The organism is Nostoc sp. UIC 10630, assembly GCF_010747425.1.
GTDB lineage: Bacteria > Cyanobacteriota > Cyanobacteriia > Cyanobacteriales > Nostocaceae > Nostoc.
Window position 1 is genome coordinate 1 of record NZ_JAAGOG010000029.1, and the last position, 54868, is coordinate 54868.

Below are 54868 nucleotides of genomic sequence, written 5' to 3' on the forward strand. Positions count from 1 at the left end.
CCAGTGCCAGATCGTCTGGAGTAAGTCCAACGTTCTGATTTGTTTTGGTAACTCCCCCAGCATGACATTGGGCGAAGGAGGAAGGGGGAATGGATACTTCCCAATGCCCAATGCCCTATTCCCAATGCCCTATTCCCAATGACTCAGTTCCAGGATTTAGTAATAGATTTTTCCGCCTCCCCACTTAGTACCAACGATTTTGGGTTGTATTAGGATATGACCAGCGATCGCTTCCAAATCCTCATCCGTCAGATTTCGCATTGCTGTGAAAATATCTGCACTCTTGATACTGGGGTGGATTTCGGAAATCTCTTCTTCCCCGTCGTAAGTAGTGGGATTTTTCAGGTAATCCACCAAGCCTTCAATGTTATTACGGTTGGGTGTTGCCAGTGCCAGATCGTCTGGAGTAAGTCCAACGTTCTGATTTGTTTTGGTAACTCCCCCAGCATGACATTGGGCGCAAGCGTAGTTAAATAAGCGTTTGCCTTCTTTTACTTGTTTCAGGCTAAGTACGGTGGTCTCACCCTGAGCATTTAATGGCACTGTTCGGGTAGCTTTGTCTAGTTCCACTGCTGTCGCGCTACCGACAAGCAACTGAAAAGAGAGTAAAACAGTGACCACAACAACGCCAATTAGTCTTCTAAACATGTTTCCCCTTAAAAATTTTGACGCTCAACACAGCTAAGAAAGCGGTTCTCAATCTCCAAGCTGCTAATTGCTAATGACTCATTGTTTTTTGTCATTAGCTATCAATGATTAGCTAAAGCCCAAGATCACCCGTTAGGTGTCCTCGTCATCACCCACCAAGTCGCTAGTACCTTTTGGGTGTGTTTCAAACGATATTTGGGAAATAATTGCCTTTGCATCTTCTAACGCCAAACGGGTCTTTTGGTGTTTGTAGGCGATTCCCAGTTGGTTGCACAGAGAAAACACTTTTTCTACAGGTATACTGTAGTCGGCTGCTATCTCTGCGATCGATAGGTCTGCAAAACCCATAATGCTTGTTAACTGATAGATAGAGATTGAGTCGCTGTAATACCAATATCACGTTAGGAGTGCAATTTGTTGCCCAAAATACTGTTTGGGGAATGGGGAATTGGGGATTGGGAATTGGGAATGGGGCATTGGGCATGGCTATTAACCTTTTCCTCCGGTGAAGGTGACGCTTTGAATAAAGTAACGATTAAAAAAAGCATAAATACCTAAAGCTGGTAGGGTAAAGACCATAGAAGCCGCCATAATGTAGTTCCAATAGCTGATGTATTGACCTTTGAAGGTATTCAGTCCCAAAGGTAGAGTAAACATTTCTGGGTCAAATAGGATAACTATCGGCAGTAGAAAATTATTCCAACTTCCCATAAATACAAAAACTGCCTGTGCCGCTAATGCTGGTTTTGCTAGAGGTAAGACAATATGTCGGAAAATTCCAAAGGTATTTAAGCCATCGAGTTGAGCCGCTTCTTCTAGTTCTTTAGGAAAATTAACAAAAAACTGCCTCATCATAAAGATAAAAGTGGCATTCACCATGCTAGGCACAATCATGCCTTGATAAGAATTCAACCAGCCGATCGCTTTCAAAATCAAAAATGTCGGAATTAGGGTGATTTGCGCTGGTACTGCCAGCACAGCCAAGATGAGAAAGAACCAAAAGCGCTTACCCACAAAACGCAGTCTTGCCAAGGCATAACCAGCCATTGAATTTAACAACAAGTTTAAAAGCGTAACGCTGACGGCAATTACTACACTGTTGAACAACCAACGCCAAAATAACGGTTCTTGGAGAAAGATTTGCCTGTAGTTGTCAAGAGTAAAATTCTTGGGGAGAAAGTTGGGTTCACCACCCACAATCTCTGTTAACGGCTTAAATGATGCTGAAAGCGCCCAGAGAAAGGGAATTAGGGTAATGATCGCATAGAGTGTCAGCAAGACGTATAGCAAGACTTTTAAGCCAGAGATTTTAGTCAAATCCGTTCGCCTCCAAAAAGTCGCCGTTGAATCAAAGTGATGGCAACGATCGCTGCTGCTAACAAAAATGCGATCGCTGCTGCATATCCCATTTGTAAATTTCGAAACACAGCTTGGTAAATTAGCAGCACCACAGTTAAGGTAGCGTTGTTTGGGCCGCCAGTACCCCCAGAAAAGATGTAAGACTGGTCAAAAAGTTGAAAAGTCCCAATCACCCCCACTGCTACCACAAAGAAGGTTACAGGCTTAAGCAAGGGGAGGGTAACGTGGATAAATTGCTGCCACCCATTTGCGCCATCGAGTTCCGCCGCCTCATAAAGTGTTTGGGGTATATCTTGCAATGCCGCCAGATAAATCACCATGAAAAACGGTGCAGTTGACCAAATGTTCATGATCATAATGCCTTTGAGCGCAACTGCTGGATCGCCCAACCAGTTATAAGTAGGTAGCCCTACAAAAGCAAGAAAATCGTTTAGTAGCCCGTCGGTGTTATAAATCCACATAAAGATCAGCGTCAGCACTGCTGAAGAGGTGACTGTGGGCAAAAAGTAGAGGATACGCCACCAGTTTTTACCGCGAATCCCAGAATTCAGAGTTACTGCCAGAATTAAAGCTAAGACTGTTTGAGTTGGCACAACAATAGCTACGTATTGTGCTGTATTTCTCAAAGCAATCCAAACCCTTTCATCTTCAGTTAATCGCGTGAAGTTCCGAAAACCGATGAACTCGTACTCAATACCGCCGAGAAGTTGGACTTTTTGCAAGGAAAGAAAAACGGCGTAGAGAATGGGTAAGACTACAAAAGTCCCCAAAACTAGAATGGTGGGCATCATGAACATATACCCAGCCAAGTCTTCTGTGATACTCCACCTGGGGTTACTCCGCCGCCTGTTGATTGCAAACACTACAGAACCTCCGTTTAATCTCGCACTAACCCGGCTGTAGCGATGGGTTGTGCATGATTATTGATCCTACTCCTGTAAAAAAATATTTAACCTCATTAAATTAAGTTTCTATTTTTGGAAAGCCTAGACGCAAAACGGCGATTCACGAGATATCGGTTGTATGAGTTAGCTGCTTATGTAATTTAGGGAACTATATATCTAGCTTCCTTGGGGATGCTAATTAACCCGACTCAAGCAAGAGGACACAAAATGTCATATACAGCCTACTTACGTTCGATTAAAAGTGAACTTCAGAGAACTGATAAAACTCAAAAAAGCCTACGGGTAAAAACTATCATAGAACAGTTTGGCTACCAGCGTAGAAGTCAATCATTCATAGATAATTTTAATACTGCTCTTGATGAATTGGGACTTTGTGCAAATCCTTGCTTAGATTTGTATATTCCATTAGATACAAAAATTGCTATTTCTATTAAAGGTGTAGAAGCAATCAATAAAGTAGCTGAATCGGAATCAATTTCAGTCAAACTACAGGAGGCAATTTCAGTCAAACATGATTTTTTTTACTACTTGTTTGATTTTGGCTCTGAACAAGAATATGAACGATTCCAAGCATGTTTAGATTCTCATCAGCCAGTAGGTATTTTTTTGATTCCCCAAGTAGAAGATTTCTTCTCTGATATTGTGGTCAAAATCTTTAATTATGAATTAATTAGAAAATATCAATACGGGGGATATAGTAGTACCCCCAAAGCTGCTACTAGAAAAATTCCTACAAGTCTTGCTTCAGATCAAGATTGTGATGATGAACAAGAAAATTCTATTTCTGATGCTAGCATTTTTCAGTTTTATCGCTCAACTATGACCAGTATTATACTTGGCAATACTGGTTTAGAGTTGCTTGATTCGGAAAAGTTCGATCAGCAGTTTGAACAGATATCTCTATCTGCCAATAAATATAATTCTGAACAGTTTTTTATATTATTTCATTGTCCATCAGTATTAGAAATCCAAGCTCATCAGCAAGAAGATGCTTTAGGATACTTGGTAGATAGAGTTGCGAGTAAAATTCCTTTTACTTTTACTCTCAGATGTAAATACCCAAATGAAGCCTCTCTTGAGCATAAAGAAGAAGTATATGCTCATTTTCGTCTCCTGCTGGAACTTCCATATTATCAAATAGAGGAAGATGATGCATCTTTGCGAGATTACTTTGTAGATTTGCAAAAAGCTCAAATACAGGCAGAATCACAGTTATTATTGAAGATAAAACCAGAACATTTTTACAGCCTAAAGTGGCAACAGGAAAGTAAAGAATATATTTATCTCAAGTATTTTGCTATTAAAACCTTAGAAAATCTAGGATATGAATTATCTAATATTGGCTGTGAAGTTGAGTTGACTTCTAGGGATGAAGAAACACCAGATGAAGATACATCAGATGAAGATGGAGAGTATCAAAGCGAAATTATAGAAGTCTATGTAAAAAATCAGGTAGTGGTTGAGATAGAAACTCTCAAATATCAAGAGTTTCAGGATAACAATCTCTTTTTAGATCCCCTGAAAAGAGTTTTGAGGAAATCAAAAGTATGGCCAAATAATTTAAAAAGTCTTTGGTTGGTAATTCCCGGTTTTGAGATTGCCCGCAACTATTACCAATTAAAAAAGGCTAAGGAAATATTAGAATATAAGTTATCTGGATATTATGGCGATCGCTTCCAGGTTGTAATCATGGCTCCTGATTATGAAAAACACCAATTAGTCCCAGTATCATTTGATTCTATTGAATATCCATCTTTTGGGTATGGGGTTAAAAAACCTAGTTTATTACAGACATATCCAGTTACTAATCGCGTTAAAGAATTTAAGCTTGATTTTAACCAAGTAAAAGGTTTAAACGAAGAAAAAGAAAAACTAAATAAACTCCTCAAGTTGCAATCTAAGGGACACAAGGGTTCAATTGGTGGAATTCTTTTCTATGGATTACCTGGATGTGGTAAAACTCTACTGGCAAATGCTTTTGCTAATGAGTCTGGCAGATATTTCTTTAAATTCTCTCCTGCTGATATTGTCAGTGTTTGGATAGGTCAAAGTCAAAAAAATATTCGAGATATCTTTGCTCAAGCTAAGAAAAAAGCTCCTTCAGTTTTATTTATTGATGAGTTAGACAGTATTGGCTTTAATCGTAACGAAGACAACGCCCACACAGACCAAAAAGCAACTATTAATCAATTACTCATCGAACTAAATAATCTTCAAAATAGTGACGTAATTGTAATTGCTGCAACTAATTATTTGAGTGGTATAGATAGTGCGTTGAAACGTTCTGGTAGATTGGATTGGAAGATTCCTATCTTTCCACCGTCTCAAGTAGAAAGAATAGAGCTATTCATACACTACCTGTCAAAAATTGATATGAATCAGCTAGTTAACTTTGAAATGCTGGCAGAGAAAAGTATAAAGTTTACGTCATCAGATATCGAGTTAGTTTGTCGGGAAGTTAAAAATGCTATTCTTCTAGAAGAAATAAGTTCAGCTTTAACAACTTCAGATGTGATTACTTACATCAATAATCTCCAAGATGGTGGTTTAAGTCTAAATCAAGAACAAGTCAAGGAATTTGTAGAAGAGTGTAAAAGAATGAGTGTGAAGAATCCTAAGCTAGAAACTCTTAAATTAGAATGGGCTTTATATTAGCAATAGCTCAATAAAATGGTGATCGCTCTCGTGCCTGTATTCTGATAGAACTACTAACCGAAGCAAACATAGATATCCGCAAAGGCATTGAACCAAAACTTTTTGCAGAAGAACGCCGTTTGCGATCGCAAATCAATGCTAAGGAAAAATTCTTACTCCAAGATGATGATAAATCTAGGGGCTTGCACTGCATAGATTTTCAGTCAATCCATCGCCTTAATCTGCTGATTAGCTTCATTCTCTGCCTTCATCATCGCCTGCTTTAATGGTTGTTGCCCCAACAAGGTGCTGACAAACTGGTTCTCAAAGTTATTGACGATGCCTACGGCGGGCTACGCCTACGCACTTGGATATTTCCCCACCTGCCACGGTGTAGCATAATCCACTCCCGCCACTAATGGCGATCTCAGTAGGTCTTGTCTTGGTCATAGCCGATAAATATTGAGCAATAGTTCATGCTATGCCCTATTAAAATATGACTATAGTCATGACTATGGTTATTATGAAATCAATTTCCAAAAGTAAACTCAAATCTCAACTTCTTGAGTTCTTACGACTTGTAGAGTCAGAGGGAGAAGAAATTATAGTTACCGATCGCGGTAAGCCAGTCGTGAAAATTTCCAAATACGCGCAAACACCTTCAACAGAGGAGTTATTTGGAGAAATGCGCGGTAAAGTGAAGTACTTTGAGGATTTAACTACACCAACAACTGAGGAATGGCCACAATTGTGAAGATAGTCCTTGACACTTGTGCCTTAATCTGGTGGAGTTTAGATCCAGCCAGACTTTCTGAACAAGCCAAAGAAGCGTGCGACTACATGGAAAGGGATAAAAATGGTCTTGTTCCGTCTATCGCTATATGGGAAATTGCTTTAAAAATCAAAAATAAAAAACTAGATTTAGGAGTCAATCTTAACGAGTATGTAGTAACGCTGAAAAAGTCTAGTACTGTTCAGATTGTACCCATTGATGAAAATATTTGGATGGAAAGTGCCAATTTAGAATGGGGTCATCGAGATCCAGTAGATCGAGTTGTCGTTGCACTAGCCAGAAGTAATCAAGCTGCAATAATTACATCTGATAAAGAGATAGCAAACTTCTACCCAGAAGTGATTTGGTGAAGGTAAGAAAGATTGTTTAATCCATCGCTTTAATTTGCTGATTAGCTTCATTCTCTGCCTTCATCATCGCCTGCTTTAATGGTTGTTGCCCCAACAAGGCGCTGACAAACTGGTTCTCAAAGTTATTCACGATCGCACCTGGATATTTCCCCACCTGCCACGGTGTAGCATAATCCACTCCCCCCACTAATGGCGATCGCAGTGCGTCTTGGTCATAACCCAAATTCTTTGCCACTGATTTACGTGTTGGCAAAGCAAACCCTGTTCCTGTCCACTTTTGCATTCCTTCTTTACCAGTGAGATAGGAAATCAACTCCCAGGCTTCGGCTTTGTGCTGTGCAAGATTATTCATCACGTAGGCAACTGTAAAGACCATAGTGCCTTTTTTGCCGTTAATCGTAGGCACTGGTGCGGTAGCAAACTCTACTTGGGGAAAGGTTTCAGTTAAGTAAGGAATTGCCCAATTACCCTCAATCACCATTGCCACTTTACTCTGACCAAACATTTCACTACCTGAGTTTGTCCCTACATCAGATTTTTGGGCAGAGGAACGGTCTTTTTGATACTGGTCTATTACCAACTCTAAACCCTTTAAACCTGCCTCACTCGCAAAGTTAGCATAACCATTTTGATCGATGAGTTGTCCACCAAAGGCTTTAATTTTATAAGCCTGACGTGCTAATTCAGGAATTTCCCCAAATCCGTATTTGTTAAGTTTGCCTGTCAATTGTTTCGAGTAGTTACGTAATTCATCCCAAGTAGTCGGTGGATTACTCAACCCTGCGGCAGCAAATGCTTTTTTGTTATAAAACAGGGCAAGGGTGGAATAGTCTTTGGGAAGACCATAAATATGATTCTGATATTTGAAACTATCGATTAGGGTATCTTCAAAATCCGTTAGGTCAAATTCGGGGGTAATGTAACTTTCTAATGGTTCTAGGACATTCTGACTCATCAAGAAAGGAGCTTCTAGCGCATCGAGATAAAAGACATCTGGTGCAGCTTCCCCAACTAAACGAGTTTTGATTACATCCATGTATTGGTCGGAAATTACCTCATATTTGACCTTAATAGTTGGATGTTGTACCTCAAACTCTCGCAATACCTGTCTCAAGAGTTTTTGCTCAACAGGAGAACCTCCCCAGCCACTAAGTTTGATACTAACTGCGGTAGATGCTAACGGTTTGCTTGGTAATTGTAGACTTTGACAAGCAATAATAGCGATCGCGATCGCCATTACCAATCCCAAAAAATTAAACAATCTTTGTTTGATCACTTGTACCTTCTGTTACTAAGGAGTGATATTTACTTATCCAAAATTTTTGTTGAAAATTGCAAGCTAGAATAACGAAAACTTATTAAAAATGCTAATAAAAGCATACTGAGTTCTTCGACAACCGGATTTATGTCAGGATGCTTTACTCATAAACATACATTATGGATTCCGTTCAGGTTGAAACAACTACGCCACTGACTCTGGAAATTCCCCAGATTTCCTTACCACCAACAGCACTTTCTCCAACCTCTCGAATTCCCAAGGATGCGATTCGCACAAGTTTAAAAGCCTCCACTGCGGATTCTGTCTTAGCGGCGGTTTACTCTCTTGGAACTGGCGGGATTTTACTCAGCAATTTCTTGGTGGAATTGGGTGCTAGTCCAGTAGTATTTGGGATGCTTTGCTCTATCCCCATGTTGGTCAATCTGATTCAGCCGTTGGGTGCTTACTTGTCTGAACGTAGCACCAGCCGCTTTCAATATTCTCTTCGGACACACGGAATTGGTCGGCTGCTATGGCTGGCTCTAGTAATCGGTATTGTAGGTGTAAGCTTGGAAGTGATTAATACTCACCAATTAGTGATATTGACACTTTTGATTGTCCTATTCAGCAATCTTTTGGGAGGACTAGGAACCGCATCGTGGCTCAGTTGGGTTGCAATGATAGTTCCCCGGCGATTGCGAGGCAGGTATTTTGGGACACGCAATAGTGCCGCTAATCTCACCAATTTAGTTTGCGTACCAATGGCTGGTTTAGCTGTATCACATTGGTATGGTGGAACTCTACAAGGCTATGGGGTGGTTCTGCTAATAAGTATTGTGTTGGGAATTGCGGGATTGGGGTGTCAGTATTTCCAAGTGGATATGAATCCCAGATCGCAAAATACTTATTATGGCAATTCAACTCAAATAAGTGAGATTCAGCCAGAGGTTAGAAAAGATGAATCTTCTGAAGTCGTTCAATCAATTCATCCACCACAAAACCAGTTAACTCACAGTGTTTGGAAAAACTCTAACTTTTTAAGATTTCTGTTGTATTTCAGCTTCTGGAATCTTGCTGTTAACCTCAGCAGTCCTTTTTTCAACCTCTATATGCTGGACACGCTGGATTTAGATGTCAGTTACGTGACTATCTACAACAGCCTTCAGGCGGGGGCAACTTTGCTAATGCTTATTTTGTGGGGAAAATTAGCAGACAAGATAGGCAATCGTCCCATCCTCATCTGTATTGGAATTTTGGTTGCAGCTACACCACTACTATGGCTAGGAATTGGTGCCAATCACCTTGATATCTGGTTGTGGCTACCTCTGTTACATATCTTGGCTGGAGGTACTTGGGCAGCAATTGATTTGTGTAGTAACAATATACAATTGGCGATCGCACCAATTAAAAATCAGTCTATCTATTTTGCGATCGCAGCTGCCGTCGCTGGAGGGAGTGGTGCTTTAGGCGCAACTATAGGCAGCTTCATCGTCCAATTTGCTCAGTTTGGAGGCTTGGTAGGGTTGTTTGCCCTCTCTAGTCTATTTCGACTAGCAGCACTTCTTCCACTCGTTTTTGTCAAAGAACCGGAGAGAGGATGAGGGAGCAGGGGGGCCGGGGAGCAGGGGAGAAGAATTAATAACCAATGCCCAATCCCCAATGCCCAATTCCCAATTCCCAATCCCCAATCCCCAATCCCCAATTCCAGTATCTCGCTCAATAATCGAGCGGATGATTCAAGGCAACGATCGCCAACTGGCGATGATTAACTCATTGCTAGAAATTAATTCCTGCGAACAACAGGGTATTGATATCAAACATGAACCTGTGCAACTTAGCACCGTGCTGGGAGGAACAGTCACCCACTTGGAACAGATGTTGACACAAAATCAAGCGACTCTGAAGAACTTGGTTCCCGCAGATTTACCGTTAGTAATGGCAGATGGGACTCTGTTGCAGAAAGTTTTAGTAACTTTAATCACCCATAGCTTGCAAAATAATCCACCAGGATTAAATTTTATTCTTAGTGCCAGCATTGAGGGGGGAATGATTCGCACTCAGATTCAAGATGATGGTGTAGTAATGAGTAAACTAGAGTGCGATCGCCTTTTCGATCTCCATGTCCGCGATCCCCAAGATTGTTGTTCTACGAGCATTGGCTTAAAAATGTATCTTTGTCGGAAAGTTATTAAGGCACATGGCGGCAAAATTGGTGTTATTAGTAACCGCAAGCGCGGGTTAACTTTCTGGTTTACATTACCTCTCTTCACTTCATCCGCAACAAATCGCCCATAAATCACCAAAAAATGAGAGGGTGTTATTTATAGCAATGTTGAGTAAAGGAAACACCCTCGACGGTATGGGCAAAGTTGCTTGGATGCTAATAGCTACTCCATTTACAACAGTGCAAAGCTGGTGGAGAAAAACCTTTTCTGCACCAAAAACAGATGAAACCACTACTCTTTACAGAGCTTGGCGTAACCGTTTTTTGTGGCAGAGATTGCGTTTATGGTTATGGCTGGCGCTGATTTGTTTGTTGTCTTTTACTTTGCGAGACATTTACGGCTTTTTGTTCTCTTTAAAAGAGTTGGAAAGTCTGTCAGAAATACTTAGAACTCAACGCCTTGTAATCAATATTGCAATGCTCCTGAGTATACTGATCTGCTTTGCCTTACATAAAACTAAATTAGGCCGCAATCGTCCAGATTTATTATTTTTGGGGTCTTCTTGGGCAATTAGTCTCGCATCACAGTTGTTTGCCACCCTGAGAGGCTTCGCACTACCCGATGCCATCGGTTGGTCACTGCTCTTCTTGAGCCAAGCTATATTAATGCCTGTCTGCTGGATTGTTCACTTGCTGTCTCAAGTGGGTGTGCTAGTTTACTATTTTAGTGTAAATACGGTGCTTGGGCTAAAAACACCAGTCCCTGAACACCCAGAAATATATAGTGTGACATTTCTTTTATACATTTTTTGGTTTTGTGCTATATGTGACATTGGTGTTTATCTATACGATCGCCTGCAACGCTCTGAATTTTACGCTCGTCAAGAACTGGAATTTGCATATCAAAAACTCAAGGTTGCAGAAACTAAATATCGCAGTATTTTTGAAAACGCTGTTGAAGGAATTTTTCAAAGCAGTCCCGATGGACGTTACATTACGGCAAATCCTGCTTTAGCACGCATTTATGGCTACTCCTTAGCGGAGGAGGTGACAGCAAATTCCACTGATATTCAACAATTGTACGTTGATCCAAACCGCCGCGCCGAATTTGTGCGGCTGATGGAAAAGTATGGCAGCATTTCCGAGTTTGAATCCCAAATTTATCGCCGAGATGGGAGTATTGTCTGGATTTCAGAAAAAGCCTACGCAGTGCGTGACGAACAGGGAAAACTGCTTTATTACGAAGGTTTGATTGAAGACATTACCCAGCGCAAACAAACTGAAGAAGAACTACGAGTATTTTTCCATGCAGTTTCTCACGACTTACGTAACCCAGTACTGGGTACTTTAATGGTGCTGAGAAACTTGCTTGCACGTCCAGAGGAAAATATCTCGATTTCCCGCTCAATATTAGAGCGGATGATTCAAAGTAGCGATCGCCAACTGAACTTAATTAATTCGTTGATGGAAGCTCATATCAGTGAGGTGCAAGGTGTGATTTTGCAACGTCAGCCTGTACAATTACTGACAGTTGTCGAAGCTGCGATCGCAGATTTGGAACCATTGCTAGAGCAAAATCAAGCCAAGTTGACCAATCTGGTATCCGCAGATTTGCCATTATTGAATGCAGATCCTACCCAACTATGGCGAGTTTTTTCTAATTTAATTGTCAATGCTCTCAAACACAATCCTCCTGGATTGCTATTGACAATTAACGCTACCCGTGAAGGTGAGATGATTTATTGTACTGTTAGTGATAACGGTGTAGGCATTAGTCAACAACAAAGCGATCGGCTTTTTGACCTTTACTTTCGGGGCGCAAATATCCGCAATTCTGTAAGTTTGGGATTAGGGTTATATTTATGTAAGCAAATCATCAATGCTCACGGCGGCGAAATAGGTGTAAACAGTGTATTAGATGCAGGGGCAACCTTCTGGTTTACTTTACCTATTAGCTGACTAGTGGTCTGTTAAACGAAGTTTGAAAGCAAAAGGAACGAACCACAGAGGCGCAGAGAGTACAGAGTCAAAGAACAAAGAGATGTTTAAGAAGTGTTTCATCTACTTGATAGATTACTAGGGAGCAGCGCCTAAAGCCTGTAAAGTTGCTAATTGAGCTTCTGTTAAACCTTGAATTTCTTCCACCTTCATACCTTCATAAGGGCGAGGCGCTCTCCAAGTTTGCTCATATTTACCAGTTTGCAAATCCCAGACTTTGATGGTTTCGTCTAAGCTACCACTAAAAGCAGTCAATCTGGTAGAAGTTGCGTCTCCAATTGAGATAGAAGCTACTACTAAACTATAAACAAGCTCTGAGTGACCCACCAAAGTTTGATAACATTCTCCTGTAGAAATACGCCAAAGTTTCAGATTGCGATCGACACTACCGCTAACAATAAACTGAGCATCTGGACTAAACTGTGCCACCATAACGGGGTCTTGATGTCCTACAAAAGTTTGGAGGCATTTTCCTGTGGAAACCAACCACAGTTTCAAAGTTCGGTCGAAACTTGTACTTAATAACCACTGACCGTTAGGGCTAAAGGTAACTGACCACACACTGTTGGTGTGTCCTGTTAAAGTTTGGCGGCATTCTCCAGTGTCAATGTTCCACAGCTTAATTATCCCATCAAACTCACTACTTGCAAGCAGTTGACCATCTGGACTAAAGGCGACTGAAACAACTGGACTATTATGTCCTTTGAAGGTTTTCAGGCATTGTCCTGTGCTAATATCCCAAAGTTTCACGGTTTGGTCATAGCTGCTACTGGCTAATTGTCTGCCATCTGGACTAAAAACGACTGTCCAAACCCAACTAGTATGACCGTGTAAGGTTTGTAGACAAGTTCCTAACTTCCAGTCCCATAATTTGATACTGTAGTCTGCACTGCCACTGGCAAGTAAAAGATGCTGGTTAGCGGGTTGAAATGCCACTGACCACACGCGGTTAGTATGTTCCCGTAATGTTTGCACTAGAGTACCGTTTTTAATATCCCAGAGCTTAATTGTTTGGTCTTCGTGTCCACTTGCCAGATAGTTGCCGTCTGGACTTGGAGCCAGGGATAATACGCTATTGGTATGTCCTTTGAGTGTTTTCGTGCAGCGTCCTATTTGAAGATTCCATAGTTTAGTGGCGTGGTCATCACCACCACTGACCAATTGTTGCTCGTTGGGATGATAAGCAACTGACCAAAGGCGGCTGCTATGACCAAGAAAGGTTTTTAGGCAATTTCCGTTGACATCCCATAATTTGACTGTGCGGTCAAAACTGCTGCTAGCCAACTGCTGACCGTTGGGACTAAATGCGATCGCAGTTACTGTCTGTCGATGTCCGCGTAGGGTTTGCAGACATTTTTGGCTTTTAACATCCCAGAGTTTGATAGTGTTGTCATAGCTGCCACTGGCGAGTAACTTACCATCTGGACTAAATGTTATTGAGCGTAACCAGCGATCGTGTCCTTGCCAAACACAAAAGCAATTTCCGCTAGCAACATCCCACAAGCGAATTGTATAATCTTCGCTACAACTGGCAAGAATTTTACCATTAGGGTGAAAAGCGATCGCCCAGACTCGACCTTTATGACCAACTAAAGTCTGAACTTCTGGGTTAAGCTTTTCTGGTGTAACTTCCCACAAACGAATACTTAAATCTTGACCGCAACTTGCAACAATATTACCTTGAGGACTAAATGCAACGGCGTTAACTGAGTAAGTATGTCCTTGGTATGTGTGCAAACATTGCCCAGTTTCCACATCCCATAACTTTACTAGATAATCATCACTAGCGCTGGCCAGATACCGTCCATCTGGACTAAAAGCTACACTCCACGTCCAATGTTGATGTCCTCGACAACACACTAGTTGTTTGACTGTGTTAACATCCCAAATTTGAATGTCGCCTTTGGTGTCACTAGTAGCTAAATACTGACCATCTGAACTAAAAGCAACACTGAGTACACCACCAAAGGTTTCAGCAAAGACAGTTTCTCTAATTTTGACATTAGTAAAATTAGTGTTATGTAATGTGGTGTTGGCTAAGTAAGCTTGGCGAATAGCCAAATGAGAAAAGTCAAAACTACTCAGGTCGGTTTGCAAGTAAGAGAATAAATTTAGCAGATTGCCCCCTGCATAGCCTGTTTGCACTACTGTTTGGTGTCGCAATTGGGCTAAAATTTTGCAAAGTTGCTCCTCAAGTTGGGCTTGTGTGTCGAAGTGGCTGAAAAGTCGCTCGACTAATGGGTGCAGAATAAATTGAATTTGGGCTTCGCGCACGTAGTCTTGAGTTTGAGCTTCAATTAAGGCGTGGTTTTTGAATAAGTTGAGTTCGCCTCTAATAATCTCCCGCTCAATAGTCTGGATAAATTGTTCTGTAACATATTCCATAATTACGGGTTGTTGCGTTAACCCTGTCGTTACTGTTTCTATAAGTGAGCGTCCCTTGAGTGACTCCAAAGCTTCTAAGAGTTCTCGCCAAGGTACTTGTGGCAATATTTCTGTTTGCAACTTTGTTGGTGTTACTCCTTCTCGGTTAATCGCTAGCCAATACATAATCTGCTGTTGCAGAGGCGATAAACGCTCGAATTGTTGCCTTAATAAGTCCCACAAATCGCTAAAAAGGGTATTACCTTGTGCCAAAAATGCTTGTGTGTCACCACAAAATATATCTTGAATAGCGGTTGCGGCAATTTTGAGGGCGAGTGGATTACCACCAAAGTAATTAACCAAGGTTTGGTGCTGAGGTGTTGTATCTAACCCTTTGGCGATCAGTATTTGCTGACCATCTATTACTGAGAGTCCTGATAGAGAGAGCGATCGCACAGGTAAATTTTTTCCTTCCCGCACCGCAATTCCACCTGGTTTTTCTCGTCCGGTAACTACCAAACAACTTTGGTGAAGTTCATCGCAGATTCGCTCAAATAGCTGTTGGTATCCTTCAAACCCTTGTTGGTACTGTCCACCCCGGTTTCCACTTTCTAAAACTGACTCGACATTATCAAAAACCAACAAGCAACGCTTCTGCCGCAACTGTTGCATCAAAATACTAATTGAACTATTGATTGTTGCCTCTGAACCCATTAAAATCGGCAAAATCTCGCCCAATAAAGTATTTAGTGGCAGTGCTTGCCGTAAACTACGCCAAATCACATATTCAAACTGAGACTGAATTTGCCCTGCAAGTTTCACTGAGAGAGTAGTTTTGCCAATTCCACCGAGTCCGAAAATCCCGACGAAACGACAACGCTCATTCCCAATCCATGTTGCTAAAGTTTGCAATTCTGCTTGACGACCGTAAAATCGAGAAACATCTATGGCTTCTCCCCAATCTTGTGTAGTGTTTTGGGATTGCTGATAGCGATGCAGAACCGCTTGGATATTTTTTTTAGTGACATCTTCACCAGTGACTTGGGAGAGCGATCGCCACAAATGTGATCCAACCTGTTTAATATAGTCGTAATCATAACCTATCTTATCCGCAATTTCCGCATAAGTACGTCCGATCCAACTTTCCAGAAAGACTACAGATCGAACATCATTTAGTCTTTGCTCCAAGATAGTAGAGCGTAAAAGAGTATCGACTATTTTGAGTGCCTCTTCTCCCGTCATCGCTCAACAAGATCCACATATCGTTTAAGTATTTAACTTGTCTGTTCTTACCGAAAAGATTATGACAAAGTTTACAATTCTTTACACTAAGTCGTCACTTTTTCTCACCGGCACAGCGATCGGGTTTGAGGTTTGATGAAGTTAAGACAAAGCACAAGTTGCTAACGTCTATTTCGAGTTCTCTACCCCGTATCATCTCGATAAAATATGGGGTAAATCTTGTCTTTGTAATTCATAAAACTCTATTTTCAATAGGGTCTCAAATCATCGAATTAACCAAAGTACTTTCATATATAGGAGAAGCCTGAAGTGCAAGATTTTCAAGACCAAAGAAAAAAATTGCAGGATGACATTGAGAAACTAACTTACCATACTAGCAGACTCAGACGAATCAATGGAAGTTGGGATGCAAGTTTAACAATTACCACTATCATTCTCACTTTAATGATTACTATTTTGGCTTCTTTAAACCAAATAGATGAGCAAAATAAAAAAGTCGCCACTAGCATTTTAGGGGCAGTAATCATAACTATTCAAGCAATTGGTAATGCCTTTCCAGTCAAACAAAAAGCTGGGAGTTATCGCCTACTACAAGCCCAAGCTAGTAATTTACTGATAGATGCTCAATATGTAGAAAATATGGAAGATTTAAAAAATCTCTCATCTCAGTATAGTCATCTAAATATTGAATGTGCAAAAGTTGAAATTCAATAACTGTATTTTCAAGATAACGAGGTTTAATTTACTAGTATAGTGTGTTAAAAGTTAAAGTTTAGGAGACCAGTAACTGTGGAAATATTTGTCAAGTCACTCATAGGCATTATTGCATTCATACATATCCTTTTTCTAGTTGTGCAGATGTTTTTCTGGAATACAAAGTTTGTTCAAGAGAAAATAGTGGGAGATTTCACACCAGAGAAAATTTCTGAAATTCTTGCTAAAAATCAAGGTTTATACAACGGATTTCTTGCTGCTGGCTTAATCTGGGGATTATTTATCTCACAAAAAATTTCACAAGTTGAGCCTTCATCGATTGTGATTTTCTTTTTAATTTGTGTAGCGATCGCAGGTATTTTTGGTAGCATTACTTTGAAACGCCCAACAGCATTTTTAATCCAATCAATACCTGCAATATTGGCTTTATTCTTGCTGTGGTATCCTTATTTTTAAAATTTTATTACTAATATGGCTATTTTGTGTATGGTATGAGTTTAAATAATTATTTTAACTTCCTCAATCAAGAAAATAGATAGAAAGTTCAAAATGGAACCATCATCCTCACTAAATGAAGCAATATTGCAACTTCTTGCTCGTGAAAACGACACATCTCCAACTGCTGGCGCATTCTCATCGGTTTCAGGTGTCTTGGGTGGCTTCAGCATAACGCTTGTAGTACTAGCATTAACTCCTGGTACAATTGCAAGTAATAGTGGCAAAGACTGGATTGTTGCTTTAGTTCTTTTATCAGCAGGACTTTACATCTACTCATCCGGTATTTTCGCTAACTCGATTAGTTATAAAGATGAGAAGGTCAAACAGAAAGTTTTTAAATCTGCACTTGTGTTATTTCACTTATCCAATCTGCTTTTATCAGTAGGATTATTGCTTCTGACCTTTCAGTTTCCTCTTTTATATGCAGCAAGAATCGCTGCTATGATTATTGTATTTTTTGCATTTGTCGTTGCAGCTATCAACTTTTTCTGTAAACTTTCAGGTTCAATATCATCAATTTTGGAATCAATATTGGCATCTGTATCTAGCGGTTAGATTTCCATAAATATTATGGAATCTGCGATTATTCAGGAAAAAATAAACCGATAGAACAACAAAATCCCGGTAACAGTGGCGATGTGATTTCATCATCGCCTAACAAAGTAGCAACTAAAACCAACTGTGCTTTTTCTCGACGATAAACTTCAACTTGTTTCGTGAAGCGATCGACAATCCAATACTCACGCACGCCTTGCACTGAATAAAGTTTCAGTTTTGCTTCCTTGTCTCGAAGCTCGTTTTGTTTACCAGGGGATAAAACCTCTACAACTAACTCTGGTGCGCCTGTCAAATGTCCCGCTTCATCTTCAATTTGCACCAGTCGTTCTCGACTTACCCAAACTACATCCGGTATAACGCTATCTGCTTGTGAAAAAATCACTCCTGGAGCCACAATTGTTTCTCCTAAACCACTCGAATCTGACCAAACATCGAGTTGTCGAGCAATTTTTACACAAACTTGTTGATGACGGCGGTGAGGAGTGCGAGTCACAAAGAGTTCTCCATTAATAATTTCATAGCGCGTCCACTCATTTTCGGGTAGAACCTCTAAATCGTGAATTGTCCAGCGTACTCCCTCAATGGCTTGGTTCATGATTGTCCCCGTTTGGCTTGCTGCCTTCTTTGCTTAATTTTATCTTTCCTTTGGACAAGGCAGTTATGGTATTTAAATTAGGACCATAATGAAAAGCAAAAGTTCAGGCGAAACTCTGTATGCTGATGTTTACCCAACTCAAACCACCTAATGGCGATACTGCGGTTACTTTTACTCTGGCGCTGACAGCAGAAGAACGCACCCGCAGCCGTCATCGCTTTGAAACGGGAGATGGTAAGGTTGTGTTTTTACATTTACCCAGAGGAACTGTCTTACACGATGGCGATATTCTGCAAGAAGAAACCCATAGTAGTTTAATCAGAATTACTGCTAAACCAGAATTAGTGCTGACTGCCTTTGCCCAAACATCACTATTATTATTACGCGCAGCATATCATCTAGGAAATCGCCATGTACCTGTAGAAATTACTCCAACTTATTTACGCTTGTCCTCAGATTCGGTTTTACGCGCGATGTTGGAACAACTGGGGTTAGAAGTTCAAGAAGAAATTTTACCGTTTCAGCCAGAATTAGGAGCTTATGGACGACACCATCATGCTCACTGATAGCCATCTTTTGAGTATTTTACAGTTGGCTAGCCCCGCTTTGCCTGTGGGAGCATATAGCTATTCTGAAGGTTTGGAAATGCTGGTGGAAAATGGTACGATCGCTAACCAGACAAATCTCAAAGATTGGTTAAAAGCAGAGTTGCTCTACGGGGCAATTCGTCTAGAGGCGGCGGTGATGGTACGATCGCAGCAAGCTGCAAAAGTAGGTGATGTAGAGTCGCTATGCCGTTGGAATCTCTGGTTATCCGCAGCTAGAGAAACAGAAGAATTACGCGCCTCTAGTTGGCAGATGGGGCGATCGCTGATCCAATTACTTGGTAAACTAGAACCGCAGATTATACCTATTGCCAATGCTGTGGGTAATCCTTGCAATTATGCGATCGCTTTTGGTATTGCCGTTGCCCATTGGCAAATTAGCATCCAAGCTGCATTACTCGGATATCTGCATAGTTGGGCAAGTAATTTGATTACTGCTGGCGTGAAACTCATTCCCCTTGGCCAAACAGCAGGACAACAGTTATTGCTAGATTTGCAACCATTATTTAGCACTGCGACATTAGAAATTCTCGCGTTGGAAGATGATGAACTCGCTTGTTGTAGTTGGGGTTTGTCGCTGGCGAGTATGCAGCATGAGACGCAGTATACAAGGTTGTTTAGGAGTTAGTCAAAATAATTCGTAATTCGTAATTCGTAATTCGTAATTATTACAAAGGACAAATGACAAATGGCAATAAACGCATTTAGAGTGGGAGTTGCTGGGCCAGTGGGTTCGGGGAAGACGGCTTTGGTGGATGCTTTGTGTAAGGGATTACGTGAACAGTATCAGATTGCGGTGGTGACGAATGATATTTATACTCAGGAGGATGCTCTGTTTTTAGTGCGTTCTCAGGCGTTGGCAAGCGATCGCATTTTGGGTGTAGAAACTGGCGGTTGTCCTCACACTGCCATCCGCGAAGATGCTTCCATGAATTTGGCGGCAATTGAACAGTTAGAAGAACGTTTTATCGATTTGGATTTGGTATTTTTGGAAAGTGGTGGCGATAACTTAGCTGCTACTTTTAGTCCCGAATTGGTGGATTTAACGATTTATGTAATCGACGTTGCGGCTGGTGATAAAATTCCCCGCAAAGGCGGACCAGGCATTACCAAGTCTGATTTGTTGGTGATTAACAAAACTGATTTAGCGCCTTATGTTGGTGCAGATTTAAGTGTGATGGAACGAGATGCTAAAAAAATGCGCGGCGATAAACCTTTTATTTTTACTAATTTAAAAACTCAGTCTGGACTTGCAGATGTAATTAACTTTGTTTGCAAAAATATCTGTTGAAAAATAATTTTATAACCCACGGAGGTGGGTTTTGTCTGTGTAGACGCGGTTTCTAACCGCCCTTTCTATAAAGCCCTTAGATGCCGACTTCGCACCCGTTCAGCACTACCAGTAGGAATTGCAGCAATTAATTTTTGCGTGTATTCCTCTTTGGGTTCTTGGTAAATGCTTTCGGCTGTGCCTTCTTCAACAATTTGACCGCGATTCATGACTAAAATGCGATCGCTCATAAATTTCACTACACTTAAATCGTGAGAAATAAAGATATAAGTAAGCTGAAAATCTGACTGTAATTCTTTGAGAAGATTTAATACCTGCGCTTGTACTGAAACATCCAGTGCTGAAACTGATTCATCGCAGATGATAAACTTAGGATTCAATGCCAAAGAACGGGCTATGCAAATTCGTTGACGTTGACCGCCAGAAAATTGATGAGGATAGCGGTTCATCGCATCTGCACTCAACCCTACCCGTTCTAAGAGTTCGGTTACTCGCTGCCGTCGTTGTTGCTTTGTCTTCCCAACAGCGTGAATTAACAAAGGTTCCATAACTGCGTCCCCAATCTTCATCCGTGGATCGAGGGAACTAAAAGGATTTTGGAAGACTATTTGCATTTCCCGCCGCAATTTTTGCAATGGTTCTCCTTTGAGGTTAGTAATATCTTGTTTCTCAAAGATAATCTGCCCACTCATCGGTTCAATTAAGCGCAGCAAGGTTCTACCAAGGGTGGTTTTACCACAACCAGATTCTCCCACCAAACCTAGTGTTTCTCCTGGCTTGACATCAAAGGAAACTCCATTGACCGCCATATTGTAGCGTTTTGTCCCACCAAACACCCCGCGCACTGGAAAACCAACTTTCAGGTTGCGGATTTGCAGCAGGGGTTCCTTTTCATTGAAGTTTGCCAATCTTTCAGCAATCTCTTCGTTGGTGACTTCTATAGGTAGTGCAGGTTCTTTCGCCTGAATTACTACTTGTCCCGTTGCTGTCTCCTCTGCACTCATGTAGTCAGAAACAGTGAGTAATTTTTGGGGACGGCGGTTGAGTGTGGGGCGACAAGCGATCAAACCTTTAGTATATGGATGCTGAGGACTGCTGAAAATTTGATCGGAAAGACCAGATTCGACAACTTTACCTTTATACATCACCGCTACTTGGTCAGCAATTTCCGAAATTAGCCCCAAATCGTGGGTGATGAAAATCATTGCCATGTCACGGCTTTGCTGCAATTCTCGCAACAAATCCAAAATTGTAGCTTGCACCGTCACATCCAAAGCTGTGGTTGGTTCATCGGCAATTAAGATTAATGGGTTGCAAGAAATTGCCATTGCAATCATTACCCGTTGCAGCTGACCCCCAGAAAGTTCATGAGGGTAGCGTTCCAGCATGGCTTCTTTGTGTTCTTTAACCAACTGGGCCAACTTTGATGGTTCTGGTTTGGGTGAATTGGCATTGGTTTGATGCCAAGTTTCGATATACTGCTGTTGTATTTCCTCATCGTTAGGTAAAAGTTTAACCTCTTGTAGACCTGCGATCGCAATTTGTCGTGCTTGGGCTGCTGACACCTTTTGATGCCGCATAATCGCTTCTGTTAGCTGAAACCCAATGTCATAAACCGGATTCAGCGAACTCATCGGTTCTTGAAAAATCATGGCGATGTCGCCACCCCGGTGTAACTGCATTTGCTCAGGAGGCAATTTTACCAAATCGATGGGGTTGGCATTCTCCTGCGGACGAAACCAGATTTCACCGCCAGTAACTATACCGGGAGTTTGCAACAAACCCATCACAGCTAGGGCTGTCACTGATTTACCACTCCCCGATTCTCCTACTATTCCTAGAGTTTCACCTCGATGCAGTCCAAAGGAAATACCATCCAAAGCTCTGACAGTATTGCCATCACCGGGAAATTCAACTTGGAGATTGCGAACCTCTAGGACAGTTTCTCTCATAGGAGTTGGGTAGAAATATCAACTTAAAATTATTCGATTTTAACAATAGTCTTGATGTATATGCTAAGTAAATATGGTTTTTACACTTTTTAGCAGTTTTATCACATACTTCCACAATATACACGCATTTGCGATATAGAACTGCTTGTGACTTCTGCAAATTGCGATCGGCTCATGAGTTTAGTGATGATTGCCCTGCGATGCCTGCGGCGGCTACGCCTACCCTAATCTCTGCTTCTACTTTTCAGAAACATTTGCCCTTACTGCGGCTAGATCGTATCATATTCTTGCCAAAATTTACCAAATGTAAGAAGCTGAGGCTTTGGATTTAGAGATTAAAATAGAGTCAGTAAAGGTAGGATTTACTTGATTAGGAGGTTCTATGATGACTTTACAAGAAATTATTAATTCTATTGAAAGTTTGCCCACAGAAGATCGAGAGTATTTATTTGAGTTTCTTCGCCAGCAACGAATTGAGAATCGGCGGGTTGAAATTTTGGCTAATGCTCAGGAAGTAATGCAGGCTTTTAAGAATGAGACAGCAAAGAGAGGAAGCGTTGATGATTTGATCGCTGATTTACTCGGAGATGATGATGGAAGTTGTCTGGAGTAGTGGATTTAAGCGATCTTTTAGGAAGATTATAAAGAAAAACCCACAATTAAAGAATCAAATTGTTAATGTCTTAAGGCTTTTGGCAGATGATCCATTTACACCGTCTTTGAAGTCTCATAAGCTAACAGGAAATTTAGCGGGTTTGTGGTCTTGTTCTGTTGCTTATGATTGTAGAATTATCTTTAATTTCTCTGAGGATGAGAAGTTGTTATAAATGGTTATTTTATTGATTGATATTGGTAGCCATGATGAAGTCTATTAAAATGTAAAATAGAGGCTGAAGCTTGGGATTTAGAGATTAAAATTCTCTATCTCTAACTGTTCGATAGCTAAAGCCATTTCTCACGACAAGACGAAAAGTGTCAACACAGACAAAAAATAGCACATCCTAAAGGATGGCTATTTGTAGAAATTATCTAATTGTGATGTTAGTTAGCAAATTGAATACACGCTCAACTAACAACTTTAGAAGGGAATATCATCTGGATCTGGTTCTTCCGCTTTCACTGCTGGATAAGTGGTTCGCTCATAATTTGTAGATTGGGGTACGGGTTCGTAACTTGTCGCTTGGGGAGCAACGCCAACAGGATTTGCAGCCGGAGTAGGCGCTGGACGTGGTGACTCGTAAGTGTTAACTTCTTTCTGGGGAGGACGAGATGCTGATGGTTGTCGTGGAGCAGTTTCAGTGAATGATGGAGTTGCGGTTGCTGAAGGCAATGGATCGGTATTAAAACTACCTCCAACAGGTTGAATTTGTTGCACTGTCAATTCAGCGCGTTTTTCTTTAAAACCTTCCATCGGAACAGTATTCATGCCTAAACGCCCTACCAAGATGACGCGATCGCCTTGGTGGTAGTTTTGTTGAATTTCTGTCGCTAAATTCCCCCAACCGACAACTTTCAGGGTGGCTGGCGGGTCTTCTGGTTTCAGGGAATTGGGAAACTGCACCAGCATTTCCGTAACTCCCAAATTATCGGCTGTATAGCGGAGTTGCGGCTCGTTAATAATTTCCGCCATCAAAACGCAACTGTTCATTAAAATTACTCCTGACTGCAAAAAGTACTGATTGAAAAAGTTGGGGTTTTTCTATGTAGCGCCAATTAATATCTAGATATGTTTAATTGTTTGCATTTTTTAATAATGCCTGAGTTTTTAGTCCTTTCTAGCATAAAAGCCAAGCGATCGCTTTGAACAGCATTAAGTATGCCGTCCGCCACCCTCGCTTGACTAAATTGAGCATTCAATTCTGCATTGAGTAGTATAATTGTACCACTAGTTGAAGAAAGAGAAAAATTATTGGCAAAAATTAAGTCTTGACGTGAGAGGGGAAAACACCGAAGGCGATCAACCTGGCTGGTAGGTCGCGCAAGATGGGTAAGCGCAAAAACCCAGGTGGTACAAAGGTGCGATTTGAGGTGAGAACTGGCGCAAATACCCGTTTCTGGATAAAAGTTTGAAACGCCTGAATGATACGTGTGGGCAACTCGCGTTGACGCTGTACTTTTGCTAGGTCGCTAAGTTGTACTTGTCCGTTTTTGAGCGGTTTGCTGAGTACATTCGCGGCGACGACAGCATCTTGAATCGCGTAGTTAATCCCAACTCCACCCACTGGGGACATTATATGAGCAGCATCACCAAGGAGTAACAGTCCTGGACGATACCAGCGTTTAACGCGGCTGGACTCGACTGAGAGAAAAGCTATTTGTGACCAGTCATGTAAATTTTGGATGCGTTGCTGGAATTCTGGCACTACTTCCACAACAGATTTTTTTAATTCCTCCAAACCCTCAGTCCGCAGTTTTTGATAGCCTCCCTTGGGGATGACATAAGCAACTTGCCACTCATCACCACGGTCAAGCATGGCGATGATTTTACCTTGACCAAAGCGCCCCATTCCCCCCTCTGGGTCTTCTGGCTGGCGCGGTAGGCGAAACCAGAGGACATCCATTGGCGGCGAGGTTTCGATGGATTCAAACTCACCCAGGTGGCGTAAACGTGAGTGGCGACCGTCTGCACCAACTGTAAGTATTGCCCGGATTTCATGCCAACCACCGCCTCCCCGATAGCGGACACCTTGAATTACGCCATTTTCAGCAATTAATTCTTGCACATTCGCACCCATTACCAGATGGAAACTAGGATATTTTTGTGTTTCTTGAGTGATAAACTCCAGGAATTTCACCTGGGGAAGCATCGTAATGTAGGGGTAGTGGGTTTTTAGGTGACTAAAATCTGCCAAAGTGACAGTATCTTCTGGAGTTTTAAACCTAATTTGGCGCATTTTGGCATGGGGGAGTTCTAGCAAGCGATCGCTAAGTCCCAATTCTTCCATAATTTCCATCACCGACGGATGAATCGTATCACCGCGAAAATCGCGATCGAAGTCTTTGTGTGCTTCCAGTAGCATCACCGAAATGCCTTGACGCGCTAACAACAGCGCCAAAACTGCTCCGGCTGGGCCCCCACCCACAATGCAACAATCTGTGGTTTGTACATCTACAATGTCATGGATAGGGTTAACGCTTGGGTCTTGAGAAAGATTTTTAGGTACATCGGTAGTCATAACAACACCTTCTGATAGCCCTAAAATTTAGGATAGTTTGCTTTTGATTGTGCAAGCTGTTTTTTTTACTTTTCGTATTTACATAGAAGGTGTATTATGATGGGCGCTAAACCGTCATTGGTCATTAGTCATTTGTCCAATGCCCAATGCCCCATGCCCAATCCCCAAATTAGTTGTGTCCCAAGTTATTTTAGAAAACGTTTATAAAAGTTTTTCCTCACGTAAAGACGAAGGTGTTACCTCACAAAACCAATCTTCTCCCACGCCTGGGGAGAAAACTGATGCAGCGCAAGAACGTGCGGGAAGTGTTAACGTCTTGCGACGGATTAACCTGACGATCGCAGATGGCGAGTTTATGGTGCTGGTAGGCCCTTCTGGTTGTGGGAAAAGCACCTTGCTGCGGTTAATCGCTGGGTTAGAAACGATGACTGGCGGTAATATCTGGGTAGGCGATCGCTTAATCAATGACCTACCACCCAAAGAACGCGACATCGCAATGGTGTTTCAAAATTACGCCCTCTATCCCCACATGACGGTGTATGACAACATCGCTTTTGGACTGCGCCGTAGGGGAAGCAGGGGAGACGAGGAGCATACTTCTCTACGAGAGGCTGCGCCAACGACTACGCTCAGTAACCGGGGGAGCAAAGGAGAAAATACCCCCTATATTCGGAAGTGGGCAGAAAATCTCTTCGTGGGGGCGACAAGAAAGTTACCTAAAGGATTGCGCTACACTTCTGAGAAAGAACGGGCGGTAGATCAGCAGGTGCGTAGTGTTGCCCAACTGTTACAAATCGAAACATTGCTAAATCGCTTACCCAAACAGCTATCTGGGGGACAAAGACAACGAGTTGCACTGGGAAGAGCGATCGCGCGTGACCCCCAAGTGTTTTTAATGGATGAACCGCTTTCTAACTTAGATGCCAAATTGCGGGCAGAAACCCGCGCCCAAATTGTGAAATTGCAGCGCCAACTGGGGACAACAACAATTTACGTTACCCACGATCAAACAGAAGCGATGACAATGGGCGATCGCATTGCGATTATGTCTGAGGGTAAAATTCAACAAGTTGCTTCTCCCCTAGAACTTTACAATCGCCCTGCCAATCTTTTTGTAGCAGAATTTATTGGTTCACCACCGATGAATTTTATTCCTGTAGAATTCCATGCCCCACAGTTGATTACGCATTCCCAGTTGCGTTTCACCCTGCCAGAAGTTTGGGGAAAAGCTTTACAAAAATATGATGGGAAAACTCTAATTTTAGGCATTCGCCCAGAACACTTGAACTTGAGTATGCCTGCTACCAAAAATCTACCAGTGCAAGTAGATTTGGTAGAGAATCTCGGTAATGATTCCTTTCTCGCTGTTAAGATTGCTGAACCGGGTTCTCAGCCTGCCACTACAGCCAATTCCCTACAAGTGCGAATCCCACCAGACCGTCTTGTACAACCTGGTGAGCAACTATGGTTATCTCTAACTCCAGAGAAAATTCACTTTTTTGACCCAGAAACCCAGTTAGCAATATTTCCTTAAAAGTAACCGTGTCAAATTGGTTAATCAAAATCTGTCGGTAAATCTGGTTGGCGATAATGTTGAAAAAGCCGCGTGATTTGCACTGGTGTCACACGTCCCAGAGAAAGTTCTGGTAAAGCATCTTCAGAGAAAAAACCTACATCTTCAGTTTCAATACTTGATGATGGAGAACCACCGATAAGTTCACATTTAAAAAACAGCTTATAGACATAAAAAGGCAACGGTGGATGTCCCTGTTTGTTTCTATCATAAACTGCTAGTAATTTAATAGCGCGTGCTTGATATCCAGATTCTTCATATACTTCTTTAACAACTACTTCACTGGGTGACTCGCCAACATCAGCCCATCCACCAGGTAAACTCCAACAACCGTCTGCTTTTTCTTTGACTAACAATATAGTATTTTCGTAAAAAATAGCTGCCCGCACGTCAACTTTGGGAGTTGCATATCCGACTTCACGGCCAAATAAATCGAGGACATAGCTGTGTTCTACGTTCGAGTAAGTCGCCATGATTTCTGTGGCGATCGCTCGTAATTGTTTATAGCGTTCAATATCAAAAGGCCCTTCAGAATAGGTTAGACCATTTTGAGCGATCGCTTGTAACTTTTGCGCCCACTCCAGCCATTTAGTTTCCATATTTAGGGATTGGGGATTGGGTACTGAGGATTGGGCATTGGGGATTGGGCATTGGGGATTGGGCATTGGGGATTGGGCATTGGGATTGGAAAATAGTATTTTTAATCTTATTTCCCGTTCCCCATTCCCCATTCCCCATTTCCTACTTACGCATCATCTAAAGCTGCAATTCCAGGCAATACTTTGCCTTCAAGTAACTCCAAGCTAGCGCCGCCGCCGGTGGAAATATGGCTCATTTGGTCTGCTAAACCAACCTTTTCCACAGCCGCTACTGAGTCACCACCACCAATGATGGTGGTTGTACCAGTTTTACCAATTTCAGCGAGAGTATGAGCGATCGCTTCCGTACCTGCCGCAAACTTATCAAACTCAAATACACCCATTGGCCCGTTCCAAATTACCGTTTTGGTATCTGCAAGGGCTTCTTGGAAAAACTTCACCGAGTCTGGCCCAATATCCAAACCCATCCAACCATCGGGGATATTCTCAATGCTAACGGTTTGAGAATTGGCATCAGGGGCAAAGTTATCTGCCAATACCACATCTGTGGGTAGCAATAAAGCAACACCCCGTTCTTTAGCCTTAGCTTCCAAAGACTTCGCTAGTTCTAGCTTGTCTTCTTCTACCAACGACTTACCAACACTCAAACCACGGGCTTTGTAGAAGGTGAAAATCATCCCACCGCCAATAATCAGCTTGTCGCACTTCTCCAGCAGGGTTTCAATTACACCAATTTTGCTGGAAACTTTGGAACCGCCAATAATTGCCGCCAAAGGACGTTGGGGATTTTCAATAGCGTTTTGCAGATATTGCAATTCCTTCTCAACCAAATATCCAGCTACAGAAGGGCTGAGGAATTTAGTCACACCTTCAGTAGAAGCATGGGCGCGGTGTGCAGTACCAAAAGCATCATTTACATAAAAATCAGCATTAGCTGCCAATTTTTTGGCAAATTCTGGGTCGTTTTTCTCTTCTTCTGGATAAAAACGGACATTTTCTAGTAATAGCACTTGGCCATTTTGCAAAGCGGCAACTTTCGCTGCAACTTCATCGCCAATAGAGTCATCAGTTTTAATGACTTCTTGCCCTAGTAACTCAGAGAGACGCTTGGCAACGGGAGTTAGGCGTAATTTGTCATCCACACCCTTGGGACGGCCAAAATGACTTGCGAGAATGACTTTAGCACCCTTCTGCGTTAAATCTTGGATGGTTGGTAGAGCGGCACGAATGCGAGTATCGTCGGTAATCTTGCCTTGATCGTCCACAGGCACATTAAAGTCAACCCGCACTAAGGCACGTTTCCCAGATATATCAGCTGAAGATAAACTTGCTAAACTTTTTTTGGACACACCAAACTCTCCTGATTGCCTTTTTGTTATTGTTTTGAAAGTAGAACCATCAAGATTTTACCGGAGTCAGGGGTACCCAAGTGACAGAGATATTTAAGACAGTACTATTTCCTATCGATCAAAGCCGGGAAACGCGGGAAGCTGCTGATGTTGTTACCAACGTAGTCAAAAAGTACAGCAGTCGCTTGGTGCTGCTGTCTGTGGTAGAAGAACCGCCTCCAGATGCTCCGGATGCGCCTAGCGCAGATCCGATGGTGTCACCAGAAGTAGTTGCAAAACTGCTAGAAAATGCCCAATCTTTATTTTCAGGGCAAGGAATTCAATCCGAAATTCTGGAAAGGCAAGGTAAACCAGCTTTTACTATCTGCGATGTCGCTGATGAAATTGGGGCTGATTTAATTATTATGGGCTGCCGGGGGCTAGGCTTGACTGAAGAGGGAGCGGATGATAGTGTGACAACTCGCGTGATTAACCTTTCCCCTTGCCCAGTGCTGATTGTGCCTTAGTAAGCTGTTAAGCATTTAATTGGCACCTTGAGATCGCAGGGTGGCAGGGGGCAAGAGGGTTTGCAGCTTTTATTACCATTAAAATGATGCAATTTAAATGACGATTAGCTTAGTAGTCAGTGTCTCCAGCAATTAATTATGTCTTATCCAAAACCCTTGTAGAGGCGTAGCAATGCTACATCTGTACAAGGGTTTTCGGAAAAGTCTAATGACAAACAGAAAATTCTGAGCGTCGCCTGGTGACGCTCAGAACTTTGGAAATAAACCTTCCATGTTTACATGCTTTGCCTAACAGCTTAAAAGCGATAGTTGCGATCGCGTACCCACATACTAACTGGAACAGCTTTACCCTGTGGATCTACTTTCGCTTTCACCACAATGGGGGGTACTTGTCCTCTACGGGCGCGTTGGGTTCGCAAATCGTTGCTAATCTGCTGGCGTTGGTTTTCTGGAATGTAATAAGTTTCCAAGCCGTAGTTAACGGAACCATCCTGATAAACACCTTTTAAGGCTACCTGATTGGCTCTTAGAGATGTTGGGCGATCACGACTTACTCGTAATGGTCTCCAAGCTCTAGGAACACCATTACCAGTGGATAGTTGCTCTTGCAAAGTCACGTAGATATTGGTTCCTTCAGGCAATCTTCTGCCGCTTCCACGACCTTTGCTGACAATTGTTTGCCAACCAGGTAATCTACTCAAATTTGAGGTACGGGATATGTTGTAATCTAGCGCTAAGGTATTACCGTCTAGTACATTGTTCGGGTCTACAGGTACGGTTTGCAAAATCACCGTTTTACCTGTCACATCTGTATAAACGGCTTGGGCTGGTACTGCCATAATTAACCCTGTTTGTAGCGCCAGGGGAGCTAGTAACCGCCAAAAAGGTAAGGGCTTATTCGATTTTTGTTCAGTAGCAATCAAGTAATCCCGAAAAGTCACCTTACTCGAGAACTCGGCTTCGGGAGACAAGGTTTTATTTTTAGATTCAGAAGAACTATTAGTCATGAGCGTAGTCCTAAAAAGCAGAGGAATTGAGGAGGTCAAAAGTAACGAGATTAGGACTAACGCAGAGAAACTTTAAAAATTTTGACGCACAGAGATAGAGATGTTGATGATGGGGAAATTCCTGAATTCTGTTAGCGTTGCGGGGCATTTAGCCCATGCTGAATTTGTACTATTTTTTACTTGCAGAGCTAGAGCCACCAGGTAAACGGCGTTCAAACCAGAGTCCAGCGCTAATTAAAGCGGAACCGCACAAGATAAAGACTAGAGACTTGAAAAGTAAGTCGGTGTCGTACTCTTGCACGCGACTGATAATTTGCAGTGTCACTAACAGCATACCGCCCCAAAAGGAACTTCTGTTGCTTAATTTCAATCCTTCTTGAATTAGTCCCCATGCTAATGTTGCTAGAAGTACATTGAAAATAAAAACACCAAGTTCATCAATCCGACTGATAGTTTGATGCCAAAAAGGTACTATGGCAATAAAGGCAAGAAAAGTACCAATAACAGCAGTTGTGAAAATCACTTCGCGGCGCGGAGGATTATTTCTTTGACGCAGTAGAAATAACCATTGCAATACCGCCAAGCCACTGAGAATCCCCAAATCGATGATCGGCAGAGACTGGAACAAGTTTGTCAAGTTCGTTGGCTGATTATAACCATAATTTGGAGATTCCCAAACCCAACGAAAAGACAGAACATAAAACACACCACCAAAGCTAACCAACGCCAAATTACGGGCCAGAGATTGAAACAATCTGTAATTTATGGTTGGAAACAGCAGATCATCATAACTCCAGAATAATGCAGGTGGGAGTGCAAAAGCAAAAGATGCCACCCAAGGCGCTATATCAGCATAATTCAGCAGTGGCAGAGGATTAAGGTTAGCTTGTAGGGAACTAGCGAAAACAAAGGCTGCTAGACCAAAAATCCAACGCGATCGGCAGAAGTAGGCTAAGGGGACAAACACCAGCCATGCCAACAAAGGCAAATGCTGCACCACTAACCGCGACCAAGTTAACTCTCCTGTTGCGTACCATAAGTCTTCTAATCCCGTCCAATACCCGATTTCCACAAGGATAATTGACAGAATTCCTAAAGAATTTATGGACAAACTGAAGGCCATCACCACAACACCCAACCCCCAGGCGAGAAAAAGTTGGGAAGTTGAACCGGCGATATTGAACATCTGGGCCATCAGCAGTAAATTTGCGCCGAAAATGAAGGCGCTTAAAATGAGCAACCCTTCTCCCAGTAAGCGTTTACTTTTTTGTGGCTTCTTTCCTTCAGGTGTTATCCAATTGTAAAAACCGGTGATTGCGATCGCAAAAAACAAACTCATCATCAGAATAAATTTGACTTCCCGCGAACCTCCCTGCCAGTTTCCTGATACAAAGGTAATTATGCCTAGGCATAAAAGGATGCTGCCTACAGTGATCGCGATCGCTTTATTGCGATCGCGTACAGCAGCTTCCAGGTTTTTAAATTGATAACGTTCTGCTATTTGCTCATACAGCGAAGAACTAATTAATCCTTCATCCCTCCATAGTTGTGCTTCTTTGCGTAACTTTTGCGGAAAACTATCTAAGAACATGACCTTCTCCGGTGCAGTGGGGTAGCTTGGCCATTGCGTTCTGAATGGCGGTCATTATATTTTGAGTATGAAGCCAAAAGGCTTGATTACATTGTTCTTGTGTAACAGTTTGATTTGGATTTTGATACAACCTAATTCGTAATTAAGAAGCGTCATCTTTCATATTGATTTCCACACAATTGCATCTCTACTCTGATTTGTGAAAAATTTTATTATTTATATATCCAAATGGAAAAACCTTCTAATTTATTACTTAAAGTCTCACGGCGTTTGTTCACTAATCTAGATGAACAAGAAAAATTTATTGAGGCTTTAATGAATCCTCAGCCTTTTTCACCCAGTATTCTTTGGTGTAAAGAAAAGCCAGATTTTTCAGCTTTAGCAGTGGAAACACCAACCTATTGGCAACCACAATTTACTGACCGTTTATGCTTGGGAGAAAAACCCGGTCAGCATCCTTTACATCAACAAGGATATTTCTATTGTTTAGATTTCTCTTCAGTATTTGCAGCTACTACTTTGTTAGCAATTCCTCAGTCAGTGCATTTAGTTTTTGATATGTGTGCCGCACCAGGAGGTAAAAGTATCTTCGCTTGGAAAGCTTTGCAACCTGAATTACTCATCAGTAATGAAGTAATTGGTAAACGTCTAGGAATGCTAATTTCTAATTTAAAACGTTGCCAGATTAGCCCTAGTGCAGTAGTTAATAGAGATTCGAGTATATTTGCCGAAATGTTTCCCTACTCTAGCAGCTTAGTAATAGTAGATGCTCCTTGTACTGGGCAATCTTTACTTGCTAAAGGTGAAAAAGCACCCGGATGTTTTCACCCAACTGCTATTAACAAGAGTGCAAATAGGCAAAAGCGAATTATAGCTAACTCTGCTAAACTTGTTTCACCACAAGGCTATTTAGCTTATATGACTTGCACATATTCACCCGAAGAAAATGAGCAAGTTTGCGAATGGTTTTTAGAACGCTTTTCCCAGTTTAAGGCGATGGAAATTAGTAATTTAACTAAATATCAGTCGCATTTAACTACAATACCTTGTTATCGGATGTTTCCTCAAGATAGGTTAGGTGCTGGTGCGTTTACAGTTCTATTTAAAAATACTAATGAAAATCAAGATGAGCAGAAAGAAGTAGATTTAAATGCAATATCTTCGCTGTATATCTACCAAAATCTGAAAAAGTCAAGTTAATACATTGGTGGTATATCTTCTGGCATTAAACCAGAAGATGTGATGTTTATAAGAGGGCTGCATTTGTCAATCAGCCATCAGGAGTACACTTTTTACGTGAGTTGACTTTATATTAAGACCATAGATATTGCAATTCTTATATAGATGCAAAACGTGGTGTATACAAAACATTTTTCATCTACATCAACCTCAACCCACCCCTTTAAAAACTTCATAATCTCCTTCCCAGTTCTAACTAGGAATGCAACTAGAAGGCTCCGCCTCTAGTCTAAGCGGTAGAGTTAAATAAGTGGGCATGAATAATTAAAGGTTTGTAGTCAGGGCTAAAGCCGCTTACTAAGAGCCAATTTACTTGATTTTATATTCCTTAACATAGTTTGATGTATTCTTGCCCACAAACAAGATGACGAAATTAATAAAAAACTTTCAATAATTAACTCTTATGGATAATAAAATTTTTTTAACCTCATCCTAACCTAAATTTAACCAAAGCTTATCCGGTATCAGCGTTAGACTTTTTGAAATAACCATTATACAAAAAAGCTAAACCGTACAGGATGTAAATTACATGGGTCGAAAAGTCAGCAAAGTGTTTAAACAATCTGGGGTGATTCCTTATAGAGTGAACAATGGCAAAGTTGAAATCTTGCTAATCACGACCCGTAACTTTCAACACTGGGTGATTCCAAAAGGAGATATTCCTAATGGCATGAGTCCGCCCGCTTCAGCAGCCAAAGAAGCTTGGGAAGAAGCAGGGGTGATTGGGCAGGTAGACACCAATGAACTGGGCACTTACAAGTACCGTAAAGGAGGCAAAAGTTATCGTGTCAAGATGTATTTGTTACCAGTTGAGATGCTGAGTGAAGATTATCCAGAAGCAAGTAAAAGAAAACGGCAGTGGGTAGAAGTGACTACAGCTATCAGGTGGGTTAAGTTTAGTTCGCTCAAACGAATTCTTAAAGGTTTTTTCCAGGTTAAATCTCATTTTTGTGCATTTCAAGATACTAGTCATATATAGAAATACATACTAAATAAGCATAATTAAATAAGCCAAAAAGCCTGGTTCGTAGTCAGCAATTCATCGTTAATAGCAAGTTTTACTAGAACTAAAGTCCTTACTACAAACTTTAATTTATTTACACCTAGCTACTTATTGAGAAGCCATCGAAGCAACATAAGCGACTTTCAATAAGTAGCTAAATATTTAAAACAACTGTACTTGCTAATCAAAATAAGTAAATATTAGATGTAAGGTATCACCTATGTTTACATCAATTTCATGGTGAGTATGGGTCTATGTATTGAGTAAGTTTATCCATTCTAAATCCACAGTAAAGCAACCCAAGTTTTTATACCGACAATTCCATCAGCTTGCATTTTCTTAGATGTTTGAAAATTAACAATTGCATTCTTAACTGACTCAGATAACTTCCCATCAATGGCATCAGTATATAATCCAATATCTTTTAATTGCTGTTGTAATTGTTTGACCCTAAGCCCAGAATCTCCTAGCTGTAAACCATTAAATCTATTCAAATCGGCTCTACCACTAACACCAGCGACACTCTAATCAAATTTATGCTATTTTTAGATTTTTTAGTAAATTACGCCTAATGTGAATTAAAGAGGTTGAGATTGGAAAGTGAGAACATTGATACCAAAACGGCGACGAAGTAATAATAGTGTAAGTTTCCTATTTCACAAGGGATTGCTTTGTTGTGGGTTTGGTCTTACATCCCCTTTCTTGGCGAACTTCTCCGTTCTACAAGCTCAGTATTCAACCTAATTAAATATTATCTGTTGCTTTAATCAAAGCATTACGAATTCCTGGTTCACTCATCGAATGTCCGGCATCAGAAACCACTATAAATTCTGCTTCTGGCCAAGCTCGATGTAATTCCCAAGCTGATATCATTGGGCAGACTACATCGTAGCGTCCTTGAACAATTACAGCCGGAATATGGCGGATACGGTCTACATTTAAGAGTAATTGATCTTCTGTTTCAAGAAAGCCCTTATTCATAAAGTAATGGCATTCAATACGTGCAAAAGCTGAAGCAAATTCGCTCTCACCAAACTTTTGCATGAGTTCTGGGTCTAAAAAAAGTCTACTGGTACTAGCTTCCCAAATTGACCAAGCACGCGCCGCTGCTAATTGAATTTCTAAATCGGGACTGGTCAAGCGTTTGTAATATGCTGCGATCATATCATCACGTTCTGCGATCGCAATTGGTTCGATATAAGCTTCCCAAGCATCAGGAAAAATATAGCTAGCACCCTCTTGATAAAACCATCGCAACTCTTTTTGCCTCAGCATAAAAATACCACGGAGAATTAATGCCGTGCAGCGAGAAGGATGGGTTTGGCTGTAGGCTAATGATAAAGTGCTACCCCAACTACCACCGAAAACCGCCCACTTTTCTATACCTAAATGTTGGCGCAGTTTTTCGATATCACTGACTAAATCCCAAGTGGTATTTTCTCGTAATTCAGCATGGGGCGTACTTTGACCACAACCACGCTGGTCAAACATCACTATCCGCCATTTTTCTGGGTGGAAATATTGCCGATAAAAAGGTGGACATCCACCACCAGGCCCACCATGCAGCAAAACGATGGGTTGACCTTGGGGGTTTCCTGACTCTTCAAAATGAATGGTATGTAAGTCGGAAACCTGTAAACTACCTTCTCGGTAAGGCTCGATCGCTGGGTAAAGTTCTCGCATTTTAGAAATTTTATCAGTAATGTTGTCATAAACCGCAGTGCGCCCTTGCGGTTCCCTGATTTGTACGAAGCAAGCTACGCTCTTAGCGTTCCCGCAGGGTAGCAACGGGCGCAGCGCTGAGAAAAATTAAGATATTTTACGAGTCACCTTGAAAGGGCTACTCCTAAAAATATCTTGATTCGCTCAGAAGCTTTGATTATTCCCAATCCAAAATCCAAAATTATTATGAGAGGTCGCAAGTAAATGCCGTGGTTTGTCAAAATTGAAGAAGGGAAAGTCGATAAACCTACCTTTGACCAATATGTACCTGCCCACAAAGCCTACATCCAGGACTTGATTGCTAAAGGACACAAAGCACGAACAGGCTATTGGGCAGAACAAAGAGGCGGAATGTTGCTGTTTGAGGCAGCCTCTAAGGAGGAAGCAGAAGCAATTGTCACTGATGACCCGTTGGTAAAACACGGCTGCGTCAACTATCAACTTTACGAATGGCGAATTGTTATGGAATAACACACACTTACTGGTTTTTCATGTTATGCTTTTAGAAGACCTGGATCTATGCGATTGCAACACCCAAATCTTGTCAGAACCGGAAGGTAGCAGCAACACGGGAGGCTTGTAATAGGCGTAGTCTCCGGGTCGCCCTATTTTTAGGAGCGGTCAGCAACAATGGCTGGTTTTGGAGATATTGTTCAAAAAGCTTTTTACCTCGGTGTTGGATTAGCTTCTTACGCAGGTGAGAAAGCAGGGGGGAAATTAGCCCAAGTGCGATCGCAAGTCCAAAAACTGGCAGATGAAATGGTGGCAAAGGGCGAAATGAACACAGAAGAAGCCCGCCGCTTTGTTGAAGAAATGATGAAGCAAGCCCAACAAGCCCAACCATCTGCTGAAACCTCCGAGAAAACACCTCCTTCGGAACCTCGTCGCATTGAAATTTTAGAGGAAGATGAAGAACCAACGGTGAAAGAGGGATCAAGTGATGAAAATGTGGATAAATTGCGTCAAGAAGTGCTAGACCTGCAAAACGAGTTAAAACGATTGCAACGCGATTAATAAAAAGTATTTTTTACTCGATATAACTGGCAATAAGTGGCACTTTGACATGGCACTTCATATAGAAACTTGATAAGATACATTGCCTAGTGTATATTCTAGTGCTTCCACCCAGATAACACAAAGCGTCCTGTTTATAGCCTGCAAAGGTGTCAAGTTTATGGAACAGTGGCAAAAGGATTTAGCAGAAATCGTTGAAACAGTGGCTGATGAAGTAGAGCGTTTCTTCCTGGGAATGAGTGAAATGGTTGACGCTTTTTTTGAGCTTACGGAAGAAATTACTGAGCAAGTCCCTAATATTGTTACTGAAGTCGATCAGTATTTACAGGATTTAGCTGAACCAATGTTGGAGGCTTACTGGGAACTGGAAGACATGGTAGCAGATGTAGATCCAGGTTTTCCTTATTCAGTTGAACCTACGGCTGAAAAAAATCCTGCCTGCATCGGTTGTACTCATTACCACGGTCAAGTTTATAGTGGTAATTTGTTAGTTTGTGCCATGCATCCCCACGGTTGTGAAGATGAGAATTGTCCAGACTGGGAGAAGGAAGAGTATTGAGGGGGGAGTAGAGACGCGAAAAATCTTTGTCTGTACAAAACTAATAAAAAAACGTAAAGATAAGTAAAATAACCAATGACAAATGACAAATGACAACTGACAAATTCCCTGAAATGAAGTATGGTGAACGCGATATTGCGGAAGGGAAATTAATTACCTTTCCAAATCCGCGTGTGGGGAGACGATATGACATTAATATTACTTTGCCGGAATTTACTTGTAAATGTCCGTTTTCCGGCTATCCCGACTTTGCGACAATTTACGTTACATATATACCTGATGAACGGGTAGTAGAATTGAAGGCGCTTAAACTTTACATTAACAGTTACCGCGATCGCTATATTTCCCACGAAGAATCTGCCAACCAAATTTTGGATGATTTTGTCGCTGCTTGTGACCCTTTAGAAGCTACTGTGAAAGCAGATTTTACGCCTCGTGGCAATGTACATACTGTGGTTGAAGTGCGTCATCACAAATACCCATCATAAAAACTTTGGGTATTGCTGAATGGGGATGTAGAGACGTTGCAATGCAACGTCTCTACAACGATTCTGAAATTACGCAAAATTATTTTTCATACCGCAATCAGCAACGCAAATTTTGGTTTGTAGTCAAGACGAACATTTTTACTCAGGTTAATTAAACGGACACGATCTAAATTAAAAACTGGTTATTTTGCAATTCTGTTTGCAGCAGATTGTACTTGAAGCACAACTTTTTTAGATAAAGGAATATATCCGAGTTCCAAACTGGATTTTTGCCCCTCAATCAAAGCCCAATCAATAAATTTTTTTAGCGCTTCACCTTTGACTCGGTTGGGATATTGCTGATAAGTTAAAACCCAGCTATAAGTAACGATGGGATAAGACTGGGAACCTGTAGGATCGTTGATAAAAGCAATCAAGTTATCGGCGGGTAACTTCACTGACTCCAAAGTTTGAGCTACAGATTCTGGTGTCGGCGTAATATAATTACCAAATTTATTTTCCAAAGCAGCCACAGGAAGTTTATTTTGTTTGGCGTAGACGTATTCTACATAGCCAATAGCTCCTGGGATTTGTTGAACTAAGGCAGTAACACCTTCATTACCCTTTCCACCAATTCCCACTGGCCATGCGACAGCTTTACCTGCTGCAACTTTGCTGTTCCATTCTGGACTTATAGCACTTAGATGTTGCGTCAACACACTTGTAGTTCCACTACCATCAGTGCGGTGTACAACCTGAATCGGTAGATTGGGCAAATTTACACCTGGATTAGCTACAGCTATTCTCGGATGATTCCAATTCGTAATTTTTCCGAGAAAGATATCTACATAAACTTGGCGTGATAGCTTTAAACTATTTGGCAGATTGACTGGAGGTGACTGGGGGGCGGGCGCGAGGTTGTAAGCTAGCACTATGGAACCAGCTGTCATGGGTAAAGCAATCACTCCCCTTTTTATCTTAGCTGCTTGTTCATTTGTAATTCCCACATCACTAGCTGCAAAATCTACAGTACCTTCAATCATCTGTTGCACTCCAGCGCTGCTTCCTATAGCTTGATAGTTAATTTCCACATTGGGATTTTGCTGGTTGTAATCTGAAAGCCAGCGTTCATACAAAGGCGCAGGAAAACTTGCCCCAGCACCAACAAGAGAAACATGATTGATTTTTTTATTATCGGTAGTACAAGAAGCGATACTCAACAATATAGCAATTACGGGTAGTAGGCAAACCCGTCGTTTAGATTGAAGTTGAGCAGATATACAAAACTTTAGTTCCAATGCTTAATAATTTTCCAATCTGTAGCTGTGTAGGTGTAATTAATTGTAAAACGAGGAAAATAAATTTGAAATGCAAAGGTACGCAAAGTTTTCAGTTATGCTATGCGTACCTTTGCATTTAAACTTCAATAGCCGTCTCTTTTTCCTCAATTTTTGGCTCTGAACTAAGCCGATCTAAAATTTCTAAAACCTCTTGTTCAAAAGCAACTTGGGCGCGGTTAGTTTTGCCACCAACATATAAGAGATCGCCTTTTTGCAATGCCCATATTTGTGAATGAGAAAAGTAACTCATCACCACACCCAACATTAGTAAACCAAATCCTGAGTAAACAATTGGTATGCCTGGATCGGCTTTAATTTGTAAGCCAGTGCTACCAATAACATCCAGAATTTTCAACTTCACGCCATTGACTTCGGTTGACATTCCAGCGCGGACGGTATCAACTAATTTACCCTTAGGATCATAAATTAATACCATCCCTTGCAAGTCTTTGGCTAATAAAGAGACACCCTCACTCAAATCCGGTTTAGTAGGAACCCACGTACCCCAAATGCGCCCTTGTCCTTTGGTGTTCAATAGCGCCATTGGTAATTGAAAAATCGGGCTGTTGTTAAATTGGACGCGAACACCTGCAATTCCCCAATCAGTTTGGTAGAAGGTTATGCCTCGATAGCGCAGAGGCTCGTTAACAAAAATCTTCTTGTGGTCAACTTCCTCTCCCTGCTGATTTAAGACAGACATATCGGAATAAAATTGATCGATGCCGCCAGATGGAGTGTAATCAATCCAAAAACGATTGACGCGCACAGACCAATCTTTTGAGACTTGGGCGGCTAACGGGCCAGCATCGACAATATTTGTCACTTGAAATGTATCGCCACTGGCAATCATTTCTTGTGCCATAAACCCAGTCATCGCCCCCCAAATTCCCCCTATTAGAATAGCTACGATACCAATATGAACGATAATTGGGCCGATGCGTCCGACTATTCCTTTGCGGGCATAGAGGATATTTTCTTTTTCTTGATCTGGAAAAATTTTATAGCGGCGTTTCTGTAATAGTTGGCTGAGAGAATTTAGAGAACCATTATCTAGTTCTGCACTTAAAGCTAATTTTTGAAATTGCCGTGGTTCTTCGTAATATTTCCAGCGCTGGGCGGCTTTTAAAGCTGGTAACTGACGGGTAAAAGAACAAGCAGTTAAGCTAGTACCAAATAAGATGAGTAATGCCAGAAACCACCAAGTACGATATACATGGTCTAAGCCAACTACCTGAATTACTTTCCAAGTTAAGAAACCAAATAAAGCTGGATGTTCTGGGTAGTTAGCCTGATAAAATGCGGGTGGCTGACCTTGCTCAATTACAGTACCGGTGGAGCTAAAGATTGCAATCAATAGCAATAGTGCGATCGCTAGTCGTAAGTTAGTCAGTACGGGCAAAAGCTCTTGCTGTAAGTACTTGCCAGGTATTGCCCACCATTTTAATTCTTTGGACGCTGAATCTTCTAAAGTCATTACGTGTAAAATCTAACAAAGGTATTGATATTAAAAACTGCCAAGGGGAATCCGAGAAATTAAGGAAAAGACACCGAATCCTACCAACAGCGCCCCGCTAACTGGGTTAATCCAACCAGACCAGCGACGCAATTCTAGTAATTTTTTAATTGAAGCTGTAAAAGTACCCGCCAAAATCAATGGTGCTACATAACCGGCTGTGTACGAAAGTAGCAAAACAGCGCCTAAAATTAAGTCTTGAGTATTGGCAATCCAACCCAGTAAACTGGCTAAAACAGGCGTGCTACAAGGAGATGCAACTAAGCCGAAAGTCAGTCCTAGTAAATAAGAACGCAATCCTATAGGTAAATCTTGCGAAATCCAATTCGTTTCGCCCAAAGATGGAAATTGCAGAGGTAGTGCTTCTAGCAAGTTCAGCCCCATGAGTATGGCGATAATGCTGACGATAATCGGCAAACCAATTCCCACTTGTCCATAGACTTTTCCTACCAAAGCTGCTATGATCCCCATCCCGGCTAATGTAGTTGCTAATCCTAAAGCAAACCAAGTTGATTGGGCAGCTGCTTGCAAGCGGTTTTTGGCTTCATAACCGCCGATGTAACCAATGGTAATTGGCAGCATAGAAAGCATACAGGGTGTAAGACTGGTGAGCAAGCCAGCGCCAAAGATGATACCAACACTGACCACGCTAAGGTGTGCCAGTTGGTTAGAAACGAGGCTGTTGGCAAATTGTTCTAGTTGGTAAATTTGGGTTTGCAGGTTATCAAACATGGGGAGTTTCTGAGCGGGAAATGCTTACTCTGCTTGAATTGTAGCTTATTTTTGTCTGTAGAGTCAGCAGAAGTGATTGTCTGAAGCTGATATCATCTAAATTTCATCTGCCCAAAGAAATGTATCTAAAATACAATTAAGCTCGAATTATCTCGGAAGAAGCACGGCTGGAGCATTTAGCATGATGATTGCATTACCCGGATTTAAAATTGTCACTTTGTTAAAAGCAGGGGTAAAAGCAGTCATATACCGTGGGATCAAGGTTAAAGACCAGTGTCCGGTAATTATCAAAGGGCTACGTCCAGACCAGTGTACACCCAATAATATTGAACAACTCAAACATGAGTATGCGATCGCTCAAAGGTTAAATATCGCTGCCGCAGTCAAGGTATACGCCTTAGAGATGCACCAGGGAATCCCTTATTTGATTATGGAGGATTTTGAGGCGCGATCGCTCGATCAGTTGCTAGACCAATTTCAAGAACCTGTTTCATTCTTAAAAATTGCTATTGAAATTACCAGCAAACTGGCACAAATTCACACTCATAACATTGTCCACAAGGATATTAAGCCACAAAATATCTTAGTTAACCTCGATACCAGTCAGGTTAAAATTGCCGATTTTGGAATTGCTGCTTTTATTCCATATCAGCAGCAAATAGTTAGCAGTTCCAGTCGCATTGAAGGCAGTTTACCTTATCTTGCACCTGAACAAACCGGGCGGATGAATCGAGGAATTGACCATCGTAGCGATTTGTATTCACTGGGAGTCACCTTTTATGAGATGCTGACAGGTCAGCTACCATTTCAAGGCAAAGACCCATTAGAGTGGGTGCATTGTCATATTGCCCAATCTCCGCCATCTCCGAAAAAGCTCAACTATGATATTCCCCAAATGCTCTGTGACATCATTATCAAATTGTTGTCGAAGGTTGCAGAACAGAGATATCAAAGCGCTTTAGGTTTGCAATTTGATCTGGAACAATGCTTAAAGCAATTGGAGACAACCGGAGAAATTAAATCCTTTGTTTTAGGTGAGCAAGATATTTCAGAGCGCTTTCAAATTCCCCAAAAATTATATGGGCGAGAACAAGAACTTGCCAAGCTTCTCCAAGTATTTGAGCGAGTTGTTAGCGAAGGAAAACCAGAAATTGTCCTCGTCTCTGGATATGCTGGAATTGGTAAATCTTCTTTAGTTAATGAGATTCATAAGCCGATTGTGCGAGAACGGGGAGTTTTTATCTCTGGTAAATTTGATCAGTACAAACGAGATATTCCTTACTCCACGATTGTTCAAGCTTTTCAAACACTTGTTAGACAAATTTTAACTGAACCAGAAGAGCAACTTGCCAATTGGAAAAAGCGAATACAAGCAGTATTAGGAAACAATGGTAGATTAATTGCCGATGTAATTCCAGAAGTTGAATTAATCGTTGGCGAACAGCCACCTATACCAGAGTTGGGACCTGCTGAATCTCAAAATCGATTTAATTTAGTATTTCAAAATTTTATCAGCATATTTTCGCAAAAGGAGCATCCCCTCACTGTTTTTTTAGATGATATGCAGTGGGCAGACAGCGCTACTTTAAATTTAATTCAAACCGTCATTACTGGGTCTAGTATCCATTATCTCTGCTTTATTTTAGCCTATCGAGATAATGAAGTAGATGTTGTGCATCCATTTAGTTTAATGATTGAGAAGATTTGCCAGCAGGGAGTAAGAAAAACTGAAATTGTTCTTACTCCCTTAAATCTTGTTTATGTGAATCAATTGATTGCTGATACATTGCATAGTTCAGCAGAACGAGTAGAACCTCTTGCTCAATTGATTGTCCAAAAAACTGATGGTAATCCTTTCTTTGTCAATGAATTTCTGAAAACACTGCATCAAGAAAATTTGCTGATTTTTGAACCCCAATATCGGATTTGGCAATGGGATCTAGCTCAGATTGAAGCCCAAGGTATTACAGATAATATTGTCAGCTTGATGATTGGGCGGATGCAAAAGCTACCACCCGCAACTCAAGAAGTGCTTAAATTAGCTTCCTGTATTGGTAATCGCTTTGATCTAGAAGTTTTAGCGATCGTTGGTGAACAATCTATTCAAGAAACAGCAAATGCCCTTGTTGAAGCAATTTTAAGAGGATTAATTATCCTCATAGAGTCAGATGAAACTACTTGTAGAAACTATCGTTTTTATCATGACCGAGTTCAACAAGCTGCATACTCCTTAATTGCTGATGAATCCAAGTCGGTAGTTCATCTGATGATTGGGCGGCTTTTGCTGAAAAATTCTAATCAGGAACAAGTAAATGAGCAAATTTTTGATTTAGTCAATCAACTAAATCTCGCGGTTAATCTGATTATTGAACAGACAGAAAAAGATGAATTGGTAAGATTGAATTTAATCGCTGCTAAGAAAGCAAAAGCATCTACAGCCTACACTCCTGCTAAAAGACTTTTTAGCGTTGCCATGAATCTTTTAGCTGAAAATGCCTGGATAGAGCAATATGAACAAACATTTACTTTATTTAGAGAACTAGCTGAATGTGAATTCTTAACGGGGAATTTAGAACAAGCGGAAGAATTATTTGAGTTACTATTGCTCAAAGCAGAATCTCATGTAGACAAATCTAATATTTACATGCTGCAAATCAGACTCTATCAAGTCGCGGGTAGATATGAAGAGGCGCTAACATTAGGATTAAAAGCTTTAAAACTTTTTGAGGTGGCATTCCCTGATACAGATGAGGAAGTGCAAGCTGCGATCGCAATTGAAATAAACCAGATATCAACTAATTTAGATAACAGACAAGTCTCTGATTTAATTAATGCTTTAGTAATTGAAGACCCCAATATTAAAACAGTAATTAGTTTATTGACAACTTTGGGCCCGCCTACTTATCTTGGTAGACCTCATCTCTTTCCTTTAGTCGTACTTAAAGCAGTTAACTACTCACTCAAGTTTGGGAATACGGCAGATTCCTGTTTTGCTTACAGTATGTATGCCATGTTGTTGGTTTCTATCTTCCATGATATTCCTACAGGCTATGCATTTTCTGAGATGACAATTCAATTGAATGAAAAGTTTCACGACTTTAAACTTAGAGGAGTTGTTCTACATATTCATGGAAGTCATATTAACGTTTGGTGTAACCATATTGCTACCGATATTCCATTTTTAGAGCAGGGATTTATCGGTTGTGTGGAAGCAGGCGATGTGACGATGGCAAACTACAATGGTTATCAAGGCTCGTGGCAAATTATCCAGTTAGGTTTTCCACTTGCAGAAACATACAAATCGCTAGAAAAATATACTGCATTTGCCCGCCAGTCTAAACATGAGGCTGTCTATCAGACAATCAGACTACAGCAGATGTTGTTGATGAATCTGCGCGGACTCACTCACCAAACTTTGACTCTAAGTAATGATGAATTTGATGAATCCTACGCTTTATCTATTATTACAGATGCAGGTTTTGTCAGTGGAATTATTTTCTATTATATTATCAAATTAATTATTTTTTTTAATTATGGACAGTATGCAGATGCACTAAGTTGTGCAGTAAAATTATCTAAATTTTCAGTTGCGACACTGGCGTTACCCATTGAAACAGATTATATTTTATATTACTCACTGACTTTAACAGCTCTTTATCCAACAGTATCTTTTCCAGAGCAAGAACAGTTTTTGCTAACTCTAGAATCCCATCAGCAACAATTGCAATATTGGGCTTACCACTGCCCTGAAAACTTCTTACACAAGTCTCAATTAGTAGCTGCTGAAATAGCTCAAATTCAAGGTAGAGACTTGGAAGCAATGCGCTTGTATGAGCAATCAATTACTTCAGCCCGTGAGCAGGGATTTGTACAATATGAAGCTTTGGCTAATGAGCTAGGTGCTAAGTTTTACTTTGAGCGAGAGTTTGAATTAATTGCCAAAACTTACTTACAAGAAGCGAAAAATTCATATCTGCGCTGGGAGGCATCTGCGAAAGTTAAGCACCTCGAAGCATCCTATCCTCAGTTATTGCCACAACAACAGCTTACTTCTAACGGGACATTTATTACGACAGGCGAGCATTTAGACTTTTTATCAGTAGTTAAAGCCTCTCAAAGCATATCTAGTGAAATTGTTTTTTCGCGGTTGTTGAAGACATTAATGCAAATTGTCATCGAGCAAGCAGGGGCCGAAATCGGTTATTTGTTGCTTGAAAATGAGCAAAATATGGTCATAGAAGTAGAAGCTAAGGTTAATTCCCAGGCTGAAAAACTCAATGTTTCTCGACCCGTATTTGATGGCGAAATTTCAAAATTTATTCCGCAATCAATGCTCAATTATGTTCAGCGAACTCAGGAAACAGTGATTTTGCAGAATGCTACTGAGCAAAATATGTTTTCTGGAGATGAGTATGTAATCCAAAAACAACCCAAATCAGTACTTTGTTTACCGATCGCGCGTCAGTCGAAATTAGTTGGTATTTTATATTTAGAAAACAATCTTATCCCCAGCGCCTTTACACAGGAAAAACTTTCCGTACTGGATATTTTGACAGTTCAAATTGCTATTTCTCTAGAAAATGCTCGTCTTTATCAAGGTTTAGAGAATAGCCAAGAACAGCTTAACCTGGCATTGAAATCTGGCAAAATTGGCGTTTGGAGTTGGGATATTACCAATGATTTGTTTGACTGGGATGAGCAGATTTATCAACTATTTGGGTTAACACCTGAAACTTTTGTTGCAACCTCTGAAGCCATTTTAGCTCGTCTGCATCCAGATGATAGCCCATTGCTAGCTCAATCGTTGAGTCGAGCCATTAACGAAGGCGTAGAGCATGATTTAGAATATCGAATTATTTGGGATGACAGCAGTATCCGCTACCTAGCCTGCCGAGGAAAAACCTTTTTCAACGAAGCAGGTAAAGCCACACACATGAGTGGTGTTGTGCTTGATATTACAGATCGCAAACAAGCTGAAGCCGAACGTATCCAACTGATTCAAGAGCAAACCGCGCGACAGGAAGCAGAAGCAGATCAGCAACGAGCAGCATTTTTGGCTCAAGTCAGTGCAACCCTCGCTTCTTCTCTCGATTACGAAAGCACACTAGCAAGTGTGGCAAGCTTAGTTGTGCCTTACTTCGCCGATTGGTGCAGCGTTGATTTGTTACAAGACAACCAATCAATTAATCGGGTAGCAGTTGCTCACCGAGATCCAGAGAAAGTTAAACTCGGTTGGCAACTTCATCAGCATTATCCGAGAAAGTTGGATGAACCAGTAGGTGTGCCGAAAGTACTGCGTACAGGAATTCCTGAAATAGTAACTGAAATCTCAGATGCACTATTAGCAAAAAGCATCCAAGATGCAGAACATCTAAGGATTATACGTGAAATTGGTTTAAAGTCCTGTATAATGTTGCCCTTGATGGCACGTGAAAGAATTTTTGGTGCAATTTCCTTTTTTACAGCAGAATCAGAACGTCTTTACAGCACTGCTGACTTGTCGCTAGCTGAAGATATTGCCCATCGAGCAGCGATCGCCATTGATAATGCCCGCCTTTACCAAGAAGCACAGCAAGCACAAAAAACGGCAGAGCAAGCCCTAGAGCGCATTGCCCGTCTCCAATCCATCACAGCTGCCCTTTCAGAATCGCTGACACCAGCCCAAGTATCTGAAGTTATTGTAGAGCAAAGTATGGCTGCCTTAAAAGCCAGTTCTGCCCTCGTCGTCTTACTGAATGAAAACAAGACTGAACTAGAAATTGTGCGTGCGGTTGGCTATAAGCAAGATTTGGTGGAGGCTTGGCGGCATTTTCCTATTGATTCACCTTCGCCTTTAGCCGAAGCTGTGCGGACTGGACAACCTGCTTGGGCTGAATCGAGACAAAATAGAATAGCTCGTTACCCTCATCTAGCTGAAGCTTACGCTCAATATGACATTGATGCCTGGATTTCTATTCCCTTGATGGTTGAGGGTTCGGCAGTTGGAGGAATCACTTTAGGATTTGCCCAACTTCAAGAGCTTGGTGGAGAAGATCGAGCGTTTCTTTTGGCTGTTGCTCAACAATGCGCCCAAGCGATCGCTCGTGCCCACCTTTACGAAGCCGAACGAACGGCTCGAAACGCTGCGGAATCAGCAAACCGCATCAAAGATGAATTTTTAGCCGTGCTATCCCATGAACTGAGAACCCCGCTTAACCCCATTCTGGGTTGGACAAAGTTGATGCGGAGTCGCAAACTTGACCAAGCAACAAGCGATCGCGCCCTCGAAACCATTGAGCGCAACGCCAAGTTACAAACCCAATTGATTGAAGATTTGCTTGATGTTTCCCGCATCCTTCAGGGTAAACTTAACCTCAACTTCGGCCCCATTAATTTGGTATCAGTCATTGAAGCTGCGATCGAAACAGTGCGTTTATCAGCACAGGCTAAATCCATCGAGATTCAGACAATTCTTGAATCTGGTGTCGGGTCAGTTTTAGGTGATGGCAATCGATTACAACAAGTCATTTGGAATATTCTTTCCAATGCCATTAAGTTTACTCCTAGTGGAGGACAGGTAAAAATTAAATTAGGGCAGGTTGGCTCACAGGTACAAATCTGCGTAACTGACACAGGGAAAGGGATTGCACCTGAGTTCTTACCATTCGTCTTTGATTATTTCCGTCAAGCAGATGGGGCCACAACCCGGAAATTTGGCGGTTTAGGTTTAGGATTAGCGATCGTCCGGCATCTTGTAGAACTTCATGGGGGAACTGTGCAAGTAGAAAGCCTGGGTGAAGAAAAAGGAGCAACTTTCACCGTCCAACTTCCATGTTTACAGGATGAAAGTAAAGGAATCAAAGATAAAATAAATACCTCCTCACTGCTGCCAGATCAATCTTTACCTTTATCTGGCTTAAAGATTCTTGTGGTCGATGATGATGCAGATATGCGAGAATTTTTACCTTTTATGCTGGAGCAATATGGTGCAACGGTGACAGCTGTAGCTTCAGGCATTGCAGCTTTAACTGCACTGAGTCAATCCCAGCTAAATTTGATTATTAGCGATATTGGGATGCCAGAAATGGATGGTTATATGCTGATGCGACAGATCAGGAGTCTAAAACCAGAGCAAGGTGGGACAATTCCCGCGATCGCTTTAACTGCCTATGCTGGAGAGATGGATTCTCAGCAAGCGATCGCTGTCGGATTTCAACAGCATATTTCCAAACCTGTAGATCCAGAAGAATTGGTAAAGGCGATCGGATCGTTAATTAAAAGTTTGTAGTCAGCGGCTCTAGTACAGTACGGCGTAAATAAACCACCTATTCTAAATCAATGAAACTCTTACGCTGTATTCATTTTGACTTTTGACTTCCGCCTTGCGGTACTAGCCCGACTTTGTTTGCGTAGCATCTCGGAGAGAGGTCTGGATCTGCTCACTAAAAGATACGGATAGCATTGTTTCATCGGTTAAATCAGAGGGGTCTGACCCTCTATTTATCATCTGTATCCGTCAGTGGGAAAGGGTTTTGGTCAAATATGGCTGTTAGTAATCAATTTCCACCCTTATTCACAGGATGACGCTAGCTAAACAAGCGATTAAACTATGGATAATATCAAGGCATTGTTGTTTTTAGCACAACTTACATAAATTTCATCTCATTCTTAAATCTAAAATCTCATCCTGCTATATAAAATACCAGTTATGTCAGTGTATCAAGGAAGTTATGGGGAAACCACCGATTTGATTATTGGTGTTCACAACCAAGAAAACCTCGAATTACAAACAAATTCTGCTCCTGTGGGCGCTCTTGCCACAAGGAAAGGAAATTTTTCTACGTTTCTTGCTCCCCTGACTCAAGATACTTTTAAGCAGGTCGTTCAGGATGTCGAGCAAAAATTACAGATTGTCCATCAAACCCTATCAATGCTGGATTCTCAGGGGTTTGAAACTCTTCTGCAAGAAATGTTGCATTCGATTACCTTGAAAACCGGGGAATTACTGGGAGCAGACCGGACAACGATATTTTTATTGGATGAGGAAAAACAAGAACTCTGGTCGATTTTAGCTGAGGGGGAAGGCGATCGCTCTTTAGAAATTCGTATCCCCGCCGATAAAGGAATTGCTGGAGAAGTCGCTACTTTCAAACAAGTTATCAATATTCCTTTTGATTTTTATAACGATCCGCGATCGCATTTTGCCCAAGAACAAGAAAAAAGAACTGGCTATCGCACCTACACCATGCTGGCTTTACCACTGTTAAATGAACATGGACAGTTAGTTGCGGTAGTACAATTACTGAATAAATTAAAATCAGGCAATAATCACGCCGCTCCCCTTGCAGAGCGCGTTGATACCAAAGGTTTTCTCTCTTGTGACGAACAATTATTTCAAGAATTTGCCCCTTCGATTCGCCTAATTTTAGAATCGTCGCGCTCTTTTTATGTCGCCACCCAAAAACAAAGAGCAGTGGCGGCGCTAATGAAGGCCATCAAGTCTCTCTCTCAAAGCAGCCTCGACTTAGAAGACACCCTGAAGCGGGTGATGGATGAAGCCAAGGAACTGATGAATGCCGATCGCAGTACACTATGGTTAATAGACCACGAACGTCATCAATTGTGGACGAAAATCACTCAGGATGATGGTTCAACTAAAGAATTGCGAGTCCCTGTAGGCAAAGGCTTTGCTGGTATAGTAGCGGCTTCTGGCAAGAAACTGAATATTGCCTTTGATTTATACTACGATCCTGATTCTGATACAGCCAAACAACTCGATCAGCAAAATGGCTATCGCACTTGTAGCTTACTTTGTATGCCAGTATTTAACGCCGATCAACAACTGATTGGCGTTACCCAACTCGTAAATAAAAAGAAAACTGGTGATTTTCCCGCTTATAATCCAGCTGATTGGCCCAAAGCTCCCGACTGCTTCCAAGCTAGCTTTGACCGCAACGATGAAGAATTCATGGAAGCTTTTAATATTCAAGCCGGAGTTGCGCTGCAAAATGCCCAGTTGTTTGCCACAGTTAAGCAACAAGAACAAATGCAACGAGATATTCTGCGTAGTCTTTCTAATGGAGTGGTTTCCACTGATAAAACTGGCTTAATTATCGCCGCTAATGAAAGCGCCCAACGTTTGCTAGGACTGGGAATAGATGACCGTTTAGAAGGTAAATTAGTTAATGATGTCATTGGTATCAAAGAAGGTGACTTTAGCAAGTGGTACCAAGATGCTTTACATGCGGTTGACTTAAAAGGTCGCCAGCAGTATTACCCCGATCGCACACTCTTAACTACTGGTACAGAGCAGCACAGTATTAATTTATCCATTAACACAATTGCCGATGCCAGCGACAACGAGCAAGTCCGGGGGGCGCTGGTGGTGATGGAAGATATCAGTGATGAAAAGCGGCTCAAAAGTACCATGTACCGCTACATGACCCAGGAATTAGCGGAAGAACTGCTGAAATTAGATGATGCTAAACTAGGAGGCGATCGCAAAGAAGTTTCGATTTTATTTTCTGATATTCGCGGCTACACCACTTTAACGGAAAACTTGGAAGCAGAAGAAGTGGTAAGTATGCTCAATGAATATTTTGAATCAATGGTGGAGGCAGTCTTTAAACATAAAGGCACGCTTGACAAATACATCGGCGATGCGATTATGGCTGTGTTTGGTTCTCCTCTCGCATTAGAAGAACACGCTTGGATGGCAGTGCAAACATCCTTAGAAATGCGCGTTCGCCTGCACGAATTTAATCAACGTCGCTATGTAGATGATAAGCCCAGAATTAAAATCGGCATTGGTATCAACTCAGATACTGTGATTAGTGGGAATATTGGCTCTAGTAAACGGATGGAATTTACCGCCATTGGTGATGGCGTTAATCTTGGCTCTCGATTAGAAAGTGTTAGTAAACAGTATGGTTGCGACATTATTATTAGCCATAACACTTTTAAACCATGCCAAGATCATATTTGGGCTAGGGAACTAGATTACATTCGTGTCAAAGGCAGAAATGAGCCAGTAGCCATCTATGAATTACTCGGTTTGCGTTCCAACCCGATTGAAAGCGAAAAATTGCAAGTCATTGAGCATTATCATAAAGGACGCGAGTATTATCTCAAACGCGATTTTAACCGTGCTAGGGCTGAATTTGCCCTAGTTTTAGCAGCAGACAACCAAGATAAAGCTGCTATGTTACATCTTTTACGTTGTCAGCATTGGTTACAATCACCGCCAACAGAGTCAGATTGGGATGAAGGGGTCTGGACATTTCAAGAGAAATAAGTGACTTCGTTCAATTGAACCACTAATTATCATCTTTCTTAAGTTTCCAGTTTTTGGCTGAAAACTCAAGAAAAATTGAGTATTTATTAAAAAAAAATCTATTTAAATTATTTTTTAAAATATCTTAATATTTCTCAATTAAGTTTAAAAAATCTTGGGGTTGGATTAAGAATCAATTAAGATAAGTCGCTTTGTAAAGGTTAATTGATATTTCTTGTCAAATTGCTGGTGAAGTTAGAAACTAAGAAATACAACACACGCAATTATTTTATGACTGCTATTTCTAGCCTTGAATTCAAACGACCAATTTGGCAAACCGCTATAATATTGACTTTGGGCTTTTGGCTCAGTGCTAGTTTAGTTTTAGACTGGGTAATTATGCCTAGCCTTTATCTTTCTGGCATGATGAGTCAAGCTGGTTTTACAACAGCAGGCTATACGATTTTTTGGAACTTCAATCGGATGGAATTATTGTCTGCTGCTGTAGTACTGACAGGAGCATTAGCTTTGGGTAAAACCCAATATCACTGGCGCATTGGCAGTATTATTTTATCTGGACTGCTGCTAACTATAGCTGTGCTTGACACTTATTTCTTAACTCCGCAAATGTGCGCCATAGGAGTTCAGCTAAACCTATTTGAAGCAGCAGCAGCGATTCCATCAACCATGAATTTATTACACGGTAGTTATTGGGTACTGGAAGTAGTTAAGTTGGTGGCTGGTGGCACACTTTTAAGCTGGTGCTGGCGCGAGCAAGTTTAAGTAGATGGAGAATTATAACGGTGAGAATATTTACTTATAAATCTCACACCAAAGACGCAAAGGAATTCTTTGCGTCTTTTTGCTACATATACTTTCTGGGTTAATGAATGCAATATTTACGACGGCTACGCCTACGCAGGCAATTCTATATTTATATTGGTGACTTTTAAAGCTTGAGATTCTTCGGTTAAATTGCTATTATAAAATGATTCAATTATCTATTAAGTGTAATTAAATAAGCAAGCACAATTATCTTTGACTGTACATTTCTAGCCCTCCCGGATATTAGAGCAAAAAAATACTAAAAGATAATATTAATTAGTTTTCATGGTTACTTTACTGATTTATCATGAAGTTTAGATATTTCTTCTAACTTTTTTTGAAAATTATAGTAATCTAAATTTTAGTGAGTACGTTACTTGTTATCTACCATCTAGCTAGGAAATAGCTATTTTGCAGGTATGTACTACTAATCAAGAATTTCGCTGTAAGTTCTTGAATTTGTCACTTCAATTTGTGCCGGGTGAATATTTTGCCCCCAACATCATTAGAACCCGTTTCCAGTACTTATGAAGAGATTCCCTTCTGCTGGTTTGCTCGCCTGTGCATCTCACTACACACCATTATGGCGACAATTGCCAGCTAACTCATCCTTGGTCGGAGGTTTCCCATTCTTGTTGTGCAATTGGTAGTTTTGCCCAGTCCCAACACTAAGAGTTGCTCTACAAGCTCAAGACCTAAGTAAGACATTGGGCTTTTTGAATGCTTAGTTTTTAATAATACTCTTTCTCTTGATGAAGTTTCCCTCAAGAATAAACTTCTAGCAAAAGTACCAGACAACTTTAGTTATGGCGACCAAAATATTGCTCTTCATTGCTGAATTAATCCATAAAAGCCTTGATAGAAAGGCTTTTTCATCTACAGCACTGGAGATTTTGATTGCTCCAGACTTAACTATGAGGGGCAAAAAAGACTTTTCTAAGAGAACTAAAGTATCTGCAATTTTAGGCTACTAGATACGGATAACAATGATACTTTTGTGACTGATGGGCGAGAGCCAATAGTCTATCTGTTGCACTTGAGTTACTGTTAGATTGGCTAGATTAGCAAAAGATACACAAAACCAATCTAGTTTTTGAAATACTATATCCTGGCAACCAGTCGGGCCATTTTGCTATTGGGCAATAATATGGATTGGTTTAGTTGTAATTCGTGCTTTTTAGCTTAACAGAGATTGGTTAATTAAGAGTTGGGGGGTGTGGAATCTCTGTACTAACTCAAATGTGACCGCTATATTTATCTGATAGTGCTTCCAACAAAGTCGCAGTGAATTCCGAAAAGGTAATTCACTAATTTCGCCTGCAATGTTAATTTTATTCCAGAGCTATCCCAATGAAGACACTTCCGATTAATAGATACAGATTTTTTCAAAAGCTCCAGCCTTTATCTTTGTTGAAAAAAATCACTGGTAAGTCTGTTACTGGTTGTTTGCAGGTGTTTAGCAGATCAGGCTCTTGGTCAATATATGTAGATGAAGGTAAACTAATTTATGCCTGCTACTCAGAGAAAATGTTTGAGCCACTTTACAGAAATTTGCAACGTTTGAGTCAGCAAATTTCGACTCTCCCTCGTGAAATTCACGAACAGTTACGGGCGATATTTGAAACTGGGATTGAAAATCAGGCAATACCGAACCCAGATTATTTGGCTATTTGTTGGTTAGTTAATCAGAAATATATCAGTCCCTTTCAAGCGGCGATGCTGATAGAGCAGTTGGCGCTAGAAGTTCTGGAGTCATTTTTGAACTTAGAAGAGGGGAGTTATGAATTTATTCCTGAAAGCTTTCTAGATGACATGCCAAAGTTTTGCCATCTTAATCTCCGCTTACTGGTTGAACGATGTCAAACGCCCCAAAGCGTTGGCGTAGCCTCTCATAGAGAAGCTGCTGATTGTCAGACTTCGCCAACTTCTCAATCACACCCCTCAGAATTGTTCAAAATCAATGAGCTAAAATCTAAGAACAAAAGTAGATCAAACTCTTTTAGAACAAACGGCTATAGACCACCAGTCTACTCTATTAATACTAATGAACATAGGGGTCAGCGAACTACCGAACCTCCTGTAGACAAAAAAATTTATACCATCTTTTGTATTGATGACAGCCCTACGGTATTGAATACTATTCAAAGTTATTTAGATGAGCAAACCTTTTGTGTTGTGGGAGTTACCGATTCTTTAAAAGCTTTAATGCAGATTGTTCACACAAAACCCGACATCATTTTGTTGGATATTTTGATGCCTAATTTAGACGGATATGAACTCTGCTCTTTGCTGCGTAAACACTCACATTTTAAAAATACACCTGTAATTCTGGTGTCAGAAAAAGTAGGATTTATAGATAGAGCTAAAGCTAAGATGGTCAAAGCATCAGGCTATTTAACTAAACCTTTTACACAAGGAGATTTACTAAAAGTAATCTTTAAACATATAATTTAAGTTTCAAATATAATAAATA

46 protein-coding genes, 1 other RNA gene and 3 pseudogenes are annotated in these 54868 nt (G+C 41.1%); 28 read left to right on the forward strand and 22 right to left on the reverse strand.

What is annotated here, in order from left to right:
• The 5 genes and pseudogenes from psbV (G1O98_RS39820) to G1O98_RS10125 all read right to left on the reverse strand — a co-directional run.
• Window positions 1-73, reverse strand: a pseudogene (gene psbV / locus G1O98_RS39820) (cytochrome c-550); the annotation flags it as partial.
• Window positions 74-156: 83 nt separating this feature from the next.
• Window positions 157-648 carry a photosystem II cytochrome c-550 gene (gene psbV, locus G1O98_RS10110; protein WP_163928681.1) on the reverse strand — a complete coding sequence of 164 codons (492 nt, stop codon included), beginning with the start codon at window positions 646-648 and terminating at the stop codon, window positions 157-159.
• A 132-nt stretch (window positions 649-780) separates the two neighbouring features.
• Window positions 781-996: a hypothetical protein gene (locus G1O98_RS10115; protein ID WP_012409317.1), complete on the reverse strand. Its 216-nt coding sequence runs from the start codon at window positions 994-996 to the stop codon at window positions 781-783.
• Window positions 997-1137: 141 nt separating this feature from the next.
• On the reverse strand, window positions 1138-1965 hold the full coding sequence (locus G1O98_RS10120; protein ID WP_163928682.1) for a carbohydrate ABC transporter permease: 828 nt from the start codon (window positions 1963-1965) through the stop codon (window positions 1138-1140).
• Window positions 1962-2870, reverse strand: a complete 909-nt coding sequence (locus G1O98_RS10125) for a sugar ABC transporter permease (protein WP_163928683.1) — start codon at window positions 2868-2870, stop codon at window positions 1962-1964. The genes G1O98_RS10120 and G1O98_RS10125 overlap by 4 nt, the downstream gene beginning before the upstream one ends.
• Before the next feature lie 249 nt (window positions 2871-3119).
• Between G1O98_RS10125 and G1O98_RS10130 the strand changes: the two genes are divergently transcribed.
• The gene (locus G1O98_RS10130) at window positions 3120-5567 is read left to right on the forward strand and encodes an ATP-binding protein (RefSeq protein ID WP_163928684.1); all 2448 of its coding nucleotides are present in this window, start codon (window positions 3120-3122) and stop codon (window positions 5565-5567) included.
• A gap of 7 nt (window positions 5568-5574) precedes the next feature.
• Here G1O98_RS10130 and G1O98_RS10135 read toward each other — a convergent pair whose 3' ends face one another.
• Together G1O98_RS10135 and G1O98_RS39825 are read right to left on the reverse strand one after the other, a co-directional pair.
• Window positions 5575-5760, reverse strand: a complete 186-nt coding sequence (locus tag G1O98_RS10135; RefSeq protein ID WP_163928685.1) for a hypothetical protein — start codon at window positions 5758-5760, stop codon at window positions 5575-5577.
• Window positions 5761-5770: 10 nt separating this feature from the next.
• Window positions 5771-5986, reverse strand: a pseudogene (locus G1O98_RS39825) (ABC transporter substrate-binding protein); the annotation flags it as partial.
• A gap of 68 nt (window positions 5987-6054) precedes the next feature.
• On the opposite strand from G1O98_RS39825, the gene G1O98_RS10140 reads away from it, so the two are divergent.
• The gene (locus tag G1O98_RS10140) at window positions 6055-6300 is read left to right on the forward strand and encodes a type II toxin-antitoxin system prevent-host-death family antitoxin (RefSeq protein WP_228058311.1); all 246 of its coding nucleotides are present in this window, start codon (window positions 6055-6057) and stop codon (window positions 6298-6300) included.
• The gene (locus tag G1O98_RS10145; RefSeq protein WP_163928686.1) at window positions 6297-6689 is read left to right on the forward strand and encodes a type II toxin-antitoxin system VapC family toxin; all 393 of its coding nucleotides are present in this window, start codon (window positions 6297-6299) and stop codon (window positions 6687-6689) included. Before G1O98_RS10140 ends, G1O98_RS10145 begins: the two co-directional genes overlap by 4 nt.
• Window positions 6690-6705: 16 nt before the next feature.
• Here the strand turns inward: G1O98_RS10145 and G1O98_RS10150 are convergent, their stop codons facing one another.
• A complete protein-coding gene (locus G1O98_RS10150; RefSeq protein WP_175586618.1) occupies window positions 6706-7926 on the reverse strand; it encodes an ABC transporter substrate-binding protein in 1221 nt (406 codons plus the stop codon).
• Between the two features lie 200 nt (window positions 7927-8126).
• Between G1O98_RS10150 and G1O98_RS10155 the strand changes: the two genes are divergently transcribed.
• From G1O98_RS10155 to G1O98_RS10165, 3 genes and pseudogenes are all read left to right on the forward strand, one after another.
• The gene (locus tag G1O98_RS10155; RefSeq protein ID WP_163928687.1) at window positions 8127-9548 is read left to right on the forward strand and encodes an MFS transporter; all 1422 of its coding nucleotides are present in this window, start codon (window positions 8127-8129) and stop codon (window positions 9546-9548) included.
• 76 nt (window positions 9549-9624) lie between these two features.
• Window positions 9625-10242, forward strand: a pseudogene (locus G1O98_RS10160) (HAMP domain-containing sensor histidine kinase); the annotation flags it as partial.
• Window positions 10243-10276: 34 nt separating this feature from the next.
• Window positions 10277-12070, forward strand: a complete 1794-nt coding sequence (locus G1O98_RS10165; RefSeq protein ID WP_243458391.1) for an ATP-binding protein — start codon at window positions 10277-10279, stop codon at window positions 12068-12070.
• Between the two features lie 117 nt (window positions 12071-12187).
• Here the strand turns inward: G1O98_RS10165 and G1O98_RS10170 are convergent, their stop codons facing one another.
• Window positions 12188-15715: an NB-ARC domain-containing protein gene (locus G1O98_RS10170; RefSeq protein ID WP_163928688.1), complete on the reverse strand. Its 3528-nt coding sequence runs from the start codon at window positions 15713-15715 to the stop codon at window positions 12188-12190.
• 309 nt (window positions 15716-16024) lie between these two features.
• On the opposite strand from G1O98_RS10170, the gene G1O98_RS10175 reads away from it, so the two are divergent.
• The 3 genes from G1O98_RS10175 to G1O98_RS10185 all read left to right on the forward strand — a co-directional run bounded on the left by G1O98_RS10175 (window position 16025) and on the right by G1O98_RS10185 (window position 17482).
• Entirely contained in the window at window positions 16025-16429 is a 405-nt protein-coding gene (locus tag G1O98_RS10175; protein WP_163928689.1) for a hypothetical protein, read from the forward strand.
• A gap of 75 nt (window positions 16430-16504) precedes the next feature.
• Entirely contained in the window at window positions 16505-16885 is a 381-nt protein-coding gene (locus tag G1O98_RS10180; RefSeq protein ID WP_345940540.1) for a DUF1304 domain-containing protein, read from the forward strand.
• 93 nt (window positions 16886-16978) lie between these two features.
• On the forward strand, window positions 16979-17482 hold the full coding sequence (locus G1O98_RS10185; protein ID WP_012412370.1) for a hypothetical protein: 504 nt from the start codon (window positions 16979-16981) through the stop codon (window positions 17480-17482).
• Between the two features lie 28 nt (window positions 17483-17510).
• Here G1O98_RS10185 and G1O98_RS10190 read toward each other — a convergent pair whose 3' ends face one another.
• Complete coding sequence (locus G1O98_RS10190; protein WP_163928690.1) at window positions 17511-18080, reverse strand: Uma2 family endonuclease; 570 nt, start codon at window positions 18078-18080, stop codon at window positions 17511-17513.
• Window positions 18081-18199: 119 nt separating this feature from the next.
• Here G1O98_RS10190 and ureE point away from each other — a divergent pair, with 119 nt between their 5' ends.
• The 3 genes from ureE (at window position 18200) to ureG (ending at window position 19976) form a co-directional block, all read left to right on the forward strand.
• Complete coding sequence (gene ureE, locus G1O98_RS10195; RefSeq protein WP_163928691.1) at window positions 18200-18646, forward strand: urease accessory protein UreE; 447 nt, start codon at window positions 18200-18202, stop codon at window positions 18644-18646.
• Entirely contained in the window at window positions 18621-19313 is a 693-nt protein-coding gene (locus tag G1O98_RS10200) for an urease accessory protein UreF (RefSeq protein ID WP_163928692.1), read from the forward strand. The genes ureE and G1O98_RS10200 overlap by 26 nt, the downstream gene beginning before the upstream one ends.
• Before the next feature lie 66 nt (window positions 19314-19379).
• The gene (gene ureG / locus G1O98_RS10205) at window positions 19380-19976 is read left to right on the forward strand and encodes an urease accessory protein UreG (RefSeq protein ID WP_163928715.1); all 597 of its coding nucleotides are present in this window, start codon (window positions 19380-19382) and stop codon (window positions 19974-19976) included.
• A 65-nt stretch (window positions 19977-20041) separates the two neighbouring features.
• Here ureG and G1O98_RS10210 read toward each other — a convergent pair whose 3' ends face one another.
• On the reverse strand, window positions 20042-21928 hold the full coding sequence (locus tag G1O98_RS10210; protein WP_163928693.1) for an ABC transporter ATP-binding protein: 1887 nt from the start codon (window positions 21926-21928) through the stop codon (window positions 20042-20044).
• A gap of 382 nt (window positions 21929-22310) precedes the next feature.
• Here G1O98_RS10210 and G1O98_RS10215 point away from each other — a divergent pair, with 382 nt between their 5' ends.
• A complete protein-coding gene (locus G1O98_RS10215; RefSeq protein WP_163928694.1) occupies window positions 22311-22541 on the forward strand; it encodes a hypothetical protein in 231 nt (76 codons plus the stop codon).
• A complete protein-coding gene (locus G1O98_RS10220; RefSeq protein WP_163928716.1) occupies window positions 22522-22755 on the forward strand; it encodes a type II toxin-antitoxin system mRNA interferase toxin, RelE/StbE family in 234 nt (77 codons plus the stop codon). Before G1O98_RS10215 ends, G1O98_RS10220 begins: the two co-directional genes overlap by 20 nt.
• A gap of 251 nt (window positions 22756-23006) precedes the next feature.
• On the opposite strand, the gene G1O98_RS10225 is transcribed toward G1O98_RS10220, so the two are convergent.
• Together G1O98_RS10225 and G1O98_RS10230 are read right to left on the reverse strand one after the other, a co-directional pair.
• Window positions 23007-23576, reverse strand: a complete 570-nt coding sequence (locus G1O98_RS10225) for a single-stranded DNA-binding protein (protein WP_163928695.1) — start codon at window positions 23574-23576, stop codon at window positions 23007-23009.
• 271 nt (window positions 23577-23847) lie between these two features.
• Complete coding sequence (locus tag G1O98_RS10230; RefSeq protein ID WP_163928696.1) at window positions 23848-25104, reverse strand: FAD-dependent oxidoreductase; 1257 nt, start codon at window positions 25102-25104, stop codon at window positions 23848-23850.
• A gap of 175 nt (window positions 25105-25279) precedes the next feature.
• Here G1O98_RS10230 and G1O98_RS10235 point away from each other — a divergent pair, with 175 nt between their 5' ends.
• Window positions 25280-26638: an ABC transporter ATP-binding protein gene (locus G1O98_RS10235; protein WP_163928697.1), complete on the forward strand. Its 1359-nt coding sequence runs from the start codon at window positions 25280-25282 to the stop codon at window positions 26636-26638.
• Between the two features lie 20 nt (window positions 26639-26658).
• On the opposite strand, the gene G1O98_RS10240 is transcribed toward G1O98_RS10235, so the two are convergent.
• Both G1O98_RS10240 and G1O98_RS10245 read right to left on the reverse strand, forming a co-directional pair.
• Window positions 26659-27276, reverse strand: a complete 618-nt coding sequence (locus G1O98_RS10240) for an NUDIX hydrolase (protein ID WP_163928717.1) — start codon at window positions 27274-27276, stop codon at window positions 26659-26661.
• Window positions 27277-27422: 146 nt separating this feature from the next.
• Window positions 27423-28625 (reverse strand): phosphoglycerate kinase, encoded by a 1203-nt coding sequence (locus G1O98_RS10245; RefSeq protein ID WP_163928698.1) that lies wholly within the window; start codon window positions 28623-28625, stop codon window positions 27423-27425.
• Between the two features lie 89 nt (window positions 28626-28714).
• Between G1O98_RS10245 and G1O98_RS10250 the strand changes: the two genes are divergently transcribed.
• Window positions 28715-29131: a universal stress protein gene (locus tag G1O98_RS10250; protein ID WP_041566493.1), complete on the forward strand. Its 417-nt coding sequence runs from the start codon at window positions 28715-28717 to the stop codon at window positions 29129-29131.
• Between the two features lie 296 nt (window positions 29132-29427).
• Here G1O98_RS10250 and G1O98_RS10255 read toward each other — a convergent pair whose 3' ends face one another.
• Together G1O98_RS10255 and G1O98_RS10260 are read right to left on the reverse strand one after the other, a co-directional pair.
• A complete protein-coding gene (locus tag G1O98_RS10255) occupies window positions 29428-30138 on the reverse strand; it encodes a GDYXXLXY domain-containing protein (protein WP_163928699.1) in 711 nt (236 codons plus the stop codon).
• A 169-nt stretch (window positions 30139-30307) separates the two neighbouring features.
• Window positions 30308-31729, reverse strand: a complete 1422-nt coding sequence (locus G1O98_RS10260; protein ID WP_163928700.1) for a DUF2157 domain-containing protein — start codon at window positions 31727-31729, stop codon at window positions 30308-30310.
• 228 nt (window positions 31730-31957) lie between these two features.
• Between G1O98_RS10260 and G1O98_RS10265 the strand changes: the two genes are divergently transcribed.
• Together G1O98_RS10265 and G1O98_RS10270 are read left to right on the forward strand one after the other, a co-directional pair.
• Window positions 31958-32929 carry an RsmB/NOP family class I SAM-dependent RNA methyltransferase gene (locus tag G1O98_RS10265; protein WP_163928701.1) on the forward strand — a complete coding sequence of 324 codons (972 nt, stop codon included), beginning with the start codon at window positions 31958-31960 and terminating at the stop codon, window positions 32927-32929.
• Window positions 32930-33497: 568 nt separating this feature from the next.
• On the forward strand, window positions 33498-33947 hold the full coding sequence (locus tag G1O98_RS10270; RefSeq protein WP_114085362.1) for an NUDIX hydrolase: 450 nt from the start codon (window positions 33498-33500) through the stop codon (window positions 33945-33947).
• Window positions 33948-34249: 302 nt separating this feature from the next.
• Here G1O98_RS10270 and G1O98_RS10275 read toward each other — a convergent pair whose 3' ends face one another.
• Window positions 34250-34465: a peptidoglycan-binding domain-containing protein gene (locus G1O98_RS10275; RefSeq protein ID WP_243458392.1), complete on the reverse strand. Its 216-nt coding sequence runs from the start codon at window positions 34463-34465 to the stop codon at window positions 34250-34252.
• 250 nt (window positions 34466-34715) lie between these two features.
• Window positions 34716-35654 carry a prolyl aminopeptidase gene (gene pip / locus G1O98_RS10280; protein WP_163928702.1) on the reverse strand — a complete coding sequence of 313 codons (939 nt, stop codon included), beginning with the start codon at window positions 35652-35654 and terminating at the stop codon, window positions 34716-34718.
• A gap of 243 nt (window positions 35655-35897) precedes the next feature.
• On the opposite strand from pip, the gene G1O98_RS10285 reads away from it, so the two are divergent.
• From G1O98_RS10285 to queF, 5 genes are all read left to right on the forward strand, one after another.
• The gene (locus G1O98_RS10285) at window positions 35898-36164 is read left to right on the forward strand and encodes a YciI family protein (protein WP_163928703.1); all 267 of its coding nucleotides are present in this window, start codon (window positions 35898-35900) and stop codon (window positions 36162-36164) included.
• A gap of 37 nt (window positions 36165-36201) precedes the next feature.
• An RNA gene (ffs, locus tag G1O98_RS10290) (signal recognition particle sRNA small type) lies at window positions 36202-36298 on the forward strand.
• Window positions 36299-36323: 25 nt separating this feature from the next.
• Window positions 36324-36707: a phasin family protein gene (locus G1O98_RS10295; RefSeq protein ID WP_114085360.1), complete on the forward strand. Its 384-nt coding sequence runs from the start codon at window positions 36324-36326 to the stop codon at window positions 36705-36707.
• Window positions 36708-36867: 160 nt separating this feature from the next.
• Entirely contained in the window at window positions 36868-37266 is a 399-nt protein-coding gene (locus tag G1O98_RS10300; protein ID WP_094330725.1) for a hypothetical protein, read from the forward strand.
• A gap of 89 nt (window positions 37267-37355) precedes the next feature.
• Entirely contained in the window at window positions 37356-37754 is a 399-nt protein-coding gene (queF, locus tag G1O98_RS10305) for a preQ(1) synthase (RefSeq protein WP_114085358.1), read from the forward strand.
• Window positions 37755-37936: 182 nt separating this feature from the next.
• On the opposite strand, the gene pstS is transcribed toward queF, so the two are convergent.
• From pstS to G1O98_RS10320, 3 genes are all read right to left on the reverse strand, one after another.
• Window positions 37937-39031: a phosphate ABC transporter substrate-binding protein PstS gene (gene pstS, locus G1O98_RS10310; protein WP_163928704.1), complete on the reverse strand. Its 1095-nt coding sequence runs from the start codon at window positions 39029-39031 to the stop codon at window positions 37937-37939.
• Window positions 39032-39149: 118 nt separating this feature from the next.
• On the reverse strand, window positions 39150-40547 hold the full coding sequence (locus G1O98_RS10315) for a cytochrome c biogenesis protein (protein ID WP_163928705.1): 1398 nt from the start codon (window positions 40545-40547) through the stop codon (window positions 39150-39152).
• A 30-nt stretch (window positions 40548-40577) separates the two neighbouring features.
• Window positions 40578-41318: a cytochrome c biogenesis protein CcdA gene (locus G1O98_RS10320; RefSeq protein WP_163928706.1), complete on the reverse strand. Its 741-nt coding sequence runs from the start codon at window positions 41316-41318 to the stop codon at window positions 40578-40580.
• 181 nt (window positions 41319-41499) lie between these two features.
• On the opposite strand from G1O98_RS10320, the gene G1O98_RS10325 reads away from it, so the two are divergent.
• The 5 genes from G1O98_RS10325 (at window position 41500) to G1O98_RS10345 (ending at window position 54849) form a co-directional block, all read left to right on the forward strand.
• Window positions 41500-48585: an AAA family ATPase gene (locus G1O98_RS10325; RefSeq protein ID WP_163928707.1), complete on the forward strand. Its 7086-nt coding sequence runs from the start codon at window positions 41500-41502 to the stop codon at window positions 48583-48585.
• A gap of 420 nt (window positions 48586-49005) precedes the next feature.
• On the forward strand, window positions 49006-51591 hold the full coding sequence (locus G1O98_RS10330; RefSeq protein WP_163928708.1) for an adenylate/guanylate cyclase domain-containing protein: 2586 nt from the start codon (window positions 49006-49008) through the stop codon (window positions 51589-51591).
• Between the two features lie 270 nt (window positions 51592-51861).
• The gene (locus G1O98_RS10335) at window positions 51862-52353 is read left to right on the forward strand and encodes a hypothetical protein (RefSeq protein ID WP_114085352.1); all 492 of its coding nucleotides are present in this window, start codon (window positions 51862-51864) and stop codon (window positions 52351-52353) included.
• 848 nt (window positions 52354-53201) lie between these two features.
• Entirely contained in the window at window positions 53202-53369 is a 168-nt protein-coding gene (locus tag G1O98_RS10340; protein WP_163928709.1) for a hypothetical protein, read from the forward strand.
• Window positions 53370-53745: 376 nt separating this feature from the next.
• Window positions 53746-54849 (forward strand): response regulator, encoded by a 1104-nt coding sequence (locus tag G1O98_RS10345; protein WP_163928710.1) that lies wholly within the window; start codon window positions 53746-53748, stop codon window positions 54847-54849.
• Window positions 54850-54868 lie beyond the last annotated feature (19 nt).

Bases quoted from the DNA above. Each gene is read 5' to 3' on its own strand.
- psbV (WP_163928681.1), bottom strand. From the start codon at position 648: ATGTTTAGAAGACTAATTGGCGTTGTTGTGGTCACTGTTTTACTCTCT.
- G1O98_RS10115 (WP_012409317.1), bottom strand. From the start codon at position 996: ATGGGTTTTGCAGACCTATCGATCGCAGAGATAGCAGCCGACTACAGT.
- G1O98_RS10130 (WP_163928684.1), top strand. From the start codon at position 3,120: ATGTCATATACAGCCTACTTACGTTCGATTAAAAGTGAACTTCAGAGA.
- G1O98_RS10135 (WP_163928685.1), bottom strand. From the start codon at position 5,760: ATGCAGTGCAAGCCCCTAGATTTATCATCATCTTGGAGTAAGAATTTT.
- G1O98_RS10140 (WP_228058311.1), top strand. From the start codon at position 6,055: ATGACTATGGTTATTATGAAATCAATTTCCAAAAGTAAACTCAAATCT.
- G1O98_RS10150 (WP_175586618.1), bottom strand. From the start codon at position 7,926: ATGGCGATCGCGATCGCTATTATTGCTTGTCAAAGTCTACAATTACCA.
- G1O98_RS10155 (WP_163928687.1), top strand. From the start codon at position 8,127: ATGGATTCCGTTCAGGTTGAAACAACTACGCCACTGACTCTGGAAATT.
- G1O98_RS10165 (WP_243458391.1), top strand. From the start codon at position 10,277: ATGTTGAGTAAAGGAAACACCCTCGACGGTATGGGCAAAGTTGCTTGG.
- G1O98_RS10170 (WP_163928688.1), bottom strand. From the start codon at position 15,715: ATGACGGGAGAAGAGGCACTCAAAATAGTCGATACTCTTTTACGCTCT.
- G1O98_RS10185 (WP_012412370.1), top strand. From the start codon at position 16,979: ATGGAACCATCATCCTCACTAAATGAAGCAATATTGCAACTTCTTGCT.
- G1O98_RS10190 (WP_163928690.1), bottom strand. From the start codon at position 18,080: ATGAACCAAGCCATTGAGGGAGTACGCTGGACAATTCACGATTTAGAG.
- ureE (WP_163928691.1), top strand. From the start codon at position 18,200: ATGCTGATGTTTACCCAACTCAAACCACCTAATGGCGATACTGCGGTT.
- G1O98_RS10200 (WP_163928692.1), top strand. From the start codon at position 18,621: ATGGACGACACCATCATGCTCACTGATAGCCATCTTTTGAGTATTTTA.
- G1O98_RS10210 (WP_163928693.1), bottom strand. From the start codon at position 21,928: ATGAGAGAAACTGTCCTAGAGGTTCGCAATCTCCAAGTTGAATTTCCC.
- G1O98_RS10215 (WP_163928694.1), top strand. From the start codon at position 22,311: ATGATGACTTTACAAGAAATTATTAATTCTATTGAAAGTTTGCCCACA.
- G1O98_RS10220 (WP_163928716.1), top strand. From the start codon at position 22,522: ATGGAAGTTGTCTGGAGTAGTGGATTTAAGCGATCTTTTAGGAAGATT.
- G1O98_RS10225 (WP_163928695.1), bottom strand. From the start codon at position 23,576: ATGAACAGTTGCGTTTTGATGGCGGAAATTATTAACGAGCCGCAACTC.
- G1O98_RS10230 (WP_163928696.1), bottom strand. From the start codon at position 25,104: ATGACTACCGATGTACCTAAAAATCTTTCTCAAGACCCAAGCGTTAAC.
- G1O98_RS10240 (WP_163928717.1), bottom strand. From the start codon at position 27,276: ATGGAAACTAAATGGCTGGAGTGGGCGCAAAAGTTACAAGCGATCGCT.
- G1O98_RS10255 (WP_163928699.1), bottom strand. From the start codon at position 30,138: ATGACTAATAGTTCTTCTGAATCTAAAAATAAAACCTTGTCTCCCGAA.
- G1O98_RS10260 (WP_163928700.1), bottom strand. From the start codon at position 31,729: ATGTTCTTAGATAGTTTTCCGCAAAAGTTACGCAAAGAAGCACAACTA.
- G1O98_RS10265 (WP_163928701.1), top strand. From the start codon at position 31,958: ATGGAAAAACCTTCTAATTTATTACTTAAAGTCTCACGGCGTTTGTTC.
- G1O98_RS10270 (WP_114085362.1), top strand. From the start codon at position 33,498: ATGGGTCGAAAAGTCAGCAAAGTGTTTAAACAATCTGGGGTGATTCCT.
- pip (WP_163928702.1), bottom strand. From the start codon at position 35,654: ATGCGAGAACTTTACCCAGCGATCGAGCCTTACCGAGAAGGTAGTTTA.
- G1O98_RS10285 (WP_163928703.1), top strand. From the start codon at position 35,898: ATGCCGTGGTTTGTCAAAATTGAAGAAGGGAAAGTCGATAAACCTACC.
- G1O98_RS10295 (WP_114085360.1), top strand. From the start codon at position 36,324: ATGGCTGGTTTTGGAGATATTGTTCAAAAAGCTTTTTACCTCGGTGTT.
- G1O98_RS10300 (WP_094330725.1), top strand. From the start codon at position 36,868: ATGGAACAGTGGCAAAAGGATTTAGCAGAAATCGTTGAAACAGTGGCT.
- queF (WP_114085358.1), top strand. From the start codon at position 37,356: ATGACAACTGACAAATTCCCTGAAATGAAGTATGGTGAACGCGATATT.
- G1O98_RS10315 (WP_163928705.1), bottom strand. From the start codon at position 40,547: ATGACTTTAGAAGATTCAGCGTCCAAAGAATTAAAATGGTGGGCAATA.
- G1O98_RS10320 (WP_163928706.1), bottom strand. From the start codon at position 41,318: ATGTTTGATAACCTGCAAACCCAAATTTACCAACTAGAACAATTTGCC.
- G1O98_RS10325 (WP_163928707.1), top strand. From the start codon at position 41,500: ATGATGATTGCATTACCCGGATTTAAAATTGTCACTTTGTTAAAAGCA.
- G1O98_RS10330 (WP_163928708.1), top strand. From the start codon at position 49,006: ATGTCAGTGTATCAAGGAAGTTATGGGGAAACCACCGATTTGATTATT.
- G1O98_RS10335 (WP_114085352.1), top strand. From the start codon at position 51,862: ATGACTGCTATTTCTAGCCTTGAATTCAAACGACCAATTTGGCAAACC.
- G1O98_RS10340 (WP_163928709.1), top strand. From the start codon at position 53,202: ATGGCGACCAAAATATTGCTCTTCATTGCTGAATTAATCCATAAAAGC.
- G1O98_RS10345 (WP_163928710.1), top strand. From the start codon at position 53,746: ATGAAGACACTTCCGATTAATAGATACAGATTTTTTCAAAAGCTCCAG.